Raw genomic sequence first — 57671 nt, 5'->3', positions numbered from 1 at the left:
CGTTTACTTTGGGTATCGTTTCTGTACCGTAGGCTAAAGCCGCGATCGCCTGTGCGCCTCCAACACGATAAATTTCTTGAATTCCAGCTTCTTGCGCAGCTACTAGTACCGCTGGATGAATTGCTTTTCCTACTCCTGGTGGAGTTACCATAACCACCTGAGGTACACCAGCAACTTTGGCTGGGATTGCAGTCATCAGTGCTGTGCTAGGATATACAGCGCGACTACCAGGCACATATAAACCCGCACGATCTACAGGAGTGTAGCGTTTGCCCAGCACTACATTATCATCACCAAACTGTACCCAGCTTTTTGGTACTCGCTGTTTATGAAACGCTTCAATTTGTTGGCAAGCCTGTCGAATCGCTGCCAGCAAATCCTTGGACACTTGTTGATAAGCTGCATCTAGTTCTGAGCCTGTAACACGCAGTTCCTCTGGCTTGAGGGTTTGGTTGTCAAACTCGGCTGTATAATGTAATACAGCTTTGTTACCTTGGCGCTTCACCGCTTGTAACACTTCTCGCACCGTTGCCTCTTTGTGAAGCACCTGTTCGTCATGGGTGCGATCGCAGATACGTTGTAGTTCTGCTCTAACGTCTGCCTGCTGAGTAATAATTCGCAGCATGGAGTAAGGACAATGCCAAAATTTAGAATATTCCCGCCTGAGAATCAGTTTTGCTCTTTCCCAAAATTAGGTACAAAGCTTACTCTAATTCCCTTCTCTAGCTTAACCTGGATTTTTTTGATACTTCCAAGGTTCTAGCATCTAGGTTGCTTGAGAAAGCGACTTAATTGCTCAGGCTGACAAGCCAAGCCTTGACTTATAGTAGGGAGTAGGCGTACCAATCCTACTAACCTTTTACCCCATCCATCAATGTCTAAATTGGAAGTGTGTTTACACATCAACCCAACCTTGAATCAAGAATGAGTTAGGGTATAAGTATAATTTTTACTAAGTTTTCTCAGCCTAATAACTAAAATTTACAGATCTTGCTCAGGAACTAGGGACAGCTGGCTTCAATGCTGAACAAGCGCCTAGCTACGTTCTAGGCTAAGATGTCGTGTCTGTTGATTTAAAGCTATATTACAGTTGTTTGGCTCTGACAATCTATGCTCTAGGCTTGCTGCTAACTCATCCATTGGTGAGCTTAAGATCATCATCCTTAATTTGTTGAGAGTAACTTAATATTAGTTCATTTCTAAGTTCGGCAGCACAATTACGACAACGTGCTTAGAACTTAGCTCCTGGCCATTTCCTCCTGAAATTCGCTGAGATCTCTAGAAAACTCTAAAGTGAGATTTTTTCGGAAATCTTAACATTGGCAATATGGATGCTATATTAGTAAATCTAGTAGTGTGTGTACATATTAATAGTCTTTTTGGAACTGACTGTGGCGAATACAAAGTCTGCTCTTAAGCGCGCCCAAATCGCAGAACGCAATCGACTGCGTAATAAAGCATATAAATCAGCTGTCAAAACGCTGATGAAGAAGTACCTGAATGCAGTAGAAGTCTATGCTGCTAATCCCACTCCTGAATTAAATCAACAAGTACAGGAGCGATTAGCTGAGGCTTACAGCAAAATTGACAAAGCCGTAAAGCGAGGTGTGCTTCACCCAAACAATGGGGCGAGGAAAAAGTCAAAATTGGCTCACAAACTCAAACCACTTACACAAACAGCACAGTAGTCTCAAATCATTAAGTCATTAGTCTAGTGCTAATGACTAATGACTTTTAACCAAAGATGCAGCTAATTGACACCCACGTTCATATCAACTTTGACGTTTTCCAGCCAGATTTAGCAGCAGTGCGATCGCGATGGCAAGAAGCAGGTGTAGTGCATTTAATACATTCCTGTGTCGAGCCATCAGAGTTTGCCAGTATCCAAGCCATAGCACACGAGTTTCCCGAACTCAGCTTTGCCGTTGGTTTGCATCCCTTAGATGCGAAACAATGGAACGATCGAACAGCCGATGAAATTTCAACTTTGGCTCGTTCTGACGCGAAAGTAGTAGCAATGGGCGAAATGGGGCTGGATTTGCACAAAGCTGATAATTATGAGCAGCAACGCATGGTATTTGAGGAGCAACTAGCAATTGCTAGCGAACTCAACTTACCTGTGATTATCCATTGCCGTGACGCAGCGCCCCAGGTAAGAGATGTATTGCAAAAATGGCGAGAACAAAAGGGAGAAAGCGTTCGTGGTGTAATGCATTGTTGGGGTGGAACGCCGCAAGAAGCTCAATGGTTCATTGACTTAGGCTTTTACATCAGCTTTAGCGGGACAGTTACCTTCAAAAATGCAAAGCAGATCCAATCTACCGCCGCTATGGTGCCGAGCGATCGCTTGCTAATTGAAACAGACTGTCCTTTTCTCGCTCCCGTCCCCAAACGAGGTACAGGAAGGAATGAACCTGCCTACGTCCGTTATGTAGCAGAGAGTATAGCCCAACTGCGTGGGGAAACATTAGAAGAGATCGCCAATCAAACCACCCAAAATGCTTGCGAATTATTTGGTCTTGTAATATAGATTCTGAATTTGTAAGTGCAATTGGCTGGGTAAAAATAAATAAATACCTCGGAGGACGGAAATATGCTAAAATTATTTCCTCCAAAACACTTTGCTTGCGCCATAATGATAAAGGAAGGAAATTAAAACTCCTAAAATTGATTTTGTACAGTTATCAACTTGACCATTGCTACCCTAAAAGCAGCTATCCTTCGGGTGTCTACGCTCTTTATGTATAAGGGTTGACCATCCTCCGATCTCTACAAGCGGATGCACTCAGGCGATTGCCAAGCCTGATACTCTAGGTTGAGCTAGACATGTTGAAAAAATTACCTTTTCCGTATTTAACCTATAGAAAACTTTTAAACGTAATTGCCTTGTGAGTAGAACCCAGCAAGATAAAGCCATACGAATTCAGAGTCGGTTACAAGCCACTCAGTTCCTTAGTTTTAGGATATCACCGTGAGTCTAAATATAGAGGGGTATTGAATACACAACAGTAGAAAGCTGCGGAGGCTAATTAACGCGCTTGTGAGAGGGGAAGTGACGAAAGCCAATTTAATTTCAGACTATCTCAACCATCTGCTTTTGAGAAATCAACCTAGTAGCTGGTTATTAGTTATAATTGTCACTTCATGAGGGGTACTTTCCCCCTTGTCAAGATAGCACTTTCCAGCTTAAATTTCTGCGTTTGCCCGAACCTGTAAATAGCAGGTGATGTTAAGGAGAAGTTCCCAGACAGCTACGGACACTGGCTAGCGGTGGGAACCGTGAACAAGCAGTGTCCAATGGTAAGTTTAACCAGGTTGACAAAGGTAGAGGCATGACAAACGAAACATATATGGAACCCGCCTTTCTGTTGCCCGACTTGATTGAAATCCAGCGTTCAAGCTTCCGTTGGTTTTTAGAAGAAGGGCTAATAGAAGAACTGAACTCCTTTAGTCCGATCACAGACTACACTGGCAAACTAGAACTGCACTTTTTAGGTCAAAACTACAAACTCAAAGAACCAAAGTACAGTGTCGAAGAAGCCAAACGGCGGGATAGTACCTACGCTGTGCAAATGTATGTCCCCACACGGCTGCTCAACAAAGAAACTGGGGATATTAAAGAACAAGAAGTATTCATTGGCGATCTACCTTTGATGACCGATCGCGGCACCTTTATTATTAACGGAGCCGAACGGGTAATCGTCAACCAAATCGTGCGATCGCCTGGAGTTTATTACAAATCGGAAATTGATAAAAACGGTCGACGCACCTACTCAGCTAGCTTAATTCCCAACCGGGGGGCATGGCTAAAATTTGAAACAGACCGTAACGATCTGGTGTGGGTACGAATTGATAAAACCCGTAAACTCTCAGCCCAGGTACTTTTAAAAGCCCTAGGTTTATCAGATAACGAAATCTTTGACGCCTTACGCCACCCTGAATACTTCCAAAAAACCATTGAAAAAGAAGGGCAATTTTCTGAAGAAGAAGCCCTAATGGAGTTGTATCGCAAATTGCGTCCTGGTGAACCACCTACGGTATTAGGTGGGCAACAGCTGTTAGACTCGCGATTTTTCGATCCCAAACGTTACGATTTGGGGCGTGTCGGACGGTATAAGCTCAATAAGAAACTACGGCTGTCTGTTCCCGACACCATGCGCGTGTTGACCCCTGGCGATATCTTGGCAGCAGTAGACTACCTGATTAACCTGGAATATGACATCGGTAATATTGACGACATCGACCACTTGGGTAATCGCCGCGTGCGTAGTGTCGGTGAACTACTACAAAACCAAGTGCGGGTAGGTTTAAACCGTTTAGAAAGAATCATTCGAGAACGGATGACTGTATCGGACGCTGAAGTACTTACCCCAGCTTCCTTAGTCAACCCCAAACCACTGGTAGCCGCAATCAAAGAATTCTTCGGCTCCAGCCAATTAAGTCAGTTCATGGATCAAACCAATCCTCTCGCAGAACTGACCCACAAACGCCGTCTCTCTGCCCTTGGCCCTGGTGGTTTAACTAGAGAACGGGCTGGATTTGCTGTTCGGGATATTCACCCCAGCCACTACGGACGTATTTGCCCGATTGAAACCCCTGAAGGCCCTAACGCTGGTTTGATTGGCTCCTTAGCAACTCATGCACGGGTAAACCAATACGGATTTTTGGAAACTCCATTTAGACCAGTAGAAAATGGTCGTGTGAGGTTTGACTTACCGCCAGCTTACATGACTGCTGATGAAGAAGACGATTTGCGAGTTGCTCCTGGAGATATCCCAGTTGATGAAAATGGCATGATTATTGGCCCGCAAGTGCCAGTACGCTATCGTCAAGAATTCTCTACCACCACTCCAGAGCAAGTGGACTACGTAGCTGTATCTCCCGTACAGATTGTATCGGTAGCTACAAGCATGATTCCCTTCTTGGAGCATGACGACGCTAACCGGGCATTGATGGGTTCCAACATGCAACGGCAAGCAGTACCTTTGCTGAAACCAGAGCGTCCTTTAGTCGGCACAGGCTTAGAAGCTCAAGGTGCACGTGACTCCGGGATGGTAATCGTATCTCGCACCGATGGCGATGTGGTTTATGTTGATGCCACAGAAATCAGGGTACGTGTTAAAAACGCAACCACGGAAATTAAGTATACCCTTTCCAAATATCAGCGTTCCAACCAAGATACCTGTCTCAACCAAAAACCCTTAGTGCGTACAGGTGAGCGTGTTGTTGCCGGTCAGGTACTAGCTGATGGCTCCTCTACAGAAGGTGGAGAATTAGCCCTGGGTCAAAATATCGTCGTCGCTTATATGCCTTGGGAAGGCTACAACTACGAAGACGCAATTTTGATTTCTGAAAGATTAGTTCAGGATGATGTTTATACCTCAATTCACATTGAAAAATATGAAATTGAGGCACGCCAAACAAAGCTAGGCCCCGAAGAAATTACACGAGAAATTCCCAACGTTGGGGAAGATGCTTTACGTCAACTAGATGAACAGGGAATCATTCGCATTGGAGCATGGGTAGAAGCTGGGGATATCCTGGTTGGAAAAGTTACACCCAAAGGTGAATCTGACCAACCCCCAGAAGAAAAACTACTGCGAGCGATTTTCGGTGAAAAAGCACGGGATGTGCGCGATAACTCCTTGCGCGTTCCTAACGGTGAAAAAGGTCGTGTCGTAGACGTGCGTCTATTTACCCGCGAACAAGGAGATGAACTACCACCTGGAGCCAACATGGTAGTCCGGGTGTATGTCGCTCAAAAAAGGAAAATCCAAGTCGGCGACAAAATGGCAGGACGTCATGGTAACAAAGGGATCATCTCCCGCATCTTGCCAGTAGAAGATATGCCCTACTTGCCAGATGGTTCCCCAGTAGATATTGTCCTCAACCCCTTGGGTGTACCCAGTCGGATGAATGTCGGACAAGTGTTTGAATGTCTTTTAGGATGGGCAGGTCAGAACTTGGGTGTACGGTTTAAAATTACTCCCTTTGACGAAATGTATGGGGAAGAGTCATCCCGCCGAATTGTGCATGGCAAATTGCAAGAAGCACGGGATGAAACCGGCAGAGATTGGGTATACAACCCCGATGACCCAGGCAAAATCATGGTGTTTGATGGTCGCACAGGCGAACCCTTTGACCGACCTGTAACCGTGGGTGTTGCTTATATGTTGAAGCTGGTACATTTGGTGGATGATAAAATCCATGCCCGGTCTACAGGCCCCTACTCGCTGGTTACTCAGCAACCCTTGGGTGGTAAAGCACAACAAGGTGGTCAGCGCTTTGGGGAAATGGAAGTGTGGGCATTGGAAGCCTTTGGTGCCGCTTACACCTTGCAGGAATTGCTGACAGTCAAATCTGATGATATGCAAGGACGTAATGAAGCCCTCAACGCCATTGTTAAAGGTAAAGCTATTCCTAGACCAGGAACGCCAGAGTCCTTTAAGGTGTTGATGCGAGAACTGCAATCCTTAGGTTTAGATATTGCTGTCCACAAAGTAGAAACCCAAGCAGATGGTAGTTCCTTAGATGTAGAAGTCGATTTGATGGCAGACCAATCAGCACGTCGCACACCACCTCGACCTACTTATGAATCTCTTTCCCGTGAATCACTGGAAGACGACGAATAAAGATTAGGCAATTAGGACATTGGGAATAGGGTAGAGGAAAATCCCAATGCCCAATGCCCAGTGCCTAATTTCAAACAAAAAACTAAATATACTCATAACTCAGAACTCAGCACTTATAGTATGAGACACGCCCAAACTAATCAGTTTGACTACGTAAAAATCGGCTTGGCATCACCAGAACGCATTCGGCAGTGGGGCGAACGCACTTTGCCTAACGGTCAGGTTGTTGGTGAAGTTACCAAGCCAGAGACGATTAATTACCGTACTCTCAAGCCGGAGATGGACGGCTTATTCTGCGAACGTATTTTTGGCCCAGCGAAAGATTGGGAATGCCATTGCGGTAAATATAAGAGAGTACGTCATAGAGGTATAGTCTGCGAACGGTGTGGTGTAGAAGTAACAGAGTCACGGGTGCGGCGGCACCGTATGGGATATATCAAGCTGGCAGCACCGGTAGCCCACGTCTGGTATCTCAAAGGGATTCCTAGTTATATTTCCATTCTGCTGGATATGCCTTTGCGGGATGTGGAACAAATTGTTTATTTCAACTCTTATGTTGTTCTTAGTCCAGGCAATGCCGAAACTTTAACTTACAAACAGCTACTCAGTGAAGATCAGTGGCTGGAAATTGAAGACCAAATTTATAGTGAAGATTCGCAGCTACAAGGCGTAGAAGTAGGTATTGGGGCTGAAGCTTTATTGCATTTGCTTGCTGATATTAATTTAGAACAAGAAGCTGAAAGCCTGCGGGAAGAAATTGGTACTGCTAAAGGACAAAAGCGGGCAAAGTTAATTAAACGCCTACGGGTAATTGACAACTTCATCGCTACTGGTTCCAAACCAGAGTGGATGGTGATGGCTGTTATCCCGGTGATTCCCCCTGACTTACGTCCAATGGTGCAGCTGGATGGTGGTCGGTTTGCTACCAGCGATTTAAACGATTTGTATCGTCGAGTAATTAATCGCAATAATCGTCTGGCACGCCTACAAGAAATTTTGGCACCAGAAATTATTGTCCGCAACGAAAAGCGGATGTTGCAAGAAGCAGTAGACGCTTTGATTGATAACGGACGCCGGGGACGCACCGTAGTCGGTGCTAATAACCGTCCTTTGAAATCCTTATCGGACATTATTGAAGGTAAGCAAGGACGTTTCCGGCAAAACTTGTTAGGTAAACGGGTTGACTACTCCGGTCGTTCTGTAATTGTGGTGGGGCCGAAATTAAATATTCACCAATGCGGTTTGCCTAGGGAAATGGCAATCGAGCTATTTCAACCCTTTGTGATCAATCGCTTAATTCGTAGCGGTATGGTAAATAACATCAAAGCTGCGAAAAAACTGATCTCCCGTAACGACCCCAGCGTGTGGGATGTATTGGAAGAAGTGATTGAAGGACACCCAGTACTACTAAACCGGGCACCAACACTGCACCGCTTAGGGATTCAAGCATTCGAGCCAATTTTGGTAGAAGGTAGAGCTATTCAACTCCATCCCTTAGTTTGTCCAGCATTTAACGCTGACTTTGACGGCGACCAAATGGCGGTACACGTACCCCTGTCTTTAGAAAGTCAGGCAGAAGCACGGCTGTTGATGCTGGCTTCTAACAATATCTTGTCGCCAGCTACTGGTAAGCCAATTATCACACCCAGCCAAGACATGGTTTTGGGAGCATACTATTTAACCGCAGAAAACCCAGGTGCTACCAAAGGGGCGGGACGGTATTTTGCTTCTCTCGATGATGTAATTATGGCTTTCCAGCAAGAGCAAATTGACTTGCACGCCTATATCTACGTGCGGTTTGATGGCGAAGTAGAATCAGACGGGCCAGATACAGAACCGCTGGAAGTTACCGAAAACAGTGATGGTAGCCGGACTCTGCTCTATAAATACCGCCGAGTTAGAGAAGACGCTCAAGGGAATTTGCTGTCTCAGTATGTCCGCACGACACCAGGTCGCGTGATTTACAACAAGGCAATTCAAGAAGCACTAGCAAGTTAATTCGTAATTTCTAATTCGTAATTCGTAATTCATTCTGTAATTACGAATTACGAATTACGAATTATTAATTATTAATGAGGACTATTGACTAATGACTAACGAAAAGGCAGTTTTTCGCAATCGCGTAGTTGATAAAGGTCAATTGAGAAATTTGATTTCTTGGGCCTTCGTAAATTACGGTACGGCGCGTACCGCAGTCATGGCGGACAAATTGAAAGATTTGGGATTTCGCTATGCAACTAAAGCTGGCGTCTCCATTAGCGTAGACGATTTAATGGTGCCACCTTCCAAGCGATCGCTCCTAGAAGCAGCGGAAGAAGAAATTCGCGCTACAGAAGCTCGTTACCAACGTGGGGAAATTACAGAAGTAGAACGCTTCCAAAAAGTAATTGATACCTGGAACGGTACTAGCGAAGCCCTAAAAGATGAAGTAGTCGTCCACTTCAAAAAGACCAATCCCCTCAACTCGGTGTACATGATGGCCTTCTCCGGCGCGCGGGGTAACATCTCCCAAGTTCGGCAGTTGGTAGGGATGCGGGGACTAATGGCAGATCCTCAAGGGGAAATTATTGACTTGCCAATCAAAACCAACTTCCGTGAAGGTCTTACCGTTACAGAGTATATTATCTCTTCTTACGGTGCCCGGAAAGGCTTGGTAGATACAGCTTTACGGACTGCTGACTCTGGTTATCTTACCCGGCGTCTAGTGGACGTATCCCAGGATGTAATTATCCGCGAAATTGATTGCGGTACTACTAGAGGCATTCCCCTACGGGCGATGGTAGAAGGCGGAAAAACAAAAATTCCTCTAGCTACACGTCTACTAGGAAGGGTAGTAGCAGAAGATGTAGTAGATCCTAAAACCAAAGAACTAATCGCGCCTCGCAATACCCCAGTTTCTGATGAATTGGCCGCAAAAATCCAAAAATCCGGCGTAACTGAAGTATTCGCGCGATCGCCCCTTACTTGTGAAGCAGCGCGTTCGGTTTGTCAACACTGCTACGGCTGGAGTTTAGCCCATGCCAAAATGGTAGATTTGGGCGAAGCCGTCGGGATTATTGCTGCTCAAAGTATCGGCGAACCCGGAACCCAGCTAACCATGCGGACATTCCACACAGGTGGTGTATTTACCGGGGAAGTAGCGCAACAAGTGCGTTCCAAAAACGATGGTACTATCCGCTTACCCAGGAAATTACGTACCAGACCCTACCGTACTCGCCACGGTGAAGATGCTTTATTTGTAGAAGCCAACGGCGTAATTGTTTTGGAACCGAAGAAAGATGGTACTGACAGCACAGCAGTCAACCAAGAAATTCACGTCACCCAAGGTTCTACACTATACATCAGCGATGGACAACAGGTAAAACAGGGTCAGCTATTAGCAGAAGTTGCCCTTGGTGGTCGGACAACTCGTGCTAACACGGAAAAAGCAGTAAAAGATGTAGCCTCTGACTTAGCAGGTGAAGTACAGTTTGCAGAAGTTGTACCCGAACAAAAAACAGACCGCCAAGGCAATACTACAACCACAGCCGCACGCGGTGGTTTGATTTGGATTTTGTCTGGTGAAGTGTATAACTTGCCGCCTGGTGCAGAATTAGTCGTAAGAAATGGCGATGCGATCGCTACCAATGGCGTACTCGCAGAAACCAAATTAACTACCTTGCATGGTGGTGCAGTCCGCTTGCCAGAAGCTACACCCGGTAAGAGTACTAGGGAAATTGAGATTATCACCGCATCTGTGGTTTTAGACCAAGCCACAGTCACCGTTCAAAGCTCCCAAGGTCGTAATAACTACTTGGTTTCCACTGGTAATAACCAGGTATTTAACCTTAGAGCTACTCCCGGCACAAAAGTGCAAAATGGTCAAGTGGTAGCCGAATTAATTGATGACCGCTATCGCACTACCACTGGAGGCTTCCTGAAATTTGCTGGTGTAGAAGTTCAGAAAAAAGGTAAAGCCAAGCTGGGTTATGAAGTGGTACAGGGTGGCACATTGCTGTGGATTCCTGAAGAAACCCATGAAGTGAATAAAGATATTTCCTTACTATTAGTGGAAGACGGACAGTTTGTAGAAGCCGGCACCGAAGTAGTTAAGGATATCTTCTGTCAAAACAGCGGTGTGATCGAAGTTACGCAGAAAAACGACATCTTGCGGGAAGTTGTAATTAAACCAGGCGAACTGCTAATGGTAGACGATCCCGAAGCAGTCATCGGGCGAGACAACACTTTTATTCAGCCAGGGGAAGAATTCCAAGGTACAGTTGCCACAGAATTGCGCTACATCCAGTATGTAGAATCGCCAGAAGGGCCAGCTTTATTGAGCCGTCCAGTGGTGGAGTTCGCTGTTCCTAGCAATCCTGATGTGCCTTCTACCACATCAGTTAGTCAACAAACTGGGCGTTCAATTCAATTGCGGGCAGTACAAAGACTACCTTACAAAGATTCCGAACGTGTCAAGTCTGTGGAAGGTGTAGAACTACTGCGTACTCAACTAGTTTTGGAAATTGAGCAGGAAGGCGAACAAGACCATAACGCTTCTCCCTTAGCAGCCGATATCGAGTTAATCCCAGATCCTGAGAACGTAGATGTTCAGCGCTTACAGTTGGTAATTCTGGAGTCCTTAGTAATTCGTCGCGACATCGCCGCTGACGCTACCCAAGGTAGTACCCAAACCTCCCTAGAAGTACAAGATGGGCAAACCATCGCCCCAGGCGCAGTTGTAGCCCGTACCCAAATCTTGTGTAAAGAAGGGGGTACAGTACGGGGCGTCCAAAAAGGCACAGAGAATGTCCGCCGCTGTTTGGTGTTACGTGAAAGTGTTGACAAAATCATAGTCAATACTAATGTCCAGCCCAATGTAAAAGTGGGAGACTTGATCGTTGAAGGTGCAGAACTTGCCCCAGGCGTCTTTGCTCCCGAATCTGGACAAGTGATAGATATCAAGAATACTGCTGCTAGTTCTGCTGCTAGCGAATCAGCGCTCAGTACTAAAAACTACTCCGTTTCTATCCGCATTGGTCGTCCCTACCGAGTTAGCCCTGGCGCTGTGTTGCAAATAGAAGATGGGGATTTGGTACAGCGTGGTGATAATTTGGTGTTGCTGGTATTTGAACGTGCCAAAACAGGGGACATCATTCAAGGTTTACCTCGGATTGAGGAACTACTAGAAGCCCGCAAACCCAAAGAAGCTTGTATCTTGTGCCGTCGGGCTGGAGAAGTAAAGGTAGTTTACGGTGATGGCGATGAAGCGATCGCAGTTAAAGTAGTAGAACCGAATGGAGTCGTCACCGATTATCCTCTCGGCCCCGGACAAAACTTAGTGGTGACAGATGGTTCCCATGTAGCAGCAGGACAACCCCTCAGCGATGGCCCTTCCAACCCCCACGAGATTTTGGAAGTCTTCTTTAGCTTGGGTTCCGAAGACGGGGTTTACGCTTGCGCTAGCCATGCTTTACAGAAAGTGCAAACATTCCTAGTGAACGAAGTGCAATTGGTGTATCAATCACAAGGTATTGATATTGCTGACAAACACATTGAAGTAATTGTTCGCCAGATGACCAATAAAGTCCGGATAGATGATGGTGGCGACACCACCATGCTTCCGGGAGAATTGGTAGAATTGCGCCAAGTTGAGCAGGTGAACGAAGCAATGGCAATTACTGGCGGTGCGAGGGCACAGTATACTCCAGTATTATTAGGGATAACTAAAGCATCCTTGAACACCGACAGCTTCATTTCTGCTGCCTCCTTCCAAGAAACCACCAGAGTATTAACCGAAGCCGCCATTGAAGGTAAATCTGACTGGCTGCGGGGGTTAAAAGAAAACGTGATTATCGGACGATTGATTCCTGCGGGAACTGGGTATAACGCCTATGAAGAAACAGGAACAATCGATGATTACGCGGCGCTGGATAGTAGCAGCGTCTTAGATGAAGTTGACGATCCGTTAGATATGGTGCTAGATGACCGCACAGCTCGCACCTATAACTTAGATTCTCCTTCTCTTGTCGAACCTACATTTGGTGGTAGACGTGCCGAACGGTCTATTTTAGATGACGATGACTTAATTGCTGATGAAGTCACCGACCTTGTAGAAGAAGAGGAAGAGGATGATTACGAGGAAGACGACGAAGACGATTTCGATGAATAACCTCAAAAGGTAAAACTTAAAAAAGGCAAAAGAATAATTCTTTTGCCTTTTTTGTTAGCGAATTTTCACATCGCACCACATCTAAATCAAAAGAGCCTCATCATTTTTCATTTTTATTAATTTAGCATCTTCTCAAAAAATCGTATTAATTATGGTGACAGAGTGTGGTGATAAGAGCAGTAGAATATACCTCATGGCGGTTAAGCCTAAAACATTGTTTGTTAGGCGATCGCAAAATTTCATCTAGACTATACCTTTGAGTTACCGATCGCTAGTACGCAATATGCCTCTAAAAATCATCCAAAACTTCGATAGCAGTTTTACTCTTGAACCCCAAGCTCAAGAAAATCTATTTAAATTATTAACAAATGAGACTTTTTTAACTCAACTTGGTCAACAATTGCAATGTGAAAAAGTTGAATTTACAAAATTACTTTTTCAGCCAGTTCCTTATAGCTTAAATACTCCTAAAGGAATGCCAGCAGAATTTGAGAAATATCATACATCTAATGAGTACGCGATAGTTAATGTACCACCCAACTTTATGTTTAATGCCAAAATTTTTAAACCCAGCCGCTTGTGTGCAATTTACCGAATTAGGTAATAGGTATTTTCCATTGATGATAGTTTGAGCAATTTAAGTTATGAATACTGAAACAAATATTTCTTTGTTAGCAACGCTGGAATATATACCTTACATCAATGAGCATGGTCAACTACCGGAACAATTCCAGAGCAAAATTGGAGTTTATGCAATTTTTGACCAAGAAAAATTGCTGCAATATGTTGGCTATTCTCGTGATGTTTATCTTAGCCTCAGGCAGCATTTAGTGCGTCAGCCACAACAATGCTATTGGTTAAAAGTTCAAACTATTGACCGTCCTAGCCGCAATGTTTTAGAAAGTATCGAGCAGGCTTGGATTGCTGAAAATGGCAGTATACCTTTAGGGAATAAAGAACAAAAAGAAAAATGGACAAATCCCATTGACGTCAAAGTAATAATGACAACTGAAGAAAAAGAAAATTATCAAAATCCAGTTAATGACGAATTAACAAAAATAAAAATATTGAAAAATGTAGCGCGGCGAGTAGAAGCGGAAATTTTAGCTGTCTTAGAAAACCGTGGTTGCCAAACGCAAATTCGCTTTAATCCTAAGTTGAAAGAAGAAGGACTGCTCGATTTGAAATAAGAGTAGTTTTACCTAGACTTAGCTTCATAACTCAAATCTTAACTATGCATTCACAAAGTCACCACAAAACCAACTTGGGTATTAAGATTTGATTGTTCAATTAAATTGAGATACCCATTTTACGCTAGTAGGGTGCTTAAGATGATAAATACCCCTCCTCCCGCTCCTGAGTCATCACCAAACAATGCCCTTGGCTTTGATGAATTTATCGCCGTTCTGGTTGCCTTTAGCGCTATCGGTGCAATTTTACTTTGGTCATTGTTCCGTAAAGATTCTGGCTGGAATTTAAGTGGAGTACTATCGCCAACGGCCTCACCCAGCGTTCAACGAAATCTAAGTTTATCTTCTCCTATACCTCAGACACAACCAAATGCAGGTACGTTGCCATCATCGCTACCTACACCTAGTATTGTTCCACCAGCTATTGAGGAAACACCGCCTACGGACATCAACCCTGCTTTTCCCACACAGCAAAACCCACCTGTGTCATCATCTAGCAGAGTTATTACACAACCATTCTCTTTGGTAACGCCCTCGAAGAAAAAGTCAACAATTCCACCACCCATTGCATTTAACGATGTACCTGCTGATTTTTGGGGTCAGCGTTTTATTAATGTTCTTTCTTCTCGCGGTATTATCAAAGGTTTTCCAGATTATTCTTTTAGACCAAATCAGCCTGTAAAACGGGCTGAATTTGCTGCAATACTGCAACAAGCGTTTGAAAACCAATCTGGTAAGAATACGCTCAAATTCAAAGATGTCAAAGCAGAATTCTGGGCAAATTCAGCAATTAACCAAGCTATCAGTGCAGGATTTTTGAAGGGTTATCCTAATCAAACCTTTCAACCAGAACAAAAAATTTCGCGAGTTCAAGTTTTGGTAGCTTTGGTTAGCGGGTTGAATCTGAAAACTCCTGCATCCCCGGAGCAAGTTTTAAAAATTTATCAGGATGCTAAAGATATTCCTAAATATGCCACTGCTAAAATAGCGTCTGCCACTGCTAATGGACTGGTTGTTAATTACCCCGACCCACAGATATTTGCTCCTAATAAAGAAGCTACCCGTGCTGAAGTAACTGCTATGGTTTATCAAGCTTTAGTTAAGATGGGGCAGTTAGAGGCAATTCCCTCTCAAAACATTGTACGTTAGCCTCAGTAAACCTGAGATTATTTACTTGATTTCGGATTAGCCCACAGGCTGAAAGCTTTGAAAAAACTAAGGTTAGATTAGCTAAGACTGTGGAGGTATGTTTTGGGGATTATCTGAACTTTATCAATCAGACATTATAGATCTTAGTTTAGTAGCCGCACCCTTAAGGATGACGGCTACAGTTAAGCAAACTGTATTGTGACCACTTTCACTGATATTTATATCTAATAGCAGTGTAGAGCATACACATTGGTTGAAAGCTGTGGTCAGTGATACATTAGCTTACGAGTCTTTACCTACAACTTGTGACTTGAGGGTTGTAATTTCGTCGGTTAACTCTTTCCGGGTTGAAGCTTTGAGTAGATAGCGATAAACAAACCAAGCAGAGTAACCAATACCAATCAATTCAAAGGTAGGTGCTACTAAGGGAATATCGTTCAACGAATCTAAGATTGCCAAGAGTACCTTAACCGCGACAATTGCTCCCACAATTAAGCCGACGGAAACTAAAGGCTGCTTGTATTGATTAAAAAAGTTTCCCAGATATTCAGGCAGTGTTCCTAAAAAGCCAGAAATTTGTTCTCCGTATTTGAGCCATTGCTCTTGAGACTGTACAGTAGGCTGGATTTTAGTTATGGTTCCTGTTTGGCTGTTGATATCTGTCATCGTGGTCTCTGAAGACTTGGTTTCTGTGAATTCCGGTTCTTGCATTTTCGCTTCCATAAATTGTAACAGTTGAGTTTCTCTAATCTGGACAATTACAACCTAAAGGCTGTTGATTAGGTGATGCATAAGAGCATCAGTACAACTGAGTTTGAGTTGAAAAGGGTTTAGTGTCCTATCACCATAATTGTCCTTTAACCACTACTTCATCAACTACAAGGTAGCAATTTAGTAGGAGGATAGAAGTTAGAAGGCGCAGACGCTATAAAAAATCAGCTTTCTGAGTTCTGTTTTTTAAATCAACTGGAATCCTCAGGTTGCTATTATCCCATGTCATGTCAGTTGCCCATTATCGTACTCATTAGAAGTACAAATTATGCAAAAGTCAGTCCACCTCTTATTTATACAAGCTTAAAACCCGATTTTATCGGATATTAAAGCTATCTTAAGCAGTGTTCCTCAATTAACCCAATCGTAGTGATATTAATACGGAATAAAAGTTTTTATGTGTTTAAATGTACTAGACAGAATTTTTTTTTTATGATATACAAGTAGAGTTCTATGATGGAAAAAAATTTCTCATAAATATTTAAGCTGTATCAGCAATTAATTAAATATTTTTATTTATAGGTGAGACTGGCTAGCAGATTGCGGCGAAAAAATAGTAACGGGCTGATATTAATCTGAGGTGTATGGTCTACTTATTTTTCCTGGATAGGAAAAAATAAACCTTTACATCATAGTTACTAAATTTTTGAAAATACTTTTTTCTTCTTGGAGACCAGATTTAGGATTAGGCTGGCTAAAATTCAGTTTTTCTTATCCTAAATCTTTTAACTCCAAGTTCTGTTAATACTTACTTAGTTCAGCTTATTTCCAATCGGGAATTTCTGCATCTTCTCCACCAATGCCGATTCCGGTATGAAATATTTCTGCATCAGTTATAGTCAGATTATTCATTGATGCTTGATATACATTAGAATCGTAAATTTTAGCACGAGTCAAATTGGCGTTATCAAGATTGGCTTGCTTCAAATTCACATTAGTTATGTAAGCTGAAGTTAAGTTAGCACCTGCTAAGTTTGCGCCAGTGAGATCGGCTCCTTCAAGGTTAGCTTCAGTCAAATTTGCATTTTGAAGATTTGCACCTCTTAGATCTGCTCCAATTAAATGAGCGCTACTCAGGTTGGCTCCTTTAAGATCGCAGTTGATACATTCCCCAGTTGCCAACAACTTTTGTAAATCTTGCGGATTATCAGCTTTAACTGCGTTAGTGAAAATCAGGGGAGTTGCTAAGGCTAGAACCGCTAATAGCTGGAGTTTCATAATTTCCCCCTTTGTACTCAAGTTATATCCGTTCTTTTCCTCACAATTCTATTATCTCACTAAATGACTGTCATTATGTTAATTGAGTACATAAGCAGGTTGGAGAATTTAACTTGTTTCGTATAGGCGGAAATAGCCTTGAATGAAGAGTTTTGGGTAATAGATGAGCAGGAGATTACTAAAACTTGTGTGTGTTAAATCCCTGTTAAATGTTATTAAGGAAATGCACAAAACGACATAGTTTGTCATGGAAATTTAAGAGGATTTTTGCTATTACGTAATAGCACGCTTGACAAACAATAGTTGAAATTTTAAAGCATTAAAAAGTCTTGCATATACTGATTGACTAAATCTGGTTTTTCTTGCTGCACCCAATGGCTACATTTAGAAATATATTTAATTTGAAAGTTTTTGACATAGGCTTCTGTACCATAGGTTAACTCTTTACCGAGAGCAGTATCATCTTCGCCCCAAATCATTAGTGTTGGTACTTCTAAAATTCCCCAATTAGTTTTGAAGATTCTTTGCTGAAAAACGTTACGGTAATAGTTTAACATTGCTGTAAGAGCGCCATTTTTAGCAGCAGCATTTTTATAGGTATCAATGTCTAATTGTGTAAAAGTATTTTTGTCAACTGCCATACCTTTTAAAGCTTTTTCCACTGCTGCGTAGTTTGAACTTTTGATAAATAGCTCTGGTAGCCAAGGTAGCTGAAAAAAGAAAATATAAGAGCTACGCATTAGTTGTTGTGGAGTACGTAAACCTTGAGAAAATTTTGCAGGATGGGGCAGGTTAAGTATAATTAATTGCTCTAACATCTCTGGATGTGCATAAGCAAAATTCCAGGCGATCGCACCACCCCAATCATGGCCAACTACAACGCATTTATCATATCCTAAGCCTTTAATTACACCTTCAATATCTTTGATAAATTCATCCATTACATAAGCTGATTTCTTTTTTGGTTTATCGCTATCGTTGTAACCGCGTAAATCAAGAGCAACTACTTTAAAGTATTTGGCGAATTCTGGGATTTGATACCGCCAAGAATACCAGAATTCGGGAAACCCATGTAACATCAGCATTAAAGGCCCCTCACCTTGAGTAACGTAGTGCAGTTTTACTCCATTAGTGGTGATATATTCCTGTGTCCAGGAAGGTTCAATTACAGCAGTCATTGTTCCTACTCCATTTACATCAAAAGTTTATTAGATATGATTGAATTATGCTATTTAGCTGTTTGCATTAACATCTATTAGAAGAAAAGTTTAAACAAAAATTTTATAGACAGTGCTTACTAAAATATCTCTATAGTTAGTGTGATTTTTGCCAGTGGGTAGATGTATTTATAAGATAAATCTTGCTAAAAGAAATCTCATATATCCAGGCAAATACTATGACACAAAATCTCATACATCATCCTGCATCATGGATAGAAAGACTGGCAAGATTGGGTTATGTATCTAAAGGAGTAGTTTACGGCATCGTTGGGTTACTAGCAGCTCAGGTAGCTTTTGGTACAGGTGGTAAAACAACTGATACTAAAGGAGCTTTACAAACCCTTGTCGAGCAACCATTTGGTAAGTTTGTGCTAGCTTTAGTAGCAATTGGTTTAATTGGATATGTAATTTGGCGCTTTGTACAAGCAATCAAAGATCCTGAAAATAAAGGCGTGGCAAAGCGAGTTGGTTATGCCATGAACGGTGTGATATACGGGAGTTTAGCTTATAGCGCTGTACAAATTCTGCTTGGTTCAGGTGGCGGTAGTAATAGTAACTCTACTCAAGATTGGACGGCGCGCTTACTTTCTCAACCCTTTGGTCAATGGTTAGTAGGAACTATGGGGGCGTTAATTATTGGTTTTGGTTTTTATCAGTTTTACAAAGCTTACACCGCCAAGTTTCGCAGAAAACTCAATTTAACTGAATTAAGCAATACAGAACGGAACTGGGTGATGGGGATTTGTCGATTTGGTCTGATAGCTAGGGGTATTGTCTTCTGCATTATTGGCTGGTTTCTGATTCAAGCTGCAACTCAATATAACGCCCAAGCTGCTGGAGGTTTGGATGAGGCGTTACAGACTTTGGCACAACAACCATATGGCCCTTGGCTTTTAGGCTTTGTGGCGCTAGGTTTAATTGCTTATGGTATTTATATGGCGATCAAAGCGCGGTATAGTCAGCTAGTCGTGAATTGAAAAATTGCGGCACACCTTGTTTTTAGATACGCACATGAGCTTAATAGAAACACGCGGTGTCTGGCTTACCAATACCGATAGTAAAGTACTCAAATCACAGCAGCGCATTGCTGAGGCAATGGATTTTCTAGCCGAGACAGGATTTAATGTAGTGTTTCCTGTGGTTTGGAATAAGGGAGTCACTCAGTATCCCAGCCAAACGATGCTGCAAACATTTGGTGTAGAAATCGATCCTGGCTTTGTCGATCGCGATCCTTTAGCAGAAATAATTGTAGAGGCGCGACGGGTAGGTTTAAAAGTAATCCCTTGGTTTGAATATGGCTTTGCCAGTTCTTATAACTTGAATGGCGGGATGTTGTTACAGACAAAACCAGAATGGGCGGCACGCGATCGCAATGGTAAACTACTGAAAAAAAATGGTTTTGAGTGGATGAATGCCCTCGATCTTCAAGTACAAAAGTTTTTGTTGAACTTGGTACGCGAGGTAGTGAGAAATTATGATGTTGATGGCATTCAAGGTGACGATCGCTTACCTGCTTTACCCTGTGAAGGTGGCTACGATCAAGGAACAGTAGCACTTTATCGTCAGCAGTTCCAGCAAGATCCGCCACAAAATCCGCAAGATAGACAATGGCTACAATGGCGTGCGGATATTCTCACAGAATTCTTAGCCCGTCTCTACAATGAAGTGAAAGCAGTCAACCCGAATTTAATTGTGTCGATGTCTCCCAATATTTATGATTGGGGATTTAAAGAGTATTTGCAAGATTCCGCTACCTGGTTACATCGCGGCCTTGTTGATATGATTCACCCACAAATTTATCGCCGCGACTTGCTTAGTTATAAATGTATTGTTAATAAATTGGTAGACCAACAGTTCACAGATGTGACACTACCAAAGTTAGCACCAGGAATTTTAGTGAAGCTTGGTTCTTATTGTATTACTCCTGAGCATCTGATTAAAGTAATTGAATGCAACCGCCAACTTGGTATTCAAGGAGAAGTATTCTTCTTTTACGAAGGTTTGCGAGAAAACGATCGCGCCTTAGCTAAGATACTGCGAAATGGCCCTTATGCTCAAACTGCAACATTTCCTACTTTGTCTGATTTAAGGGGCAGTCGTTTAACTAGCAAGAGAATATCTTCAATTTGGCAGAGATTAGTCAGGCTGTTCCGAAATCTTTTTTAACTAGGTGAGTGGAGCGTCAATGCAGGTAGAACAGGTAATAAATATTCTGAAAAATGATTTGCCAACTCTATTTGAAAAAGATATTTCTTATGACATATATACACAAAATATCTATTTTCGCGACCCGGTAAATAAGTTTAAATATAAATTCAACTATCGGATTATATTTTGGACTTTAAGATTTCACGCTCGGCTATTTTTTACACAAATTTATTTTGATTTGCATGAAGTATATCAATCGGCAGAAGATACAATTTTAGCTAAGTGGACAGTTCGGGGTGTATTGCGCGTTCCTTGGAAAGCAAAGATATTTTTTAATGGTTATTCAACCTATAAACTCAATCGAGACAATTTAATATACGAACATATCGATACTTGGGATAGGAAACCCGGAGAGATTTTGCGGCAGTTTATCATCAAAGGTGAAGATGCCTAAGCGGCTGTGCGCTACACTAGAGAAATTGGGATAAAAATCTCTGGCAGTAAGTTCAATTAACGATCGTTCTTCACCACTCCAGCGACATGTCTCAACAGCATAATGAATCACCCCAAATTCAACAAATAACCGGGCTGAAAGCAAATCACTTTGCCGATTTAATCAGAGCTGCACAAATTATTTTTGACCCCGCAGCCGGACTCTCTGGCAGACATATCAAAGTTGACTGGCGAGAGTTTGGCGTTCCTCTTGATGTAGCAGAAAATCTTAAAGCACTTGGCGAGCAGTATCGATATGCATCTCCTCATATTTCTGTGGAAATAATTTGGAGTCAATTAACACCAGAAACTCGGATTTGGTTTATGAAACACAAGGATGAGTTGTGGCAGTTTGAGGAAGCTTTTCCAGCTCTTGATGAAGACTAATTAGCTGAATCAATCAACCACTAGATACTAGCAAAAATCAAGTTTGTAAGTAAGGGCACAACTTATGTTGTGTCCTTGCTGTAAGATTAAATACAAAAACTATTTAAAAACTGCTTTTGATAATGCTAAAGCTACATTCTTTGTTCCCAAATTCTATGTCATTGGTAAGAAAGTTGGAATTGACAGCTTTTCTAGGGTATTGCGCGATCGCATTAGCTGATGTGCAAAGTTAAACTAATGTAAAACGCGCCTTATCAATGAATCATAGTTTTAGCATTGCTCCCATAGTGGAGGAATCCACTGCTGAAAATCCTACCGTTGCTTCACAAAACCTATTTATCAAGCAACTGGCTGTTCTAGTTTTAGAAATGCTGCTGGCTTTACCTTTAGGTTTAGGTTTAGCAAGGTTCCACATTGGAGGAATTGCTTGGATATTTGGCGGAATTGCTGCGGGTACTGTAGTTTTGCAAGGATGCCGAATTTTCTATCAATATTCTCCCAAACCTAACCGAACTGCTAGAAAGGTTGGTATGGCATTGGTAGGATTAACAGTTGGAGCCTCAAGTACTCATAGCGATTTAGCTAGTGTAGCTTCTGGGATTCCAATTTTTATTTTACTAACTTTTTTTCTTCTACTATGTGGTAGCGGGATTGGCTATATTTATTCCCGCCTCAGCAAAACTAATTTATTAACAGCAATGCTAGCTACAGTACCCGGTGGCGTGGGAATTATGGCTGCTATTGCTGCTGATTATGGCAGAAATGTCACTCTAGTAGCATTAGTTCAAGCTTTGCGCGTCACAACTGTAGTTTTTCTAATTCCTTTTATCGCTAGAACTACAGTTGGTAATGCTTGGAATCCACAAACAATCGCCATTCAAGGTAATTTGTTGAGTTTTGAGCCATCGCAATTAGGATTACTCTTGTTAGCACTGGCGATAACTGGATTAGCTGTTTATCTGTCAATCTTATTTAAGATTCCCGCAGGTGATTTTTTTGGGGCTTTGTTAATTGGTATCGGATTGAATCCCGTACTAAATTTGCTGCCTTTTGTCCACGATCTTCACTTTACACCACCGTCATTGCTGAATATCGTTGGTCAAATGCTGTTAGGAATTACCATTGGTGAGTATTGGGGAGATAAACCGACTTTCGGAAAACGCACTATAGGCTATGCGGTGATGTCTGTAGTAATGACTGTATTCGCAGGTGCGATCGCTGCTATGCTAGCCATGCAATTAACTTCTTGGGATTGGTTAACTTGTCTATTGGTGACAGCACCAGGCGGTTCAGCAGAAATGATTTTAGTTTCTTTGGTATTGAATCATAATGTGGAAGTTGTCACCACAGGGCATTTAGTCAGACTAATTGCAATTAACAGTTCCCTACCAATTTGGATATTTTTATTTCGTCGTCTTGATGGGAAATTATCAGAACTTTCTTAGTGTGTTGTCGGGCAGCGGAACGCACCGAACACCATCAACAATTTACATTCTTTGTCACGGCAATACGGAAACGTCAACCCTGAAATTGATTCCGGAAACCCTCAAGTTGATTCAGCATTAGCAAAAATATAAGGTGCGTTAGCCTCCGGCATAACACACCCTAAGAAAAAATTACGAACTTGTACTCTCGCAAGTCGAAGTATTACGAATTATCTGTAATCCTGGCGTTGAACATCCCGTAAACGCGCTGCATCACGCATATTGTAATCAGCACGGGTAAAGCGGTTTAGCTGGGCTTCAAAAAATTCCCGGTTCGCTTGTAAATGCTTGGGATTTTGGTCATCTAGTGGATATAAAAGTGCAGTTCGCAATGCTTGAATTACTGCCGAAGTTACGTTGTACATAGAACGTTGGAAACTAACTCCCAACTGAATCAACATATCTTCTTCGCCACGGCAATATTGTTGGTAATAGTCAACAAGATATTGAGGCAAGAAGTGCAGCATATCTTGCATTAATAATGTGGGTGGGATACCAGCAGTACCTACAGGGAAGACATCAGCGTAGAGAATGCCATAGTGGAAATCTTTTTGATCGTCAGGTACTTGACCTGCTTGAGCATTATAAGATTTTGTACCACGGAAAGGTGCAGTACGGTAGAAAACTGCTTCTACATAAGGTAGTGCGGCTTCGTATAGCCAGGTGAAACCTTTGGATTTGGGAATGATTTCGTAGCATTCCCCATCAATATATACATGATGGTAAATTGGACGACCTGCGATCGCAAAAATGCCGTTAACCAAAAAGTTCATGGCGTCGGGGACACCTTTAAACCCGCCTTCGTCGTAGATATCCGACATTTCAAAGAACACGGGGGCCATAACTTCCCAGAATAAACCCAGGTTAGAGTAATATGACATCTGGCGGCACTGTTCCAAAAACATATCGGGGAACATCTTGTGCAGTGCCAACATTACCGGGTTGCCTTTAAAGTAAGCTTTAATTGCCCTATCGGCGTTAGCTCTATATTCGTCTGAGTCTAAGTAAGCATCAAATTGGTTTACTGGCGCATACATATGACGATGCCAAAGCATAGCCCGCATACAAGCTTCAGCAAACTCCATATTAATGCGATCGTGGAATAAATGGTGAAATAATTTTGGCATTTTGCCAGTTTCACCCTTTTCAATAAATGCCAGTAATTCGGGATGGGCTGTAGCCGGGCCGCGCCAAATTCTTAAATCGGCATCATCACCAGCATAATGATTATGTAAGTCTAAATACTCTTTGCGTAAGAAGTATTTAAAGAAGGGAAAGGGATTTAAAAATTCCCGTTCTGCAATATAAAGTAAGTCCCGCCAGTAGAAATCCATCGGCACAGCATAAGCTTTATAAATACCGATAATTTGCATCAGGTTTTCTGGCGTATCGGGTAGCATAGAACCGCCAGCTTCTAAGCGATGAATTACTTCCGCAAATTCATGGCGGGAAGGAGGTAATTTAGTTGCTTTATCAAAAGTTGCTGTCATCTTCCAATCCTATTTGAGTTGTAAGATTTTTTTTGAAGGCTGTCATTAGTCATTAGTCATTTGTGATGACTATGATGCCATTTCGTTTTTTTGTATTAATAATTGTTCGCGTATTTTTAGGGCGTGAAAAATGCTTAAAACATCGTGCGTCCACACTGGCAGAATAATTGTCATGGCTATTTCTTCGATACTGTAAATTAAACCAGCAATACAAGTTAGCCAAAGAGAAATTCCTGCATAGTTAAAACCGAATAAAGAAATAATGGCAATGGCAAGAGTAATACCCCAAAACTTAGCCGAATAGGTGTGATAGCTAGCAGGTTTACCATATTTAAATAAATTCACTATCCACCAAACTAACTGAGCAAAAAAAACTGTAAGTAGAGGTAGGCGATAAGCAATTAAAACATCTTGATGTACTTGCCAAGCACTCACAAATATGCAGCTAAAAAGGCAAACATCAGCCCAACTATCAGCTTGTCTTAATTCGGCGGTACTAACACCAAGTCTACGGGCAATAATGCCATCAAAAATATCTGAGAGGAAGGCGGCGACAAAGCCAACGATGAACCAAATACTAGTTTTACCATCAAGGGCATCCCAGAGAAGAAAGGGCGCAATTAAAAAGCGAAATAGTACTAGTCCGCTGGGAATTAATTTCAGGTTCATCCTTCCTCCTGATTATTGATGCGTAACTCCTTATAGCAATCTTAAATCAATTGAAAAAACCTCTTCTTTGCTTTCTGTCCTTCGTGTACTACCCTTCGGGAACGGCTTCGCCGAACGCGCCTTTGCGGTTCGTTTATCAAAATTCTCACGCAAGGGCGCAAAGATGAGGCAGTGCGTTGGGCGGGTTTCCCGACTTGAAGCAACTGCCGTCGCAAAGTAAAATTCATTATGGTTTCAAAGCAATTTCCGAGTTTACAGTTTTTTCCACTGCGGGAATTGCAGCCACCATTGCGGTAGTTGTGGGTTCACTCCAACGCACTAACCAAGTTGGTTGTACTCCCAAAAAGATGATTAAAGCTGCCAAAATTAACGCAGGAGTTTTCTCAAACCATTGCACTTTCGGATAGTAAGCTAAATTGTCGAGTCTGCCAAAACAAGTGCGGTTGAGAAGGATGACAAAATAAACCGCAGTTAAACCACTAGCAACTACACACAATATTGTGGGAAGAGGAAACGCCGTGAAACTTCCTTGGAAAACGATAAATTCTGCCACGAAACCTGTTAAACCAGGAATACCAGCACTCGCCATTCCACTTAATACCAGCAAAGCACTGATTAAAGGTAAACCCCGAATAGGACTCATTAAACCATTGAGTTTATCTAATTCGCGAGTTCCAACTTTGGTTTCGACGACTCCCACCAAATGGAACAAGATAGCCAGAATTAAACCGTGGCTAAACATTTGGGCGACAGCACCAACCAGCGCTAAGGCATTACTAGCAGCACCAGCTAGCAGAATATAACCCATGTGACCAATGGAACTGTATGCTACCATGCGCTTGATATCTTTTTGCGCGATCGCCACTACCGCCCCATAAATTGCACTCACTGCACCCCAAATTGCCAATGTTGGTGCGAACATACTCCACGCTTGAGGAAACATCCCCATGCCAAATCTTAACAGTCCGTAGGTGCCCAACTTTGCTAATACACCACCCAAAAGAATCGCAATGGGTGCTGAAGCTTCCACATAAGCATCGGGTAGCCAAGTATGGAAGGGAACCAAGGGAATTTTGATGCCAAAACCTAATATGATTCCTGAAAGTAGGACTATTTGCAATACGCTAGACAGGGTTTGGGTAGAGACTGCATCAAAAGCGAAACTGGTAGAACCAGTTAGCCACACCATACCCAAGAAAGTTGCTAAGATTAATGCTCCAGAAACAGCAGTGTAAATCAGGAATTTAATACCTGCATAAGCTCTTTTTTCCCCTCCCCAAATAGAAATTAGTAAATAGAAGGGAATTAATTCTAGTTCATAGAACAAGAAGAATAGCAGCAAATTCTCTGCTAAAAATGCACCTGCTACCCCACCACTCACTAATAAAATTAGCGAGTAAAAAAGCCGAGGTCTTTGTGTTTCTTTGCTGCTGCTGTAAATAGCAATCCAGGTAAGTAGGCTATTTAAAACCAACATCAATATGGAAAGTCCATCTACTCCTAATTGATAGCTCAAACCAAGAGTTTCATTCCAAGGTAGATACTCTTGAAATTGCATTCCTGGATTGCTGATATCAAATTTGAACAGAATAAAAATATTCCAGAGTAGAACTACGGCAGCAAAGTATAATGCACTTAACCGCACAGTATTAGCAGGCAGATTTTTCGGAATTACGGCGATAATAGCTGCTGCTAAAATCGGGAGCCAAATCAGAACACTTAACATGGCAATTTGGGTAAATGAGTACAACGGGAAATTTTGAAAGATGACAATGGTCAAATGTCAATAATCAAATGTCAAGGGAAAGGAAAAGTAGAAATAACAAATGAAAAATGACAAATGACAGATGACCATTGGCTACTAACTAACTAGACTGACTTTACCAGTATCTAAATCGTAATAACCACCAACTACTTTCAATTTGCCTGCTTTGATTAAATCAGCGAGGACTGGTGATGACTTTAAATTCTCAACTTGCAATGCAATATTAGCCTTACAAGCATTCTCTAATTTATCTCCTGCTTGTCCTTGAGATTTGTCTACAGCAGGTTTAATTGCTTCTAGTAAGCTACCAATTTTCCCAGGTACTTGGGCACCTTTGATAGTGGCATCTACAGCACCACATCTTTCATGACCTAGTACCATGATTAGCTTTGAGCCTAATACTAAGCTGCCAAATTCTAAGCTACCAGTTTCTTCATTAGTTGCGATATTACCAGCTACACGACAAACAAATAAATCTCCAAGCCCCTGATCGAAAATAATCTCTGAAGGAACTCGCGAATCTGCACAACCTAAAATCGAGGCAAACGGTTTTTGACCTTTAGCAACTTCCTGTAAGCGTTTTAAACTTTGATGGGGATTGCGTTTTTTTGCTTTAACAAACCTATTATTTCCATCCACTAATTCTTTTAATGCTTGGTCGGGAGTAATATCATTTTTTTCTGGTTGTGCTGAGACTTTTTCAGGTGCAACTAAATTTGAACCCACTCCGGCTGTTAATACTCCTGCACCAATTGCGCCTGCGCTTAGTTTGAGTAAATTTCTACGAGAAACATTTGCTTGGCGATAGTTGTTTTTCATTGTCTTCTCCTCACACTTGAAAATGGTTAGCTTTTAAATCGTCTTTAAAAATTGTGTAATCGGGATGAACAAGGGTTTAGGGGCTATTCCCCAAACCCCAAGTTCCTAAAACATGAAATTTAAAACTTGCACTCCCCAGTATGGCCAAGTTACCCACATTCCCAATACACCAACACCTAAAAGCACAGTGAAAGCATAAAATTGGGTTTGACCAGATGTACTATATTTCAGACCTTCGCCAGTTAATAGGGAGAATAAACCAACCAAATTCACAATCCCATCAACTACAAAACGATCGAGCATATCAGCAAACTTGGAAAGTTGGGCGACGCTGAAAATAATCGTCATCCGATAGATTTTTGGAGTGTAAAAATCGTAGGCGAACAAGTCTTGTAAAGGTTGCCAAGGTAGACGAATTGGTTTAGGAATATTACCTAAATAAATTACGCCAGTGATACCACAACCAAAAATAGTTGACCAAATTAATAACAGCGCAACATCTTTATTAAGAATTACCCAAGAAGGTAATAGTGATAAGCTTTGCAACACTAAGGGCAGATGTAAAACAAAGCCTAGTAGAATCACCATTGGAAAAGACATTGGCCAGTGTACTTCTGGCGATCGCTCGCTCATCTGTTGAGCTTTACCAGCAAAAATCAAACCAAATTCTCTGGTTAAACTCACAGCAGTTAAAGCGTTCACGGCTATAACCACACCAACCAACCAAGGTTGAGTTCCCCAGAGTCCATCTGTTAATTCCATCAACGCCCAAAAGCCGCCTAGAGGTGGAAATCCAATTAACCCCAAAGTTCCAACGATAAACGCTATTGCAGAAATTGGACGGCGCGACCACAGTCCACCCAACTGAGTAACATTTTGGGTGATGCTGTTCCAGATGATTCCGCCGGTACTCATAACTAACAGTGCAGCTGATACCGCATTAGCCAGTACTAATAACAATGCTGCTTCGTCTTGTTTTGTACCCACTGCGATAAACACCAAACCCATATAAGCGCTGACAGAATAAGATTGACAGCGTTTAATATCAATTTGAGCGATCGCAATTAAGGAAGCACCGATAGCCGTAACTGCACCAATTGCTACCAAGGCTGAAGAAACCAGTGGCGACAAAGTTAACACGGGTTGCAGTTTAATCAGTACCCACGCGCCACTCGCAACTACCACCGAGTTCCGCAAAATTGTACTAGGAACGGGGCCTTCCATCGCCTCATCCAACCACAAATGCAGGGGAAATTGGGCACATTTACCCATTGGCCCGGCAATTAAAGCTAAACCTACTAGAGTGATAATTGTCGGGTCAACATTTGCAGTTGTTGCCCATTCAGCTAATTCTGTATAATCCCAAGTTCCGGCTAATGGCCACAATCCCAACACACCCATCAGCAGAAATAAGTCTCCCACCCGTTTGGTGAGGAAAGCATCTCTTGCACCGGTAACTACTAACGGCTGACTGAACCATAAGCCAACTAGCAAATAGGTTCCTAAAGTCAGAACTTCCAGAATTACATAGCTAAAGAACAAATTATTACACAAAGCTAGGGCACATAATCCCGCTTCAAATAGTCCTAATAAAGAATAGAAGCGTCCCCAACCCCAATCCATTTCCATGTAACCAATGGCATAAATTTGCGCCAAGAAATTCAAGCCTGTGATTACAATTAATGCTCCTACACTTATAGAAGAAATTTCTAAAGCGATGGTAAGATTTAAACCAGCTGTAGACAGCCAAGGAATAAATACTTCTATAGGTGGATGATTCCAAGTTGCGAAAAATGCGATCGCACTATGCAGGAACGCTAAAAATGTCATTACCAAATTGACATAACCCGCCGGTCTTGGGCCAGTACGGCGAATGATCCCTGGAGACCAAGGAACGGCTAAAAGCCCACCTATTAAGGCATAGCACGGAACTAGCCAAACAGTCTCTAAGAGAAACTGAGCCATGAACTTACCTCTATAACTTCCAGCAAAACTTCGGGGTTGTGAATCAAACAGTTTTGATTACAGCTAACCCAGCCATCACTAACAACTCAATTTTATTTTTGCTTAATTTTGTTAAAAATAGCTTACCTTTATCTATGCCAAAAAGGAAATACTTAAAATAAATAAATGAACGATAGTTGCTCTAACTAATTCTTATATAAAAGATTGATTGGATTCACAAATCGTAACTATCAATTTTCATCTATAGATAATCTTGACAATGAACTAATAGTTATCATTGATTTTTTTAATTGACATAAATGACAGCAGACCCATTTAATTTGGATCTCTACAATCATCGATCCCCAACTTTCTCAAATACGTCGGGGATCTAGACAGGGTGAACTTTTAATGCCAACTATAAGCAATAATTGCAGGCGGCTGGTTAACTTGGCTAATAGGTGCGGGTTTCATGTCTCGGTAATCGAGGATTTGCACGATAATCAGGTAGGCGATCGCTAAAAGAATAGAAATTGCACCTGTAATAATCGCTATTATTTTCGAGCGTTCCATTAATCTGTCCTGTAGGTGGATGTTTATGCTGTGCCTATATCCACATTGCCACAGACCACACATCTAGTGTTGCTGACCGACATTTTTGTCATTGTCAAATTATCGAACTCAGCAATATCTTACCTAGTAAGGAACTTCAAACGCTAATAATGTAATTCTTTCAGCCGCAATTATGGTTATTTGAGCGAACATAATTATGAAATATGCAGATGAGTCTGCTTTGCTGGACTTTAGCTATACCGACAATCAATTTACGATCGGCAAACTTAGCAGATGCTAGCTTTATCGCTGCCAATTTGAGTGAAGCTAATTTACAAGATGCAGATTTATCACAAGCCAAGCTCAAGCAAGCTCAACTAAAAGTAACCGATTTAACAGGTGCAATTATCACAGGTGCATATGATTGAAGATTGGGAAATTATAAGTGAGACTAAATTACATGGGGTGAAGTGTGAGTATGTCTTTATGCGCGTACTTACTCAAGACAACCCCAACCCCATCGCAAACCCGATAATCAGCAATAAGTATCCAGGATGGGGATTTTGGCGACTTTATCAAGCCAATTTTTGATATCCTTGACCTTTACCACAATTACAGGGTAGACCCCAGCGCTATTGCGATCGCTTTTCACAACCTGACGCAACATCACCCAGAAACCGAGTTAGAAATTGTCACCATCGAGAAACGCGACGATCGTAAATTCTTACTCAGAGCCAAAACCGCCGCAGGGAGCGATAAATCTCAACTGAGTGCAACATATTTTGATGACTACAATCAACTCAAAGCTTTATCCCAAAGTCAGCAATTATTGCTGGAAGCACAAGATATTTATGTTCGCGATCTAAAAATTGCGATCGCAACTACACTTTAGCAGCCAAAGTATTTTATGCAAGAAGATAACAAAGTCTCTGATATTAGCGACGTTAACAATATATAAATATGAATATATAAGCAAACAGCCATAACTTGAATTGTGCTGTTAAAACTACGACTAAACAAAACTTAGCAAACTCAGTTATCCTGCGGTTAGCAACCACAAGCCTACAAAACTTAACATTCCATTAATCTCTTGTCATATTCCTCACAGGCTTTACCAGGCAAGAAATTCGCGATTAATTCACACAGAAATACATCAAAAATTTTTTACCAAGTGTAGAGTTATGATACTCCAATTAAGTCTACCCTGGTTATTAGTCATAAAATAGGTAGCAAAATTCCTAGTAAACTACTACAACATCGGAGTAAATACTAGACTAATTTCAAGATCAAGCTCGTAGAAAATGCGATCGCCTACATTCATGACGTAATTTTTTAACAGTACGAGCAAAAGTGCAACGTCAACAGGACAGCTATCTATGGTTGCTTAGTTCAAAGAAAAATCTTGTAACTATTGCTTAGGCTAATCTTATCCGTAATGACTAAAGTTTTTATTCTTGACGCTAACAAACAACCGTTATACCCCATACACATCAGCCATGCCAGAAAGCTGTTGTCACAAGGAGAAGCTGCTGTATTCCGGCGATATCCATTTACTCTTATTCTGAAGGAACCTCTAACTCATTCAAGATTGGAGCAACTTGGCTTCAAGATTGACCTTCATCTGAAGAACACTAGTACTGCACTGCGAAAATAATTATCCAGTTGCAAAAGGTTAAAAGCCTATGAAAACAGGTTTATTTTTTTAGCCTGTGAAAGTGCTGATTACTCAGTTAAGAGTTAATTTGTAAGAGTCTAAGATTCAAAAGCCCAGAGTCAAGTATATTTGTTAATTTTGATTTTTGATTTTTGGATTGTTTTCTCCTGCTTATTGGTGTTTCCATCAGGGTTGCGTTCTTGCAAGCGTAACTTGCAGCATCACTCAAAATGTTCGCAGACAACATTACAAAACATTAAAATCAAGACTTTTTGACTTGTGCGATCGCTAATAGTATTTTTGTCCGCAAAAGCAAGAAAATCGGTATTGATGCCGATCGCGTTGCAAACAGAGGAATATAGATATTGCCAAAAAACAAATATTTGTAAGAGCTAGGAAAAATAAATATTATGCCTAAATTACATAAACCTCAACCCCCTGTATTTGAGCGAGTTGAAGATGAACGCTTGCATCGCAAACAACGCCTAGCCGCAGCCATCCGTTTGTTTGCTAGGTTTGAGTTTCATGAAGGTACAAATGGTCATATTACAGTTCGCGATCCAGAATTCACAGATCATTTTTGGATCAACCCCCAAGGGATAGATTTTAGAGAAGTTCGCGTTTCTAATTTGATAATGGTAAATAAGGCTGGAGATACAATTAAAGGCGATCTGCCTGTAAATCGAGAAGCCTTTGCCATCCACGCTCATATTTATGAAGCTAGACCAGATGCGATCGCTACAGTTTATGCACACTCAATTTATGGTAAAGCTTGGTCTATTTTAGGTCGTCTACTTGACCCTTTAAATGAAGATTCCTGCGCTTTCTATGAAGACCACAGCGTATTTCATGACTGTACGGGTGAAGTACTAGAGCCATCAGCCGCTAAACAAATTGCTGATGCTTTAGGAACTACTAAAGCTGTCATTTTACGCAATCACGGTATGCTCACAGTTGGTCATTCAGTTGATGAAGCTACTTGGTGGTTTATTAACTTAGAACGTTGTAGCCAAGCACAACTTTTAGCTGAGGCAGCGGGAAAACCCAATATCATTGAGCATGATAGCGCACGTTTAACGCATACTCAAATCGGCACCCCTTTCAATGGCTGGTACTGCTTTCAGCCACTTTATCACAGGATTGTGCGCGAACAACCAGACTTACTTGAGTAGTGACGTAATACAAATAAGCCAGAAAACAACATAAATTTTAGACTTTAGATTTTCGATTTTAGATTGAAATCCAACAAAAGATTGTTTTCAATGCTTTTATCCATTAATTGAAAAAACTAAAAATTATGGATTTGCAACTTAATGGCAAAGTAGTATTAGTAACAGCTGGCAGCAAAGGACTAGGTAAAGCCACAGCCAAGCAATTTGCTCGTGAAGGTGCAAAAGTAGCTATTTGTGCCCGTAGTGAGTTAGTAAGCAAAGCTGCTGCGGAGATTGAAAGCGAAACAGGTAGAGAAGTTTTGGCTGTGCGTGCAGATGTAACTCAATCAGCAGACATTGAACGGGTAATTAATGCAACAGTAGAGAAATTTGGCGGATTGGATATCTTAGTTACTAATGCTGGGGGGCCACCTGCTGGAACGTTTGACGATCTTGATGTTGCAGCTTGGGAAGCCGCAATCAATTTAAATTTACTCAGTGCAGTTAATCTGGTGAAATATGCCTTGCCTTATCTACGCCAATCAAACACAGCGGCGATCCTGACAATTACCTCAACTTCGACCAAACAACCAGTTCAAAATCTCGTTTTGTCCAATTCTATTCGTCTAGCGGTAATTGGTTTAACTAAAACACTTAGCCAAGAACTAGGTAGCGATCGCATTCGTGTCAACAGCATCTTACCAGGCTGGACGTATACACAGCGCGTAGAAGAATTAATCAACGCCTGCATCGCCAAAAATGGCACAACCAAAGAAGCAGAAATTGCAGCTATCAACGCAAATATCCCTCTGAGTCGTATGGGAAAGCCAGAAGAGTTTGCTAACGTAGCTGTATTTCTTTGTTCGCCCGCCGCCTCATATATAAATGGAGTTATGCTGCAAGTCGATGGTGGCAGCTACCAAGGAATATTTTGAAAAGGTAAGGGGAAGAAACAGGGGAGACAAAGCAGGAGGAAAGAAATAACTAATGACAAATGACCAATGACAAAGGACAATATTACAATTCCTCTGCTACTGACAGCGGAAAAATCTCACCAGCTAGGTAAGCATCAAAGTTTTGTTGGAAATATAGCCAAGAAGTCATATCTTCGCCTTCAAGATATCCTTTTGGAGCATTCTTATATAAAGGAATACGAGTATTAATTTCATCTTGTAGCCACTGGGGTAACTCAGTAAAATCATTGATTTTACCCCCAATAGCACTATATATGAGTTGACCGGGGCGATCGCCCATTTTCATCCAAGGAAGCCACTGACCAATCCTATCCCAACTCAATTTCAGTTGCGAAACCGAAGGAAGTTCTGAGTTGTGTAAATCTGCGGTGGGTACGGTAAGTTTAAATAATTCTGCTGCCTGATAAATTTCTTGGGGACTGTATTCGGCAAATTTAGAGTCTGCGGCTAAAGGGTTGGGGTAAGTCGGAAAGATATCAAAAACAAAAGTTGTCCTATCTCCCTCTACTTGGGCAGGAAATTTACCCTTAAATTCACCCTGTACGGGATTATTAGCTACGTGCATTACTGTAACTGTTTCCCCTGTCCAAGGATTTTCCCACTTATTTAACTTCTCACCTGTCTCTGGGTGAAGATAATACGTCAATTCTCTAGAAGTAAAATCCCATTTACCTTCTGCTGTTGCAATACACCTACTTACACTCATACCAAATATCTTAAAAAGGAGTTTTCGTTTCTCTCCAGGGATAAATGCGTAAATTTTACCTATCCAAATCAGGAAGGTGGATTGGCTAGAATCGAGGGAAGAACGTGTTTTCACCCAGTGCAGGGCATCCAATTCTTGAGTTTGGGCAATCATTTACAGCATCCTTAATATTAAGAAATATAGCAAGCAGATTGAGAATAAATTAGCCCTACTGTAAAAAGGGGCTTATTTAAGTAGTGCGATCGCTATGTTAGTTCTACGTAACCATAGTAAGTTAAAATTTCCTACGCTCAAAGCTTATATTCCGAACCAAAAACTTGCATAGGTGATTCAATCCCATCATTTTTACGCAATTTTGCCAGCTGCTGAAGCTGTTTTCCGGTGGGAAACAGCTGATTTTATCAGAGTTGTCAAAAATGCCGCTAAGACAGCTCAATTAACTGTTATTGGTGAGCTTGCTTATGCATTCCAGCCACAAGGGATTTCCGCAGTCGTTTTACTAGCCGAGTCTCATGTAGCATTACACTTTTGGCCTGAAGAAGCAAAGGTAACAATTGATATTCATATCTGTGACTATCAAAAAGATAATCAAGAAAAAGCTAGGTTTTTAGCCAAAATATTAACAATACAAATCAGTGAATCAGACAGTATGGATAGCTGGAATTACTTATATATCAGCGGTTAATTAGTTGCTATTAATCAAGAGTCCAAAGTCATTACTGATTTCTTCCTCCCCCTGCTCCCTGCTCCCTGCGCCTCTGCTTTTTCCCCTCATCCTCTACTCTCTGCCTCCTGCCCTCTGCCCTCTGGCTCAGGCAAAGAAATCGGACTCAGGGGTTGAGGTGATAAATCTAACTGCGGTGGCTCAGGCGATCGCTCAATTATTCCATCATTGAAGTAAGATCCTACAATCTTGTCATAGTTAGAAGCAACGGCTAGAAAAGCTCCACCCAAAATATAAATAGGTAATGGCAGAGTAAATTCTTGTACCCAGTCAAACAGTTCTGCCAAGGCAAACAATACGAAAAAGCAAGCAAGCCAGACTCTCATTTTCTTCTCTCCTGCGTGTAGGCAACTCTACTAATAGAGTAGACAGCTTGCATGATACTTGATTTTCTCTTGAACTTGTCGTTGTTTTGTCGCTTTACTTACAGGGTAACGCTGCTCAAAGAGAGATTGCCACTAGCTCACCAAATTCCTTCAGTTTGAGTTGCACAGCATGGTTATCTTTAATCGTTCTTGCTAGGGTAAAAACTGCTACCCTTATCTAAATTAATTTGTCCTAGGGTTTTGTGACTCGGTTGCTGTTACTTTCAATGATGAATCTGTGGGTTAATGTGACTTACATTATGTGCCCTTGGTTGTTATCTTCCGAAAGTTACAAAAAACTGATATTTATATCTTTAGTAATACTTAAATAGCTGGCTAATAAACAGCAGCTATTTAACTCGCACATTCTAGCTCTACTTAAAGCACTATTGTGCTTACTTGTGTTCCTAAAATATGACAGTTTTATAACTGGTGTAGTTGTAATGACAGCTAGTAGTAACTTCTGTATTTTGATGTATAGATCTATATCTCGATATATGTAGTGTAGCTGTTAACATGACAGCGTAATGTATACCTGAATTTGTAAAGAGTTTTTCTGATAAAAATCACAAGCTAATGACAAAGAAGTAGTAAAGTAATCTAATGGGCTTAACAGGGTATAAACCTTAGCCAAAAAATAAAATAGCCTTTGGTCTTCAAGAAGAAATATCGATTTTATTTCTTAGTTTGAAGACTACAGACGATAGCGATCGCCAGCCTGTGCCCAATATTACCCTCCCAGCCATTGGAGAGGTAATATACGGCAAGTATAGGTTTATTTTATAGATTTGGAATGAGGTATGCATTTTTGTTTTCTAATTTGCATACATCCATTTCATGTCAATCTTTTTGCATTTAAATTGTTGATAAAAAAAACTTACAAGCATCATCCCTGTTAATAAAAAACTTTGAACCTTGAACTTTTATTTACTCAAGGATAATTGCATGACAGAAAATTATTATTTATTTTTTAAAAGTTACACATTCTGATAAGATGCTGTAATAACCAAGTAATTAAAGATTTTTTAAAGTTTCTGTAAAGAGACTAGTATTAACTAGAGTTTTCTGAAAGGCTAGATAGCCTTAATGTCGTTTAGCTTAGAGCGTGTTTTCCGGTTTCTAAAGATTTGAAAACTATAGAAAAATGGAGTTTTTAGTAACGCCATGATTCCAATTTTAAGAAATTTAAACTGCAAAAAAATAAACTTTGTTTAACTAAAAACTCCTAAATTTCAGCCAAACCTTTGTTGTTGCTTGATGCCTTCCAATGACATCTACCTTCTCATGGTTGAGGCATAAGAGCCTCTTTTGTACTTTTTTTTCTTTGAGTGTACTTGCGTCTGCAAGTATCCCAATCCTTGCTCAAGAATCTGTTATCAGAAATACTGCTGGTGCAGGTGCAAATAATCTACCCCGACGCAGCTCAAATGAGGTAAGATTAACTGCTTCTCAAGCGGCTTTAGAAATTATTAAAACAGGTGACAGAGCCGCCGCAGAGCCAGGTGATACAGTCATTTATCGCCTCGCTATTAGAAATACTGGTAGATCTCCTGCAAGAAATCTCACAGTTACAGATAGGTTGCCTTTAGGGTTGCGATTTATTTCTAGATCGCTCAAAGGTTCTATTGGAAATACATCAGTTTCTGTAACTGCTAACGCTAGTGCTAATCGGGCAGTAACAATTGCGCTAAATCCGGCAACAGAATTACAACCAAATCAAACCTTAAATGTAGTGTATGCAGTTGAAGTGACGCCAGATGCAATTCGCGGAACTGGCAGAAACTTAGCGCAAGCCCAAGCAGGTACATTGACGAGTAATCAATCCAGCCATCTGCTACGGATTCGACCGGGAATTGTATCGGATTGTGGCACTATCATCGGGCGGGTATTCGTTGATAAAAACTTTGATGGCGAACAGCAACCAAACGAACCTGGAGTGCCAAATGCCGTAATTTACATGGATGATGGCAATCGCATTGTTACTGATGCCAATGGATTATTCTCCTTGGCAAATGTCATATCAGGTTATCGGTCAGCAACGCTGGACTTGACTAGCTTACCAGGCTATGCACTGGCACCTAATAATTACTTCATCGAAAGAAATAGCCAGTCACGCATGGTGAAATTAGCACCGAGTAGTCTGGCGCGAATCAATTTTGGGGTGACACCTGCGTTTTCAGGGGGTAAGCGATGAAGAATCAAAATTTAGGGGTGATATTTAGCAGAGAATTGGGTAATATTTCCAAAATCAGATTGGTTCTCCCACATAGGGATAGCGTACAAACGCAACAGTTATCTATATTGCGCTTGGCTTTGCAAAGCAAGGGTAAAAAAGTTATATTACTTGCTTTTTTGGCATTGATAGCGCCTTCTTTTTTGGGAATGAAGGCGACCGCAACCAGCAACGCCGCCACAGAGACAGATCAAAGTGATGCACAAACTGTTGCTCAACCAGAAATAGGCAAGGAAGAGACGCAGAAAGAGGTCGATGGGTTAATTGCTCAAACCTTGCCATCAGTCACTACACCTGCAACAACAGATCCAAGCTCGATATTTCCCCAAGATCCAGCAACTCAATTTCAGCAAAATTCTGCTTCTCCGGTTGCTCAACCACAAATTATTCCGACACAACCAGCAATACCAACAAGTCTGCCGCAGAATGCCAACAGTCAGATAAAAATTGAAATTACACCCGTAGGCGATCCGCGAGTTCAAGCTGATGGACGCTCTACTATCAAGCTGCAAGGGCAAATTACTGACGAAAAGGGTCAACTGCTGCCTGACGATTTAATGGTAACTTTAACCACCAGTGCCGGAAAATTTGTCGGCGCAGACCAAGATAAAGACCAAGGCGGATTTCAGGTACGTGCCATCGGTGGAGAATTTACTGCAACTCTGCAATCAGATATCAAACCCCAACCAGTCAAGATTCGTGCAGCCGTAGAGAAAATCAAAACGCGATCGCCTCAACTCAAACCCGGAGATTTATCATTTCCTCAACAAACAGATACCTCACTACTTGACAAGATTGGCGAAGCACCCATAGAAGCCTACACGCAAGTAGAATTCACCACTTATCTGCGTCCCTCCCTCGCAACAGGGATAGTCAATTTACGCATCGGGCCTGGTGGAACTGATTACTGGGGAAGTTTCCGCGACTTTCTCAACCCCCAAAAGACAGGGGGAACGCAAGTTGATTTGACAGCAGCAGTCTTCGCCACAGGTAAAGTTGGAGATTGGCTATTTACAGGCGCATTTAATAGCGAACGCCCCATCAACCAAGACTGCGAAGGCAGAAACCGCTTATTTGGGGGGATTCAGTTTTGCGAACAGCAATATCCGGTTTACGGCGATAGTTCCTCATTTACAGCCACCACTCCCTCTATTGATAGTTTCTATGCTCGCTTCGAGCGCAGTTCCTTAATACCGGGAGCCGATCCAGACTATGTAATGTGGGGAGACTACAATACCGAAGAATTTGCCAGAGCTTCCCAATTGTATACAGCCACCTCGCGCCAGTTGCATGGCTTCAAAGCTAACTACAACTTCGGCCCCTTGCAAATCACTGGGTTGTACGCCAACAACATTGAAGGCTTCCAACGAGATACGATCGTCCCCAACGGTTTAAGTGGGAATTACTTCCTCTCCAAACGCCTTTTAGTTCCGGGAAGTGAAACCGTTTATTTAGAAGCAGAAGAAATTAATCGCCCCGGTACAGTAATTCAGCGTCAACAGTTATTTCGCGGCCCCGACTACGAAATTGACTACGATCGCGGCACGCTGCTGTTTCGTCGTCCCATCTTAGCTACAGAACTCAATCCTTTTGGAGCTACCTTAGTCAGACGGATTGTTGTCACCTACCAAAACGAAGGCGGGCAAGATTCCAGCCTTTACGGCGGACGACTGCAATACAACATTTCTCAAGATATAGAAAGCAAATCTTTTGTTGGTGCAAGTTTCCTGCAAGAAGACCAAGGTAGCCAAGATTTTCAACTGTTTGGTACAGACTTTTTACTATCTTTTGGCAATGTTGGTAAGGTTGTCGGGGAATACGCTCGTTCTAATGGCACCCTCGTCAATGGCCAAGATTTCAACGGTTCTGCTTACCGCTTGGAGGCCTTTGGCAAACTAGGTGATAGTTTATTAGGTCAAGCCTACTACCGAGCTGTAGAACCCAACTTCAGCAACAACTCCACCTTCAGCTTTACACCCGGACAAACACGCTATGGAGCATCGGTTCTCGCCAAAATTACTGACACCACTAGGTTTAATGTTGCTTACGACTTTGAAGAAAACTACGGGACTGCTGCTGCTGGTTTAAATAGTGTGCTGGGCTTTTTTGACCTCTTCGATCCCCAACCCCAAGCACGTCCCGGAGAAACAGTCAATAATACCCTCAAAACCTTCCGCGCTGGGATATTACAAAGATTTGGGAATGTGGATACGAGTTTAGAGTATGTCAATCGTTCTCGCGAAGACAGAATTAGCGATCGCTTTAGTGGTAGTGCCGATCAGTTAGTTTCTCGGCTCAAATTTCCATTAACGGAATCTTTAACATTCCAAGGACAAAACGAACTGAATTTAGGCGGTAGCGATCCTCTCTATCCCAACCGCACAACCTTAGGACTGGACTGGAAAGCCTATCCCGGAGTCACACTGCGATTAGCTCACCAATTCTACGATGACAGCAGCTTACTTCCAGGTAACTCCATCACCACCCTAGACACCATCCTCGATCGCAAGTTATCAGAAGATACCAGTTTGACTGGTCGCTATTCTGTCCTCTCCGCATTCAACGGACTCCAAGGGCAAGGTGCTGTTGGACTGAATCATCGCTGGGCTGTGGCACCAGGATTGCGGGTGAATGTCGGTTACGAATACGTATTTAAAAACATTTTTAATGGCACAGCAGCAGGTTCGCAATTTGGTCAATACTACGCAGTTGGTCAAACAGCTTCCTCGTTGGGCCTATTTTCTGGTTCCGTCTATAGCGTAGGGCTAGAGTACACCGATAATCCTCAATTCCAAGCCAGCACCAGATTTGAATACCGCGATGGCGATGAAGGCAATAATCTTGTAATTTCCGCCGCCGCCGCCGGAAAAATCTCACCAGCTTTAACAGCATTAGTTCGCTATCAACAAGCAGGGGAAGCCAATGTCTTTCTCCCCTCGACTGTGGGAGTAATTGCCGAAGGCGTCAGATTTCAAGAACTAGGCGACACCTCCAACCTAAAACTCGGTTTAGCCTACCGCGACCCCAGTAACGATAAATTCAACGCTTTACTCAAGTACGAGTGGCGACAAAACTATGACTCAATTCCCGAAACTCAGTTAACAGGTAGTACAGCTACAGGACATATCTTCTCCGCAGAAGCCATTTTTGCCCCTAACTGGCGCTGGGAATTTTATGGCAAATATGCCCTGCGGAATGGCGTTACCTTCTTTGATGGCGATCGCTACGATGCTGATGTCAACTTAGCCCAATTACGAGCCACTTACAGACTCGGTTATCGTACCGATTTAGCAGTCGAAGGACGCTGGATTGGACAAACCTCTAATAGCGGCACCAACTACGACGAATTCGGCGTAGCTGTAGAAACTGGGTATTATTTAACCCCCGATTTACGAGTGGGTTTAGGCTACAGCTTTGGCAGCGTTGATGACCGAGATTTTACTGGCTACCGTTCTGAAGGCGGTATTTATCTAAACATCAGCTTGAAGCTGAACGAACTTTTAGGCGGCTTTGGATTACAAAAACCCGTACCCAAACAAGAACAGGAATCGCAAGTACAACCCATATCTCAGGTACAGCCCAATTCATCCCAAACCGAACTAATTAATTCGCTGAAAAAAGCAATTCCCCAAACAGCTGGTTCAGAGGCATTCCAGAGTCAACTAATTAACCGTCTGAAACAGTCACAAGCAATGAAGTAGCAGCATAGCCCAGGTTCAAGGTGTATAGGAGTGAGTGATGTCCAGTTTGAAAGTCCGTTGGCTACAAGATTTCCCTTGGCGGAAACTAAAAGATAACCAAGAAAACCACATACAATCCAGCTTATTCAAGAACAATTTATTGTGCGTTAGCCCTCAACCCGATCAAACTACAACCTCAGCACTAACGCAAAATCTATCTCAAACTCTTCTTTCCACCGAAGTTCTGATGCCTGCGGCAACCCCTCCGGTGTACGCCGGAAGCCGACGCTCAGACTTCTCTGTGCGTTCTCCGCGTCCTCTGCGGTTCGTTCTTCCCTTAACCTTCTACCTCTTATCCTCCGAAGCCGCACTTAGCCAAACACCTACCCCATCACCACAACTTCCTTTTCCCACTTCTCTACGGGTAGTAGTTAACAGCAACCAAGATGGTAACGTGCAACCCGATAACCAGTTAACATTACGCGAAGCCATCGAACTGGTAAATGGTAAGCTATCAGTTGCTCAACTTAGCAGTGCAGAAAAGGCGCAAGTTCAACCTGCAATAGGGGGAAGTTCGCGGATTGAGTTTAATTTACCTCCAAACGCAACCACTATTCTTTTACAGTCACAACTGCCAGATCTCACCAGCCCCGGATTAGTTATAGATGGCGCTACGCAGCCGGGATATAACCCTTCAACTTCCGCCACAGCAGAAATTGCCATTCCAATTCCAGTAGTAGCGATCGCACCTGCACCTGACAAAGAAATATTTCGCGGTTTAACAGTTGTTGCTGATGGCGTGACAATCCGCGGTTTAAGCCTTTACGGATTTAACGCCAGCGCCATTAAACAGCAATTAGGGAATATTTTAATTTACGATGGTGTCCCCAAACCTGTAACTTTAACTACACCACCAGGGGATATTGTCATTGCCCACCGTCTACCACCTCCCAATACTACCCAGCAGCAACCGCCTAATAGCAACTTTCCCTTTTATAAAAAGGATGTCCCGCCCAAAAATGTTGTCATCGAAAACAACTGGTTAGGGCTAACTACGACTGAAGCAGTACCAGAAAAAACATCAGCTTTCGGGGTTTACGTATTCAACTCTCAAGGCGCAACAATTCGCCGCAACCGAATTTACTACCATGATGGCAGCGCCATTATTACCTCAGTACGGGGAGAAAATACCTTAGTTCAAGAAAATATTATTGTCGGTAATGGGATTGCTGGAATGCCAGATGCCTTGCGGATAGAAGGTGTCGTGAGCAAATCCCAAATTACAAGTAACTTAATTTGTGCCAATGATGGCGCAGGGGTGTATTTATTCAAACCCCAAGGTGACGTACAAATCAGCAATAACCGCATCACTTACAATGGCAGACGTTTGCGACGGGCAGCAGTTTACTTGATGGGTAGCGATCATCAGGTAACAGGTAACGAAATCTCCTATCAAACTGGGCCTGGGGTAGTGGTGACAGCTTTTCCTGACAGTAAACGCAACATTATTCAAAATAACTCGTTTGCGGCATTAGAAGGTTTGAGTATTGACCTGAATGCCCAGCGAGATTTAGATGTAAGCGACTGGCAAAGAGGAGACGGGCCAAACCCCAAACGCAATTCTGGCAATCGCCGCCTCGATACAGGTAACGGTGCAATTAATGCCCCAGAATTTAAATCGCGAGAATTTTTGCCTAGCGGTAACAGCGTCACCTTACAAGGTAAAGCCGATCCTGGTTCTGAGGTGACAATTTATCGCCTAGGAGATTACCAGCAAGGTAAACAGGCACTTTATGAACCTGGTTATGGGGCACTTAGCCAACCATTAGCTAGCGCACCTGTAGATGCAAAGGGGAATTTTAGCATCACAGTTACCAATGTGCAGGCAGGGGATATAGTCAGCGCGATCGCCACAGATCCTAAATACGGCACATCCGAACCCGCGATCGCAGCCTTTATCGGCCCGAGAGGTACTACACCCAGCCTGCCACCCGCCAGTAAGCAAAACCCCATTCCTCAATGTACTTCTAGACCTGCGCCACCTCCACCGCCAAAACCACCAACTTTAATACCACCTACTCCTCTACGGATACGGGCACCACGGAATATACACTTTGCTTTAGATAAATCCTTGATTAGTCCGGCGAGTGCGATCGTTCTCGATCGTGTGGCGGAAGTATTAAAGCAGAACCCGCTGATTGTCATCGAAATTCAAGGACACACTGACCCCCGTGCCAGTAACGATTATAACTTGGCGTTGGGTAGAAGAAGAGCTTTAGCTACGAGAAATTACTTATTACGGCAGGGTATTCCCGCCGAACGGATGACGATTCGCTCCTTGGGTGAAAGCCAGAGAGTTAGTGAAGGTAGTAGCCGCTTAGATTACGCACGCGATCGCCGTGCTGAAATTATCTACAAAGATGTCAGAGGCATTGACATCATCATTGAAGGCCAAGAACAAGACCTGCAATTAGAACCAGATAGAGGCAGAAGGTAGGAACGAAGTGGAGGAATGTCAAATTTCCCCTGCTAAGTAGATTTTCTCCTGCAAATTTCTGCTCTGCACCTTATATCAAAACCAAAATCTACAAAACCTACCTTTAAAAGTCAAAAATCTACCATCTTGTTTAGGAAGCCAGAAATGAAACCTTTATTGAAAAATTTAGCCAAACCCATAAGAGGTACATTCCTGACACTACTGTTGACTGTTCCTCAAGTTCCTCTTGTGGGCAGCCTTTCCAGTAAAAAGGTATTAGCACAAGCAAATACCTGTCCTAATGGTGTACAACCAGCAACTTTTGAGTGGAGTCCTACCACTAATCTGGCAGGATTTTTAGCGCAAAACCTGGTAGCTGGTGGAGTTAAGGCTACCTTTCAGTTCGTTGATAATCCTGGGCCTTTGGGAACAGTCACTGACACCGAAAATTTTGGTGCAATCCCAGAAAATCAAGTTACAAGAATTGACACACCCCTAGAAGAATATGGAAATCTCCTCGGCTCAAAGCTGCGCTGGAATATTGGTTTAGGCAAAAACCCTGCACAAGGTAATTCCACACTGATTATCACCTTTTCTCAACCAGTCATTTTGACAAGTCCTCTAACTTTTATGGACGTTGACCGAAATGGTGTGCGAGATGTTGGGAGAATCTATCAAGATAGAATTACGGTGAGAGCATTTAATGGAAATGCAAGTGTACCTTTAACTGGCACCGCAGTCAGCCCAAATAATGTGAGAGTTACTAACAACAGTGACAACGTTGTTGCAGAGGGGATTGTCGAAAATGCCCAAGTCTTTGAATCATTTAGCAACGTGACGATCGCACCATCAGGTGCTGTTAGTCAAATCCGAATAGTCTATGAACCAGGACAAGAATTCGGTTCGCCTGGGCAAGATGAGACTATAGGTTTGGCTAAACTTAGTATCTGCGCCGCACCAGGCTCTATAGGTGATACTGTCTTTAACGATACCAATGCTAACAATCGTCAAGATCCAGGTGAACCAGGAATTGCTGGCGTTCAACTAAATCTTAGAGATCAAAACGGTAACGTAATTGGCACAACAACTACCGATAGTAATGGTAGATACAGCTTTCCGAATTTAGTTCAGGGTCAATATACAGTTGCTGTTTCCCAACCACCTAGTGGCTTTACACCTACTCTTACCCAGCCCAATCCTATTAGCTTAGGCGGGGGACAGAATTTCGATCGAGCTGATTTTGGTTTTACTCAACCAGCACAAGGTACAGGTTCAATTGGCGATTTTGTATTTAGCGATACTAACGGTAATAATGTTGCAGAACCGGGAGAAGCAGGAATTGCTAACCTCAATCTTGTACTGAGGGATACCAACGGTAATGTAATTGCCACTACAAAAACTGATGCCAATGGTATCTACAGATTTATTAATCTCCCGCCTGGTAATTACACGGTAGCTATCACCAATCCACCTGTTGGTTTTACCCCCACTCTTGTACAACCCAATCCTGTTAGCCTCGCTGCTAATCAAAATATTGATACCGTTGATTTTGGTTTCCGTCCGCCTACTGATGGGTCGATTGGCGATACAGTATTTGCTGATACCAACGCTAATGGTACACAAGATAGTGGCGAACCAGGCATTGCGAACGTCACTGTTACATTAACACTGCCAAATGGGACTACAAGAACTGCGACCACCGATAGTAATGGTAAATATAGCTTTCCTGGATTAGCACCAGGTAATTATCAAGTCAGGGCCACTCCGCCTCAAGGTAATAATCTAACTACAGGTATTAACCCCTTCAATATCAACCTCTTACCTAGTCAAAAATTAGATAGTGCTGACTTTGGTTTTAGTCCTAACGCATTTAGTGGCGATCGCGGTTCCATTGGCGATACAGTATTTAACGATATAAATGGTAATGGTATCCAAGACACAGGCGAATCCGGCGTTCCCAACGTTCCAATTACCCTAACTCTTCCTGGAAATGATGGCATCTTAGGCACTCCTGACGATACCACCCAAACAACTACCACCAATGGCAACGGTATCTATAATTTTACCAATCTACCGCCGAGTAACTACAGAGTTGCGATCGCTCCTCCCTTCAACTTGCCCCAAATTACCACTGGTAATTCTCAAGTCAATGTCAATCTGCAACCAGGTCAATCGCTAACTAACGTTGATTTTGGGTTGCGGCGACCGCCTGGTGGTTCTATTGGGGATACAGTATTCAACGATACAAATAAAAACGGTAGACAAGACTCAGGCGAAACTGGAATTCCCAATGTCAACTTAACTCTGAGAAATGCCAACGGTCAGATAGTTGATACTACAACTACCAATAATAATGGCAACTATATTTTTACCAGCGTGCCAGCAGGTAATTACACCGTAGACCTTACCTCACCCCAGAACTTCACACCCACAACTGCAACCTCCGCCTCAGCAAATGTCACTCCCGACAATCAAGATATTGTAAATGTTGACTTTGGTTTAGCGGCTGGGAATCCCAGTAATGCAGGTTTGCAGTTAGTCAAACGAATTACAGCGATCGCCAGAACAAATGGTCAGCGCATCCCGTACAATACCTTTGTTGATGACCCCAATGACCAAAATGATAATGTCCTCAGACCTGCGCCTGTAGGACAATATGAGCTTCAAACACCAGTGGAAAGCGGTGATGAAATAGAGTACACAGTTTATTTCCGCGCCGGACAATTACTAGAGAATCTCAATTTTTGTGACTTAATTCCTACAGGAACAACTTATGTACCTAACAGTATTACCGTAAATGGCGGCGGTGCAGGTGCAGATGCAGGCAGATTTTTCTCTCCTTTGACACCTTTAGAATCAGTTCCTGAAAGTAATGTTTGTGAAAATCGCAACAATCCCAACGGGACAGTAATTGTCAGACTAGGTAATGTTCCCAACGGTCAATCTGGGTTGGTTAGCTTCCGCGTCAGAATCAATTAGAAATTTTCCAAAAATTACTGTTTGGGAAATTTCTGAGTAGAAACCCGAATTTGGCAATAAGTCGGGTTTCTCAATTTTGCGATCGCCTAATTTCAATTAGGAAGAATTAACCTCACCCGACTACAAAAGCTGAACTACTTCGACACGGGTAGATTGACAATTCCTGCAACTTGAGAATACCTAGATGGCAATAAATTCCAGAGCAGCCGATAAAGTTGTAAAGGCTGATCTTGACCTTTAACTTGAACCAGGGGCATTTTTTCAAAAGGCAAATTCATGGCTTTCAACCGATCAAAAGTTGCTTGAGATATCACTATCTCTCCAGCTTGAGCAACGTTACAGATTCTACTTGTGACATTTGTTGTATCGCCAATAGTAGCGTACTGAATCAGTTTATCGGAACCGATGTTGCCTGCTGCTACTTTTCCCGTATTCAGCCCAATGTGGATTTGAATCGGCTGCTTACCCTGCTGCACCCACTGTTGATTCAGCCGTAATACTGCCCATTGCATATCAATGGCGGCTTGTATGGCTCGTTCTGGATCGTCAGCTTTGCGATACGGAGCGCCCCAAATAGCAAATAAGGCATCGCCAATATATTTTTCTAAAGTGCCTTCATAGCGAAAGACAATCTCTTCTACCATGACCTCAAAGTATTCATTCAGCATCGCAATTACTTGACGTGGCTGCATTGTAGAAGACATTTTTGTGAAATTAGTAATATCAGCAAACAGCGCTGTTACTTCTGTCTCGACAATCCCTAAGTTGGCTTCTTCCTTTAGCTTTTTCCTAACTGCTTCCGGAAAGAATCGCTCTAGCTTATTACGCATAACTGCTTCAGCTTCGATTTTTTTGTAGAGATTGGCGTTATCAATCGCGATCGCAGCCTGGTTAGCTAAAGCACTCAAAAATTCTACATCTTCGTCAGAGTAGACATCTGATAAAGACAAATTATCAACGTACAATACCCCAATTACTTCCTCCCTCGGTTTGAGAGGAATGCACATTGAAGCACGAATAGTTTGTACAAAAACTGACTCTGAATCATTAAACCGCTGATCGTGACAAGCATCAGTAGTTAAAATGGCATTACCATTTTTGTATACGTAGTTTGTAATATTTTTACTATAAAATTGATTTTCGTTGGAAACTCCTGAGCGTAACTTTACAGCTTTATGTTCTAGCTGCTTTGTGGTTTCGTTAACCAGCAATATTACTGCTCTGTCTATATTGATAATCTCAAATAGTAAATCGAGAATTTTCTCTAACAGTCGGTCAGGCTCCTCTGGAGAAGACAGCTGTTTGCTCACATCTAACAAAATTTTCAATTTATCTACTGTCCGCTGATTGCTACCTCGATGGGAAAGCCGCAGTAATGAATCTCCTCTACCTGGAGAATCGAGTAAGTCCTGCATCTTAAAACGGCTTTGCTCAGTAGAAAACTGTTTGACAATTGTCTCAGGGATAGATATTTGCTCGTCTTGTTCGTTGATAGATACTGGTTGTAAATTAGCTGTAGAAGGTATGGGCGTAGCGTTAATTTTGTCAACAAATTTTAACTCTACATTTCCACAATAAATTAAATCACCATCCTTCAGTTCATATCGATCGATTTTTGCCTGATTGACGAAAGTGTGATTGAGACTTTGCAGATCCTTAATAATAATCCGATTCTCAGCAATTGTAATTTCTGCATGGTAACGAGATAGGCTCTCATCGGCGATCGTAATAGTATTATCACCGCTGCGTCCTATGGTGTTAATTCCAAACTTTAACAGATGATGTTTCTCTTGAGGAGTGTTAGGAGCGTAGATTAAATATGGCATTTTCCACCCTCACATTTCCACTTATCTTGAAAATTGCTTTGCTGAATCACAGTAGGCACCCCACAACCATCAATAGTATAAAATTCACTACGTTCCGTCGAGATTTCGGATTAAATTATCTACCTCTTTCAAAATCTCAGAAATTTAGGGGTGAATTACGCAAGTTCACAATGAATTCACAGAATAGTCTATTTTATTAATTTCTTAAGAGGAAATAAATTCTTACTTAGCGCTTTAGCCTTCGATGTTTTAGTACTAAAGTAATGACTACTAATTGTCAACATTAATTACATATAAACTATCAATCTTTTAAGTCATTATTCCTTATTTGGCAGAGATAAACTCTAATTTAAGAAACATCTAATTAAAAATTCATAGCACAACCTTAAAAATTTTCGTTATCTTTCTTTTGAGGAACTAATTTATCTTTAATACTTGGTTTCTCTTGATTGTGTAGATGCTCCTTACCATATTTCTCAATTTGTGATAATCCCTGTTTAGCTAAATTTTCAGCAGCTTGTTTAAATAATGGTTCTAATTTATCTTGCCAATATTTAATATTAGGCAACTTTTCAGGATGTTTTTGATAGTCTAAAACTTTATCCCACTGACCTTGTGCGATTGCCGTATTAATGTCATTAAATAAAGCATCTGCCTTAGCCCAATCTTGCTGCCATTGAGCCATCATTGCCGTAGCTTCTTTAAAACTAGAAGAAGCTGTTTTAGGTACAGATCTTAACAGTGCGATCGCTCCTGCTAAATCTCCTGACTCATACTTTTTCTTGGCTTCTTCCACAACTTGAGCGCTGTTATCCGCAGATGGCGATCGCTCTGATTTTTCTGCATCTGAAGTAAATGGCTCTGAACGGAATGCTTCTGATTGATTGGGTGATAAAGTTGCTACTTTGCTAGATTTAGGTTTTGCTTTCGATCCTGGTCGGCTAGCAATTAAAGAATTATCATCTACTGTTCTAATTGCAGTACCTCTATCTCGCAAACAAGAAATCCATTGTTCGTTATTTGCTATTACATCCGAGTGCGCCCAAGCCAAACTTCCAGAGTTAAGTTTCACTTCTACCCAACCCCGTTTTGTACGTTTACCAGTCACTTCAAATTGACTATTATTACTTACTACTTTCACTACAGTATCAGAATTGATTGCGCTAGGTTCAGAACGAATATTAGAATTGCCCACCACAACAGCTAAACACTTGTTGCTTAAACTATTATCATTACCTGTTAAATTAGCAGCTAAATTCTTCACGCTGGGATAGAAATTAGTCACCAAAGCCGCAGCACCACCTGCCAATAAAAGCCCTACTATCAAAGGTAATGGATCGGGCTTGTTAGAGTCTTGACGCACGGGTTTAGCAACCGCTTTATTTGCTGGTGCAACTGCAACAGTTCGCTGACGAGATACTTGAGTATGAGTTTTATTTTGCTGGACGCTAGAATTTTGGCGGAATTCTTCTAGCTTTGAGGTTACAGCAACAGGAGTCATCAACTCTCTACAAGCTTGCAGTGCTTCTGTAGCATTTTGGTAGCGGTCTTTAAAGTGATAACGCACCATTTTGCTCAAAACTGCTGCCAACTTAGAATTCACAGTTACCAAATGCTGCCAAAGAAGTTCACCTGTATTTGCATCTTCTTGCAATGCTGTTGCTGCTACTCCTGTGATAGCTTGAATAGCAATTATACCTAAAGAATAAATATCGCTATTAGGACGGGGTTTGCCTTGTCCTTGTTCTGTTGGCATATAACCGGGAGTACCAATAACTACTGTCGCAGTAGGTTGTGTTCCAGAAGCTGCTAAATGTGTACGTAGTTGTTTAACTGCCCCAAAATCTACTAAAACAAATTTATTGTCAGAAGCGCGACGAATAATATTATCTGGCTTGATATCGCGGTGAATTACGCCTTGACTGTGTACAAATTCTAAAATGCCCAGAACTTCTTGTAACAGTTGCACAACCTGATTTTCACTCCAGCGCTTACCAGGTAAAAGTTCTTCACTTAGGGTATTTCCTTCAATAAATTCTTGTACTAAATAGAATTCTTGATTTTCGTCGAAATAAGCCAAAAGTCGGGGAATTCGATCGTGCTTACCCAAAATTTCTAAAGTTTCAGCCTCACTATTGAACAGGCGCTTGGCTGTGTCAAAAACTCTGGGATCAGAACTAGTGGGTTTGAGATGCTTGACAACACAGATAGGATTTCCTGGCCGCCTAGTATCTTGTGCAATGTAAGTTTGGCCAAATCCTCCCGTAGCCAGAACTCTAATTACTTGGTAACGATGGTCTAGTAGCTTGCCGATCATAAATTCCCTCCCCAGTGTTAACACCCAATTTTTCAGATGCTAATCAATATCTCCAAATTTTCTTCCATGAAATCCGCTATCTTGAAAAAAGATTTGAATTAAAAATGTAATTTTTTTAATAACCACAGATTGTTAACTTTTGTTTACATATCTTTTTTGATTAGCAATGCCACCCAAAATAAACAACTCTGTCACTTGGCAGCAGGCTGAAATGCTGATGCAGCCTGCTTTCATCCGCGTGGTTGATAATATTCGCAAACAACTAGATGTGTCTCCCTGGACAGGAAGCTATCATGATGTCTTGATTTGGCCTGCCAGTACTAGCGATGAAACCAAAGCAACTGTGACTCAGCTTTTGCAGGAAATGGAATCTGCAACACTAGAACAAGCAGATGAAATTAGAAAGGCTCTTTCCAGTCTGCCGATGCCCCATCCAGGATATCATCTACGTTTGCAGCGTCAAGAGCAGCAAGTAACTATCGATTTGTGGGATCTTTGTTATCAAGTCTGTTTTCTTAACTACAGTCCAGATGTTCCTAATACTGAGTCTGCTGAAATTGACACTAGTTTAATTGATGAAACCGGAGAAGTCGATTGGCTGCGTTTAGAAGCTAAAACCAAGGATCTGGTTGAGCAAGTTTTTGCTAGTTTAGCTGAGTAGGGTACTCAGTAAAAATTCTAGTAAAGGCAGTTATACTGCAATTTGGATTGACGCAAGCTTAAGGGATGCTGAAGCTGAATTGTTGAGCTATGGTAACAATTGGCGATCGCCTGCTTCAACTTTTGATTGAGTTACGCTATAAAAACTGTTGACTTCAGTCCACATCAGTTTGGCAAAGAGTAGATATACTGGTAACGATACAATGGCATTCAGTATCTTGATGCCAACTTTTCTTGCCCTATGCTACCTGTCATCTACTCTGATGAGTTTCTGGATCATAAAACTGGAAACTACCACCCAGAAAGACCAGAACGTTTGACTGCGATCGTCAATGCCTTAAAGGAAGCTAAGTTTGCAGAAAAGATTGCTTGGCGATCGCCGACAAAAGTTTCAGACAACCCATCACTAATACCTGTACTGCGAAAAGCCCATACTCCAGATTACATTAACAAAGTTCAAAAAATCGCTGCGACTGGAGGCGGCTACTTAGATGGAGATACACCAATTTCCCCCCGCAGTTATGATGTAGCCTTGTTGGCAGTAAGTGCTTGGTTGGATGGGGTTGATGCAGTTTTGACAAGCGAAAATCCAGCTTTTGTGCTAACTCGTCCTCCAGGCCACCATGCAGAAAGCGATGCTGGAATGGGGTTTTGTTTATTTTCTAACGCTGCGATCGCTGCTTTTTATGCGCTACAGCAACCTGGAATTAATCGCGTAGCCATCTTGGACTGGGATGTACATCATGGCAATGGTACTCAGGCGATCGTAGAAACTCAGCCGCAAATTGCTTACTGTTCTTTACATCAGTATCCTTGCTACCCAGGTACTGGTAGAGCCTCCGAACGCGGCTTCCATAATAATGTTTTAAATTTACCTGTACCACCTGGTAGCGATATAAAAGTATATCAACCCCTATTTGAAAAGTTAGTACTACCATTTCTAGAAAAGTTCCAAGCAGATTTACTAATTATTAGTGCTGGTTATGATGCAAATGCCGCAGATCCACTAGCAAGCGTTAACTTACAACCAGGAGATTATGGTCTATTCATGGATTATTGTTTAGGACTAACCCGAAAGATTACTTTTGGCTTAGAAGGTGGCTACGATCTAGCGACACTTTCTCAATCAGTAGTCGCCACAATCGAACGCTGCTTAATTTAAAACTTCCTTATTCATCTTCCAGTTTGATCTAGAAAAGTTTGGAAGCTGAATCTTGAGTAGTAACAAAACAGTACTTATGCTTATCAGAAATACAATTGCAGTACTTGCGGATCTTAACAAAACATTATGAAGTTTTATTTCAGTAGAGCAACATAGCTATAGCTCAAAACTAAGAAAACTACCAACAGTCGGTGCTGTGACAGTTGAAAACCTGATTGTCGTTACCAGGCAAATACTTTTGCTTTTGTAAGCTTAATTCTTAATAATTTTATATTTTATCTATATCAATAGCAAAATATTACAAGTATTAACAGTATATTTACTAATATTTTCTATAAAAATCATCTATTTTATTTTTTCATTTCTCGCCTCCATAACATAGCTAATAAGGAAAATCTTCTTTCGCACATCAATTAGGTTTAAATTTTTAATAAATTTATTGCTACCTAAAATTTTACGCATAATTACTTATTTAAAATCAAACTTATTTTTGACATTAAATTATTTTCAGTATTGCACTAAACAAATATCTCGATAATTCATTGAATCTTCAGAAAGAAAAAGTTTGCAATCTATTTTTAAACAGCTAAAGTTTTGTTAAGATGCAAATGCTAGTAATTTCTCAACGAAATACACCACTTAGGGTGTGAAGAAATTAAACAGCACTAGCAACACAGAGTTATAGAGGTGAAGTGTAATGACCACCTACATTTTTTTCAATGATGCCCTCCAGATGCTTACCAACGCCTATCTGATATCAGCAATAGTGCTAATTGCAGCTTCTGGTATAGGTCTAGCAGTAATAGAAACGATTGAAAAGACAGGAGAACGCTAAGTTCTAACTTGGCGTTTTACTTTTCACCCAAAACCTATTGAGTGTATGTGTTCGCTGTCATAGAATCCTGGGAACACTAAGCAATGAAAGTCTCACAGCGTTGCAGACTCGCGCGAAAGCTACGGAACGTATAGGTTGTATCGCTTTGAGACCTTAATCATGGAGCAACTACAATGGGTTCATTAGACACGGTATTAGGTAAAAATAGCCAAGCTCAAGTAAAACTGAGTTCAGCAGAAGCTTTTGTTGCTATCACTCTGGCGGCCACATCTTTAGATGGTTATCTGTCAGAAGAGGAAGCGCGCTGTATCTCCTCAGTTTTATCTAGGTTAAAGCTTTTTAGAAACTATACCAACGAGCCGATGAACAGCTTGTTTGAAAAAATTCTGGGTATGCTGAGGCGAGATGATATCAATATTCTATTTGATACGGCTAAAGAATCTTTAACTCCAGACTTACGTGAAGCAGCATTTGCAGTAGCTACAGATCTATTACTATCTGAGGGCATTCCTACAGAAGAAGAAACAAATTTTTTATACGATCTACATCAAGCCTTAAGTATTTCCAGGGATGTAGCAATACAAATAGTACAAGTAATAGTTATCAAGAATCGTGCTTAGATTAATTAACTTAGGGCGTGTCATCAAATAGGTGTCAATCTAATTTAGAATTGATAGCCGAGCGCGAGTTGAGTAATGGGAGGAGTGCTAAAATGACGCGCCGCTATGCCTTGCGGGATGACCAGTGGGAACGCATCAAAGACTTACTACCAGGGCGAAAACAGACTGTCGGAGTGACGGCTAAAAATAATCGATTGTTTGTCGAAGCCGTACTGTATCGCTACCGAGCAGGTATTCCGTGGCGAGACTTACCCGAACGGTTTGGGGATTTTCGAGTCGTTCATACCCGTTTTAGTCGATGGGCAAAGCGCGGAGTGTGGCAACAGGTGTTTGAAGTGTTAGCCGAGGATGCAGATAACGAATATGCGATGATTGACTCGACCATTGTGCGTGCCCACCAACACAGTGCCGGGGCAAAGGGTAGGGCTAATTCATTGTCAAAAGAGAAAAAAGCTCATTGAGATCATGGCACAGAAATCGAAGTGCTTTGGTCAATGAGCGATAACCCTTAGCACGGAGCAGATTAATCACGAAAGTACGAATAATTGACCAGTTAGTAGCAGCATTATATGCACGAATTGGAGCAGTATCTTCGCCAAACACAACATCTTTTATCCAATGCAATCCGTTCTCAATATCTCGATGTCCACGAATAGCATGAGCAAAATTAAGAGCAGATATCTTGAGACTACTGAGGTAGTAACTAAGTGTTTCAAAAGATTGCCCATTTCTTGAACCCTGACGCTCAACAACAATCAAACTTTGCGCCTCATTATCCAACCACTTTTACTATTTTGGTTAATTTATCCCTGGTTCAGTATTTTCCCCAATTCACATTTATTGCTGGGATTCAATCATTTAATTGCTGCCATGAATCAATTTAAACCCTGTTATGCTTCTGGATGATTTGGCTTATTTACTACTTGCTTATTCCGGAAAGTGACAGAAGAGGGTTAGGGTAAAAGTTTTTTCTAGGGCGTGTCATCAATTAAGCCAGATAACGGCAGCAGCAAGATAAATTGCGCCTTTGAAAGTTCCTTGCCCGCTTATCATAACGTGTTGCGATCGCTCGATATTGCTTGAGTTGGGCAAAGAAATTCGTATGGGAGATGTCGTGCTTTGTATAAGTCTTTGTCATACTCACGAGAAACAATACGGTTGCGTTTGGGTGGAATAACTACGGTTTTGCCCTGTTGTTCAAGTCGCTCAATCACGCGCTGATCAGCATCGTATCCCTTGTCCGCAAGCAGTGTATCGGAAGAAAGCTCGTTGAGCAGGATATCGGCTCCATCAAGGTCACATGCTTGTCCAGGAGTCAAGTGAAAGCCGATAGGATTGCCTAAGGCATCCACCAAAGCATGAATCTTGGTACTCAATCCACCCTTGCTGCGTCCGATGGCTTCTTTAGACGCATCCCCCCCTTTGCCCCGGCACTGTGTTGGTGGGCACGCACAATGGTCGAGTCAATCATCGCATATTCGTTATCTGCATCCTCGGCTAACACTTCAAACACCTGTTGCCACACTCCGCGCTTTGCCCATCGACTAAAACGGGTATGAACGACTCGAAAATCCCCAAACCGTTCGGGTAAGTCTCGCCACGGAATACCTGCTCGGTAGCGATACAGTACGGCTTCGACAAACAATCGATTATTTTTAGCCGTCACTCCGACAGTCTGTTTTCGCCCTGGTAGTAAGTCTTTGATGCGTTCCCACTGGTCATCCCGCAAGGCATAGCGGCGCGTCATTTTAGCACTCCTCCCATTACTCAACTCGCGCTCGGCTATCAATTCTAAATTAGATTGACACCTATTTGATGACACGCCCTAATTCACATTAGGCGTAAATTGCTCAAACCCATGCTGCACAGCGATTAAAGCAGCCTCTATAATTTGCCTTTCCGGCCAATTAAAAAAAGTTGTAGAGAGGGGGTTGACGAAACCTTGTGAGGTTGTTAGATTAGATAAGTGCTGAGGGCGAGGCAAAAACGCCGCAGCAACCGAACCGAGAAAAACAAATACTTTGAAAGCTTAAAAGTAAACCAATCCTCGTCAAAAGATTTTTGGGCAAGGCTCAAAGATCTTCAACAAAAAAATGTACAGGATTTCCGAAAGCGAGAGAAGCAATTCGGAAAGAAAAACTCAAATCACAAAATGGAGAGTTTGATCCTGGCTCAGGATGAACGCTGGCGGTATGCTTAACACATGCAAGTCGAACGGTGTCTTCGGACACAGTGGCGGACGGGTGAGTAACGCGTGAGAATCTGGCTCTAGGTCGGGGACAACCACTGGAAACGGTGGCTAATACCGGATGTGCCGAGAGGTGAAAGATTAATTGCCTAGAGATGAGCTCGCGTCTGATTAGCTAGTAGGTGTGGTAAGAGCGCACCTAGGCGACGATCAGTAGCTGGTCTGAGAGGATGATCAGCCACACTGGGACTGAGACACGGCCCAGACTCCTACGGGAGGCAGCAGTGGGGAATTTTCCGCAATGGGCGAAAGCCTGACGGAGCAATACCGCGTGAGGGAGGAAGGCTCTTGGGTTGTAAACCTCTTTTCTCAAGGAAGAACAAAATGACGGTACTTGAGGAATAAGCATCGGCTAACTCCGTGCCAGCAGCCGCGGTAATACGGAGGATGCAAGCGTTATCCGGAATGATTGGGCGTAAAGCGTCCGCAGGTGGCTATGTAAGTCTGCTGTTAAAGAGTGAGGCTCAACCTCATAAGAGCAGTGGAAACTACATGGCTAGAGTGCGTTCGGGGCAGAGGGAATTCCTGGTGTAGCGGTGAAATGCGTAGAGATCAGGAAGAACACCGGTGGCGAAAGCGCTCTGCTAGGCCGCAACTGACACTGAGGGACGAAAGCTAGGGGAGCGAATGGGATTAGATACCCCAGTAGTCCTAGCCGTAAACGATGGATACTAGGCGTGGCTTGTATCGACCCGAGCCGTGCCGGAGCTAACGCGTTAAGTATCCCGCCTGGGGAGTACGCACGCAAGTGTGAAACTCAAAGGAATTGACGGGGGCCCGCACAAGCGGTGGAGTATGTGGTTTAATTCGATGCAACGCGAAGAACCTTACCAAGACTTGACATGTCGCGAATCCTGCTGAAAGGTAGGAGTGCCTTCGGGAGCGCGAACACAGGTGGTGCATGGCTGTCGTCAGCTCGTGTCGTGAGATGTTGGGTTAAGTCCCGCAACGAGCGCAACCCTCGTTTTTAGTTGCCAGCATTA

At 42.1% G+C, this 57671-nt stretch carries 42 protein-coding genes, 1 rRNA gene and 3 pseudogenes (2 of these 46 running past the window's edge); 29 read left to right on the top strand and 17 right to left on the bottom strand.

Features of this window, described 5'->3' with window-relative positions; genetic code table 11:
- Positions 1–625, bottom strand: partial view of a histidinol dehydrogenase gene (gene hisD, locus AACU33_RS01575; protein WP_096586727.1) — the beginning only. Its footprint begins 677 nt before the window's first position; only the first 625 of its 1302 coding nucleotides appear in the window; it begins with the start codon at positions 623–625; its stop codon lies off the left edge, out of view.
- Positions 626–1391: 766 nt separating this feature from the next.
- On the opposite strand from hisD, the gene rpsT reads away from it, so the two are divergent.
- The 8 genes from rpsT (at position 1392) to AACU33_RS01535 (ending at position 15119) form a co-directional block, all read left to right on the top strand.
- The gene (rpsT, locus tag AACU33_RS01570) at positions 1392–1688 is read left to right on the top strand and encodes a 30S ribosomal protein S20 (protein ID WP_339375698.1); all 297 of its coding nucleotides are present in this window, start codon (positions 1392–1394) and stop codon (positions 1686–1688) included.
- A gap of 56 nt (positions 1689–1744) precedes the next feature.
- Positions 1745–2530, top strand: coding sequence for a TatD family hydrolase (locus AACU33_RS01565; protein WP_096586725.1), 786 nt, complete (start codon positions 1745–1747; stop codon positions 2528–2530).
- An 802-nt stretch (positions 2531–3332) separates the two neighbouring features.
- Positions 3333–6632 carry a DNA-directed RNA polymerase subunit beta gene (gene rpoB, locus AACU33_RS01560; protein ID WP_096595086.1) on the top strand — a complete coding sequence of 1100 codons (3300 nt, stop codon included), beginning with the start codon at positions 3333–3335 and terminating at the stop codon, positions 6630–6632.
- A gap of 120 nt (positions 6633–6752) precedes the next feature.
- Positions 6753–8630 (top strand): DNA-directed RNA polymerase subunit gamma, encoded by a 1878-nt coding sequence (locus AACU33_RS01555; protein ID WP_096586724.1) that lies wholly within the window; start codon positions 6753–6755, stop codon positions 8628–8630.
- Positions 8631–8721: 91 nt separating this feature from the next.
- Complete coding sequence (locus AACU33_RS01550) at positions 8722–12780, top strand: DNA-directed RNA polymerase subunit beta'' (RefSeq protein ID WP_096586723.1); 4059 nt, start codon at positions 8722–8724, stop codon at positions 12778–12780.
- A gap of 283 nt (positions 12781–13063) precedes the next feature.
- The gene (locus AACU33_RS01545; protein WP_096586722.1) at positions 13064–13384 is read left to right on the top strand and encodes a hypothetical protein; all 321 of its coding nucleotides are present in this window, start codon (positions 13064–13066) and stop codon (positions 13382–13384) included.
- A gap of 40 nt (positions 13385–13424) precedes the next feature.
- On the top strand, positions 13425–13970 hold the full coding sequence (locus AACU33_RS01540; RefSeq protein WP_096586721.1) for a GIY-YIG nuclease family protein: 546 nt from the start codon (positions 13425–13427) through the stop codon (positions 13968–13970).
- A gap of 141 nt (positions 13971–14111) precedes the next feature.
- Positions 14112–15119 (top strand): S-layer homology domain-containing protein, encoded by a 1008-nt coding sequence (locus AACU33_RS01535; protein WP_096586720.1) that lies wholly within the window; start codon positions 14112–14114, stop codon positions 15117–15119.
- A 282-nt stretch (positions 15120–15401) separates the two neighbouring features.
- Here AACU33_RS01535 and AACU33_RS01530 read toward each other — a convergent pair whose 3' ends face one another.
- From AACU33_RS01530 to AACU33_RS01520, 3 genes are all read right to left on the bottom strand, one after another.
- The gene (locus AACU33_RS01530) at positions 15402–15830 is read right to left on the bottom strand and encodes a CAAD domain-containing protein (protein ID WP_096595085.1); all 429 of its coding nucleotides are present in this window, start codon (positions 15828–15830) and stop codon (positions 15402–15404) included.
- Between the two features lie 822 nt (positions 15831–16652).
- Positions 16653–17108 carry a pentapeptide repeat-containing protein gene (locus AACU33_RS01525; RefSeq protein ID WP_096586719.1) on the bottom strand — a complete coding sequence of 152 codons (456 nt, stop codon included), beginning with the start codon at positions 17106–17108 and terminating at the stop codon, positions 16653–16655.
- 311 nt (positions 17109–17419) lie between these two features.
- The gene (locus AACU33_RS01520; protein ID WP_096586718.1) at positions 17420–18286 is read right to left on the bottom strand and encodes an alpha/beta fold hydrolase; all 867 of its coding nucleotides are present in this window, start codon (positions 18284–18286) and stop codon (positions 17420–17422) included.
- Between the two features lie 218 nt (positions 18287–18504).
- On the opposite strand from AACU33_RS01520, the gene AACU33_RS01515 reads away from it, so the two are divergent.
- From AACU33_RS01515 to AACU33_RS01495, 5 genes are all read left to right on the top strand, one after another.
- Complete coding sequence (locus AACU33_RS01515; RefSeq protein WP_096586717.1) at positions 18505–19305, top strand: DUF1206 domain-containing protein; 801 nt, start codon at positions 18505–18507, stop codon at positions 19303–19305.
- A 34-nt stretch (positions 19306–19339) separates the two neighbouring features.
- A complete protein-coding gene (locus AACU33_RS01510) occupies positions 19340–20494 on the top strand; it encodes a glycoside hydrolase family 10 protein (RefSeq protein WP_096586716.1) in 1155 nt (384 codons plus the stop codon).
- 19 nt (positions 20495–20513) lie between these two features.
- Positions 20514–20930 carry a DUF2358 domain-containing protein gene (locus tag AACU33_RS01505; RefSeq protein WP_096586715.1) on the top strand — a complete coding sequence of 139 codons (417 nt, stop codon included), beginning with the start codon at positions 20514–20516 and terminating at the stop codon, positions 20928–20930.
- An 86-nt stretch (positions 20931–21016) separates the two neighbouring features.
- Positions 21017–21355: a hypothetical protein gene (locus tag AACU33_RS01500; RefSeq protein WP_096586714.1), complete on the top strand. Its 339-nt coding sequence runs from the start codon at positions 21017–21019 to the stop codon at positions 21353–21355.
- Between the two features lie 257 nt (positions 21356–21612).
- A complete protein-coding gene (locus AACU33_RS01495; protein ID WP_096586713.1) occupies positions 21613–22800 on the top strand; it encodes an AbrB family transcriptional regulator in 1188 nt (395 codons plus the stop codon).
- Between the two features lie 209 nt (positions 22801–23009).
- Here the strand turns inward: AACU33_RS01495 and AACU33_RS01490 are convergent, their stop codons facing one another.
- From AACU33_RS01490 to AACU33_RS01465, 6 genes are all read right to left on the bottom strand, one after another.
- The gene (locus AACU33_RS01490) at positions 23010–24329 is read right to left on the bottom strand and encodes a CO2 hydration protein (protein WP_096586712.1); all 1320 of its coding nucleotides are present in this window, start codon (positions 24327–24329) and stop codon (positions 23010–23012) included.
- Positions 24330–24398: 69 nt separating this feature from the next.
- On the bottom strand, positions 24399–24998 hold the full coding sequence (locus AACU33_RS01485) for a CDP-alcohol phosphatidyltransferase family protein (protein ID WP_096586711.1): 600 nt from the start codon (positions 24996–24998) through the stop codon (positions 24399–24401).
- Positions 24999–25224: 226 nt separating this feature from the next.
- Complete coding sequence (locus tag AACU33_RS01480; protein ID WP_096586710.1) at positions 25225–26724, bottom strand: NADH-quinone oxidoreductase subunit M; 1500 nt, start codon at positions 26722–26724, stop codon at positions 25225–25227.
- 135 nt (positions 26725–26859) lie between these two features.
- Positions 26860–27582 carry a carbonic anhydrase gene (locus AACU33_RS01475; protein ID WP_096586709.1) on the bottom strand — a complete coding sequence of 241 codons (723 nt, stop codon included), beginning with the start codon at positions 27580–27582 and terminating at the stop codon, positions 26860–26862.
- Positions 27583–27687: 105 nt separating this feature from the next.
- The gene (locus tag AACU33_RS01470) at positions 27688–29547 is read right to left on the bottom strand and encodes an NAD(P)H-quinone oxidoreductase subunit F (RefSeq protein WP_096586708.1); all 1860 of its coding nucleotides are present in this window, start codon (positions 29545–29547) and stop codon (positions 27688–27690) included.
- Between the two features lie 387 nt (positions 29548–29934).
- A complete protein-coding gene (locus AACU33_RS01465) occupies positions 29935–30099 on the bottom strand; it encodes a hypothetical protein (protein WP_339375697.1) in 165 nt (54 codons plus the stop codon).
- Between the two features lie 203 nt (positions 30100–30302).
- On the opposite strand from AACU33_RS01465, the gene AACU33_RS01460 reads away from it, so the two are divergent.
- Positions 30303–30506: a pentapeptide repeat-containing protein gene (locus AACU33_RS01460; RefSeq protein ID WP_339375696.1), complete on the top strand. Its 204-nt coding sequence runs from the start codon at positions 30303–30305 to the stop codon at positions 30504–30506.
- 107 nt (positions 30507–30613) lie between these two features.
- On the opposite strand, the gene AACU33_RS01455 is transcribed toward AACU33_RS01460, so the two are convergent.
- Positions 30614–30745 carry a hypothetical protein gene (locus AACU33_RS01455; protein WP_339375695.1) on the bottom strand — a complete coding sequence of 44 codons (132 nt, stop codon included), beginning with the start codon at positions 30743–30745 and terminating at the stop codon, positions 30614–30616.
- A gap of 768 nt (positions 30746–31513) precedes the next feature.
- On the opposite strand from AACU33_RS01455, the gene AACU33_RS01450 reads away from it, so the two are divergent.
- From AACU33_RS01450 to AACU33_RS01440, 3 genes are all read left to right on the top strand, one after another.
- Positions 31514–31732 carry an RRXRR domain-containing protein gene (locus tag AACU33_RS01450; protein ID WP_096586707.1) on the top strand — a complete coding sequence of 73 codons (219 nt, stop codon included), beginning with the start codon at positions 31514–31516 and terminating at the stop codon, positions 31730–31732.
- Between the two features lie 410 nt (positions 31733–32142).
- Positions 32143–32904, top strand: a complete 762-nt coding sequence (locus tag AACU33_RS01445; RefSeq protein ID WP_096586706.1) for a class II aldolase/adducin family protein — start codon at positions 32143–32145, stop codon at positions 32902–32904.
- Between the two features lie 125 nt (positions 32905–33029).
- The gene (locus AACU33_RS01440) at positions 33030–33818 is read left to right on the top strand and encodes an SDR family oxidoreductase (protein ID WP_096586705.1); all 789 of its coding nucleotides are present in this window, start codon (positions 33030–33032) and stop codon (positions 33816–33818) included.
- 82 nt (positions 33819–33900) lie between these two features.
- Here the strand turns inward: AACU33_RS01440 and AACU33_RS01435 are convergent, their stop codons facing one another.
- Positions 33901–34716 carry a DUF1838 domain-containing protein gene (locus AACU33_RS01435; protein ID WP_096586704.1) on the bottom strand — a complete coding sequence of 272 codons (816 nt, stop codon included), beginning with the start codon at positions 34714–34716 and terminating at the stop codon, positions 33901–33903.
- Positions 34717–34888: 172 nt separating this feature from the next.
- Between AACU33_RS01435 and AACU33_RS01430 the strand changes: the two genes are divergently transcribed.
- Complete coding sequence (locus tag AACU33_RS01430) at positions 34889–35248, top strand: S-adenosylmethionine decarboxylase family protein (protein ID WP_096586703.1); 360 nt, start codon at positions 34889–34891, stop codon at positions 35246–35248.
- A gap of 86 nt (positions 35249–35334) precedes the next feature.
- On the opposite strand, the gene AACU33_RS01425 is transcribed toward AACU33_RS01430, so the two are convergent.
- A complete protein-coding gene (locus AACU33_RS01425) occupies positions 35335–35613 on the bottom strand; it encodes a hypothetical protein (RefSeq protein WP_096586702.1) in 279 nt (92 codons plus the stop codon).
- Positions 35614–36919: 1306 nt separating this feature from the next.
- On the opposite strand from AACU33_RS01425, the gene AACU33_RS01420 reads away from it, so the two are divergent.
- From AACU33_RS01420 to AACU33_RS01405, 4 genes are all read left to right on the top strand, one after another.
- Positions 36920–37846: a DUF11 domain-containing protein gene (locus AACU33_RS01420; protein WP_096586701.1), complete on the top strand. Its 927-nt coding sequence runs from the start codon at positions 36920–36922 to the stop codon at positions 37844–37846.
- Positions 37843–41586, top strand: a complete 3744-nt coding sequence (locus tag AACU33_RS01415; RefSeq protein WP_339375694.1) for a hypothetical protein — start codon at positions 37843–37845, stop codon at positions 41584–41586. Before AACU33_RS01420 ends, AACU33_RS01415 begins: the two co-directional genes overlap by 4 nt.
- Positions 41587–41623: 37 nt before the next feature.
- A complete protein-coding gene (locus AACU33_RS01410; protein WP_339375693.1) occupies positions 41624–44062 on the top strand; it encodes an OmpA family protein in 2439 nt (812 codons plus the stop codon).
- A 144-nt stretch (positions 44063–44206) separates the two neighbouring features.
- Positions 44207–47020 (top strand): SdrD B-like domain-containing protein, encoded by a 2814-nt coding sequence (locus AACU33_RS01405; protein ID WP_096586700.1) that lies wholly within the window; start codon positions 44207–44209, stop codon positions 47018–47020.
- A gap of 134 nt (positions 47021–47154) precedes the next feature.
- On the opposite strand, the gene AACU33_RS01400 is transcribed toward AACU33_RS01405, so the two are convergent.
- Together AACU33_RS01400 and AACU33_RS01395 are read right to left on the bottom strand one after the other, a co-directional pair.
- Positions 47155–48846, bottom strand: a complete 1692-nt coding sequence (locus AACU33_RS01400; RefSeq protein ID WP_096586699.1) for an adenylate/guanylate cyclase domain-containing protein — start codon at positions 48844–48846, stop codon at positions 47155–47157.
- A gap of 385 nt (positions 48847–49231) precedes the next feature.
- Positions 49232–51163, bottom strand: a complete 1932-nt coding sequence (locus AACU33_RS01395; RefSeq protein WP_096586698.1) for a serine/threonine protein kinase — start codon at positions 51161–51163, stop codon at positions 49232–49234.
- 166 nt (positions 51164–51329) lie between these two features.
- Here AACU33_RS01395 and AACU33_RS01390 point away from each other — a divergent pair, with 166 nt between their 5' ends.
- The 5 genes and pseudogenes from AACU33_RS01390 to AACU33_RS01370 all read left to right on the top strand — a co-directional run.
- Entirely contained in the window at positions 51330–51824 is a 495-nt protein-coding gene (locus AACU33_RS01390) for a hypothetical protein (protein ID WP_096586697.1), read from the top strand.
- A 240-nt stretch (positions 51825–52064) separates the two neighbouring features.
- Entirely contained in the window at positions 52065–52985 is a 921-nt protein-coding gene (locus tag AACU33_RS01385; RefSeq protein ID WP_096586696.1) for a histone deacetylase family protein, read from the top strand.
- 697 nt (positions 52986–53682) lie between these two features.
- Positions 53683–53820, top strand: coding sequence for a hypothetical protein (locus AACU33_RS01380; RefSeq protein WP_166507518.1), 138 nt, complete (start codon positions 53683–53685; stop codon positions 53818–53820).
- Between the two features lie 173 nt (positions 53821–53993).
- Positions 53994–54440, top strand: coding sequence for a tellurite resistance TerB family protein (locus AACU33_RS01375; RefSeq protein ID WP_096586695.1), 447 nt, complete (start codon positions 53994–53996; stop codon positions 54438–54440).
- A 92-nt stretch (positions 54441–54532) separates the two neighbouring features.
- A pseudogene (locus AACU33_RS01370) lies at positions 54533–54871 on the top strand (IS5 family transposase); the annotation flags it as partial.
- Here AACU33_RS01370 and AACU33_RS01365 read toward each other — a convergent pair.
- Positions 54867–55199, bottom strand: a complete 333-nt coding sequence (locus AACU33_RS01365; RefSeq protein ID WP_339376486.1) for an ISAs1 family transposase — start codon at positions 55197–55199, stop codon at positions 54867–54869. The pseudogene AACU33_RS01370 and the gene AACU33_RS01365 sit on opposite strands and share 5 nt — an antisense overlap.
- On the opposite strand from AACU33_RS01365, the pseudogene AACU33_RS01360 reads away from it, so the two are divergent.
- A pseudogene (locus AACU33_RS01360) lies at positions 55185–55346 on the top strand (IS701 family transposase); the annotation flags it as partial. The gene AACU33_RS01365 and the pseudogene AACU33_RS01360 overlap by 15 nt on opposite strands.
- Positions 55347–55424: 78 nt before the next feature.
- On the opposite strand, the pseudogene AACU33_RS01355 reads toward AACU33_RS01360, so the two are convergent.
- Positions 55425–56187 (bottom strand): annotated as a pseudogene (locus tag AACU33_RS01355) (IS5 family transposase).
- Positions 56188–56589: 402 nt separating this feature from the next.
- On the opposite strand from AACU33_RS01355, the gene AACU33_RS01350 reads away from it, so the two are divergent.
- Positions 56590–57671 (top strand): 16S ribosomal RNA (locus tag AACU33_RS01350) (it continues 405 nt past the right edge of the window).

It is taken from the genome of Calothrix sp. NIES-2098, assembly GCF_963875125.1.
Classification (GTDB): domain Bacteria; phylum Cyanobacteriota; class Cyanobacteriia; order Cyanobacteriales; family Nostocaceae; genus Aulosira.
The sequence above is the reverse complement of the archived record's forward strand: the minus strand, read 5'-3'. Positions and strand labels throughout refer to the sequence as shown.

Coding starts and splice junctions, on each gene's coding strand:
- AACU33_RS01565 (WP_096586725.1), top strand. CDS start 1,745: ATGCAGCTAATTGACACCCACGTTCATATCAACTTTGACGTTTTCCAG.
- rpoB (WP_096595086.1), top strand. CDS start 3,333: ATGACAAACGAAACATATATGGAACCCGCCTTTCTGTTGCCCGACTTG.
- AACU33_RS01555 (WP_096586724.1), top strand. CDS start 6,753: ATGAGACACGCCCAAACTAATCAGTTTGACTACGTAAAAATCGGCTTG.
- AACU33_RS01550 (WP_096586723.1), top strand. CDS start 8,722: ATGACTAACGAAAAGGCAGTTTTTCGCAATCGCGTAGTTGATAAAGGT.
- AACU33_RS01545 (WP_096586722.1), top strand. CDS start 13,064: ATGCCTCTAAAAATCATCCAAAACTTCGATAGCAGTTTTACTCTTGAA.
- AACU33_RS01540 (WP_096586721.1), top strand. CDS start 13,425: ATGAATACTGAAACAAATATTTCTTTGTTAGCAACGCTGGAATATATA.
- AACU33_RS01535 (WP_096586720.1), top strand. CDS start 14,112: ATGATAAATACCCCTCCTCCCGCTCCTGAGTCATCACCAAACAATGCC.
- AACU33_RS01530 (WP_096595085.1), bottom strand. CDS start 15,830: ATGCAAGAACCGGAATTCACAGAAACCAAGTCTTCAGAGACCACGATG.
- AACU33_RS01525 (WP_096586719.1), bottom strand. CDS start 17,108: ATGAAACTCCAGCTATTAGCGGTTCTAGCCTTAGCAACTCCCCTGATT.
- AACU33_RS01520 (WP_096586718.1), bottom strand. CDS start 18,286: ATGACTGCTGTAATTGAACCTTCCTGGACACAGGAATATATCACCACT.
- AACU33_RS01515 (WP_096586717.1), top strand. CDS start 18,505: ATGACACAAAATCTCATACATCATCCTGCATCATGGATAGAAAGACTG.
- AACU33_RS01510 (WP_096586716.1), top strand. CDS start 19,340: ATGAGCTTAATAGAAACACGCGGTGTCTGGCTTACCAATACCGATAGT.
- AACU33_RS01505 (WP_096586715.1), top strand. CDS start 20,514: ATGCAGGTAGAACAGGTAATAAATATTCTGAAAAATGATTTGCCAACT.
- AACU33_RS01500 (WP_096586714.1), top strand. CDS start 21,017: ATGTCTCAACAGCATAATGAATCACCCCAAATTCAACAAATAACCGGG.
- AACU33_RS01495 (WP_096586713.1), top strand. CDS start 21,613: ATGAATCATAGTTTTAGCATTGCTCCCATAGTGGAGGAATCCACTGCT.
- AACU33_RS01490 (WP_096586712.1), bottom strand. CDS start 24,329: ATGACAGCAACTTTTGATAAAGCAACTAAATTACCTCCTTCCCGCCAT.
- AACU33_RS01485 (WP_096586711.1), bottom strand. CDS start 24,998: ATGAACCTGAAATTAATTCCCAGCGGACTAGTACTATTTCGCTTTTTA.
- AACU33_RS01480 (WP_096586710.1), bottom strand. CDS start 26,724: ATGTTAAGTGTTCTGATTTGGCTCCCGATTTTAGCAGCAGCTATTATC.
- AACU33_RS01475 (WP_096586709.1), bottom strand. CDS start 27,582: ATGAAAAACAACTATCGCCAAGCAAATGTTTCTCGTAGAAATTTACTC.
- AACU33_RS01470 (WP_096586708.1), bottom strand. CDS start 29,547: ATGGCTCAGTTTCTCTTAGAGACTGTTTGGCTAGTTCCGTGCTATGCC.
- AACU33_RS01465 (WP_339375697.1), bottom strand. CDS start 30,099: ATGGAACGCTCGAAAATAATAGCGATTATTACAGGTGCAATTTCTATT.
- AACU33_RS01460 (WP_339375696.1), top strand. CDS start 30,303: ATGCAGATGAGTCTGCTTTGCTGGACTTTAGCTATACCGACAATCAAT.
- AACU33_RS01455 (WP_339375695.1), bottom strand. CDS start 30,745: ATGTTGCGTCAGGTTGTGAAAAGCGATCGCAATAGCGCTGGGGTCTAC.
- AACU33_RS01450 (WP_096586707.1), top strand. CDS start 31,514: ATGACTAAAGTTTTTATTCTTGACGCTAACAAACAACCGTTATACCCC.
- AACU33_RS01445 (WP_096586706.1), top strand. CDS start 32,143: ATGCCTAAATTACATAAACCTCAACCCCCTGTATTTGAGCGAGTTGAA.
- AACU33_RS01440 (WP_096586705.1), top strand. CDS start 33,030: ATGGATTTGCAACTTAATGGCAAAGTAGTATTAGTAACAGCTGGCAGC.
- AACU33_RS01435 (WP_096586704.1), bottom strand. CDS start 34,716: ATGATTGCCCAAACTCAAGAATTGGATGCCCTGCACTGGGTGAAAACA.
- AACU33_RS01425 (WP_096586702.1), bottom strand. CDS start 35,613: ATGAGAGTCTGGCTTGCTTGCTTTTTCGTATTGTTTGCCTTGGCAGAA.
- AACU33_RS01420 (WP_096586701.1), top strand. CDS start 36,920: ATGACATCTACCTTCTCATGGTTGAGGCATAAGAGCCTCTTTTGTACT.
- AACU33_RS01415 (WP_339375694.1), top strand. CDS start 37,843: ATGAAGAATCAAAATTTAGGGGTGATATTTAGCAGAGAATTGGGTAAT.
- AACU33_RS01410 (WP_339375693.1), top strand. CDS start 41,624: ATGTCCAGTTTGAAAGTCCGTTGGCTACAAGATTTCCCTTGGCGGAAA.
- AACU33_RS01405 (WP_096586700.1), top strand. CDS start 44,207: ATGAAACCTTTATTGAAAAATTTAGCCAAACCCATAAGAGGTACATTC.
- AACU33_RS01400 (WP_096586699.1), bottom strand. CDS start 48,846: ATGCCATATTTAATCTACGCTCCTAACACTCCTCAAGAGAAACATCAT.
- AACU33_RS01395 (WP_096586698.1), bottom strand. CDS start 51,163: ATGATCGGCAAGCTACTAGACCATCGTTACCAAGTAATTAGAGTTCTG.
- AACU33_RS01390 (WP_096586697.1), top strand. CDS start 51,330: ATGCCACCCAAAATAAACAACTCTGTCACTTGGCAGCAGGCTGAAATG.
- AACU33_RS01385 (WP_096586696.1), top strand. CDS start 52,065: ATGCTACCTGTCATCTACTCTGATGAGTTTCTGGATCATAAAACTGGA.
- AACU33_RS01380 (WP_166507518.1), top strand. CDS start 53,683: ATGACCACCTACATTTTTTTCAATGATGCCCTCCAGATGCTTACCAAC.
- AACU33_RS01375 (WP_096586695.1), top strand. CDS start 53,994: ATGGGTTCATTAGACACGGTATTAGGTAAAAATAGCCAAGCTCAAGTA.